Raw genomic sequence first — 57,671 nt, 5'->3', positions numbered from 1 at the left:
AACACATACCGTTTTTGTAGAGATCCAAGACAGCGTACAAGTTGATCTGTTGTAAAGCTCATCTTGGCTCTTGCAAGAGGAGCAAGAATAGCCTATAAATTCAATTTTATGTAGTTTTATATATAAAATAATATGTAAAATTTTATGCAAATAAAGCTAAATTTGCTCGTTTTTGCTCTTTGCTATCTTTTTTATAAGCTCCATATCGCCGTTCATTGCTAAACTCATAAAGCAAATGCCGTTTGCGCCAGCTTTTATGGCCTCTTTGTAGTTTTTGTTGTCTAGTCCGCCAAGTGCGTAAATTTCTTTATCAAAACTTTTTAGCTCGCTTATAAAATTTACTCCTTTTGGCTCTAAGCCCGCCTTGCAAGAGGTGGCAAATATATGAGAAGCAACGAGCACGTCAGCGATTGAGGCTGAAATTTTAGCCTGCTCTAGGTCGTGAGCTGGGGCGTAAATTTTAGCTGTTTTTCTAAATTCATCTAAAAAAACGCCGTGATTTTTAAAAAATTCAAGCTGCGCCGAAGTGAGCCAAAAGTCGCTCTTTAGCTTGCAAGCTACGTCAAAAAATTGATTAATGATAAATTTCTTGCGGTAGTTTTCACAAATTTGAGCCACAACCCTAGCAAGATCGTAAAATTGAGCCTCGCTTAGCCCCTTTGCACGAAGCAAAATTTCATCCACGCCAGCCTTACAAAGTAGCTGGATCCTCTTTAAAAAGTCATCGCCCTCATAACTTTCAAAGTCAGCCACGCAGAGAATTTTAAACATAGACATACTCGCTCATCAAGGGCTCTAGGCCGTTTGCTTTTATCATTGCTTTTATCTCATCCACGCTTCTATTGTCGCTTATCTCAAACTGCTCGTCGCCCTTTTTCTCTTCGCCGTGAGCGCCGATGCTCACTTTTACGCCAGCGCTTATCTTGTTTGCGGCGATCTTTACGGCGTTGTCGCGAAATTTCGCCTTTTCTCTGGTTGAGATCGTTATGCTGGCTGTTGGCATGAAAATTCTATAAGCGCAGATCACTTGCAAAAGCTCGCGCTCGCCCACGTCGCGTGGGTTGATGCGGTCGTTGTTGATGATAGGGCGAAGCCTTGGGCATGAAAATGCGATCTCAGCGTGTGGATACTTTTTTTGAACTAAGCTTGCGTGAAGTGCCGTCGCAAAGGCATCAAGCCTAAAGTCATCTATGCCAAGAAGTGCGGCAAAGCCAACTCCTCTCATGCCTCCAAGAAGCGCTCGCTCTTGCGCATTTAAGCGGTATGGAAAAATTCTTTTATTGCCACCAAGGTGGATTTTTTCGTATTTTGTGGGATTGTAGGTCTCTTGAAAGACGGTCACGTAGTCTGCGCCGCTTTTATGAAGCAGGGCGTAGGCATCTGAGTTTAGTGGGTAAATTTCAACCCCAACGACTTTAAAAAATTTCTTCGCCAAAGCGCAAGCGTTTGCGATGTAAGCGACACTTGAGTTTGTCTCGCTCTCGCCAGTTAGAATTAAAATTTCTTCTAAGCCACTCTTTGAAATTTCTCTTAGCTCTCTTGTGATCTCCTCGTCGCTTAGCTTTGCCCTTTTTATTTTATTGTTGGCGTTAAAACCGCAATAAACGCAGAGATTATCGCAGTAGTTTGCTATGTAAAGCGGGGTAAAAAGCGTGATGTTTGAGCCAAAATTTGCCCTTGTCTTTGCTTGGGCAAGCTGGGCTATTTGCTCTAAAAATGGCGCTGCAGCAGGCGAGAGCAGGGCTTTTAAATTTTCAAGTGAGCAGTGCTTTGCATTAAGAGCTGCTTTTACGTCCGCCTCGGTGTAAATTTCTGGTTTATAGCTCGCGCGCTCTTTTAAAATTTCATCCATAATGTCGCTACCAACATCCTGCATGTGTGGCAGTAGCTGCATGTGGTCGGTTCTTGTAAATTTCATCAGTCTAAAAATCCAGTGAGCGGTGATGAGGCATTTGCGCTTTTGCTCTTTGCGCCAAGGCCTGCTAGATAGGCGTTGCGACCAGCTATGATGGCCTCTTTGAAGGCTCTTGCCATGAGCGGGATATTTTTAGATGAGGCGATGGCTGTGTTTGCCATGATAGCAGCCGCTCCCATCTCCATCGCTTCGCACGCTTGTGAAGGCCTGCCAATGCCAGCATCAACGATGATCTGCGTATCAAGCTCGTTTATCAAAATTTCAATGATATCTTTAAAAACTAGCCCCTGATTTGAGCCAATGGGCGCAGCTAGAGGCATTATGCAGCTAGCTCCTGCGCTTAGCATCGCTCTTGCGGCGTTTAGATCAGGAAACATATATGGCATCGGCACAAAGCCGTCATTTGCCAGTGCTTCGCAGGCTTTTATGGTTTCAGCGTTGTCTGGAAAGAGAAATTTAGAATCAGTTATGATCTCTATCTTAACAAGCTCGCCACATCCAAGCTCACGTGCGAGCTGGGCGATACGAACAGCCTCTTTGGCGTTCCTAGCGCCACTTGTGTTTGGCAAGAGCGTCACGCCTTTTGGGATAAAGTCAAGTATATTGCGCTCTTTGCTCTCGTTTATGCGTCTAAGAGCAAGGGTTAGGATCTGCGCGCCAGCCTCGTTTATGGCTGAGTCGATGAGCTCGTGCGAGTACTTGCCAGAGCCAAGGATAAAGCGACTTTGAAACTCCTTGCCGCCAAGGATCAAACTATCACTTTGCACTTACGCCTCCAAGCCCATAAGTAGTCTAATGGCCAAATTTGCCTCGTGGTTTGCGCAGATCGCAACGCGTGGTGCCATGAGCCCTTGACCGATCTTCGCCTCATTTGTGAGATCGCCACAAAGATAGACATTTTTAGCAAATTTTATGGTTTTTATGAGATTTGAGCTAAAGTATCCTGCCATGCCAGAGGCGCCGATGATCTTTTTTTCTTTTAAGCTTGCCCCAGCTTCGTTTAGTATCATCGCCTTGCCAACGACGTTGTCAAAGGCTTCGCATAAAATTTCGCACTCGCCAAAGACGCTAGCCACGTTTTTTTCATCCAAAAATATATCGTGAGTTTCGACTTCGACAAAGGGATTTACGTCATTTATCAGCTCTTTTAGCGCCTGCGTCTTTTGCATGCCGATGTGACGGACGAAATACTGCTGGCGGTTTAGATTGCTTGGCTCAACGACGTCAAAGTCGGCAAGCACTAGCTTTTTTACGCCAACTCTTGCAAGACTTAGCGCGATATTCGAACCAAGACCGCCAAGTCCAGCCACGCCGATCACTGCCTTGCTTAGGGCTAAATTTAGCTCAGGGCTGTTTCTTGAAGCGATCATCGAGCGTAAAACTTCACGCTCAGGCATCACGCCACGCCTTATAAATACGACGTTTGAGCCATCTTTTAGCTCGCTGTCTTCTTTTATAGCAAAGCCATCAACGATAAAAATGTCTGGCTCTGTCGCGTTAAATTTCTCTAAAAATTTATAAATTTCACTCTCTTTATCGCCAAGCGCAAGCTCTTTTAGCTCGCCAAGGCTTTTTACTGGCACCTTAAATTTTGCGCCATTTAATACAATCTCTATCATTTTCTCCTCATCCACCGCCAACTAAAGTGACGATCTCATAAGCTTTGCCCTCGCTCATGAAGCGCTCACGCCAAAGCTTTTTTGGCAAAATTTCTCCGTCTCGCTCAAGGGCTATAAATTTAAGTTCATAGCCATTTTGAGCTAAAAAATCATAAACGCTTATATCGTTTTCAAGCTCGAAAATTTTGCCATTTACGCTAAATTTGATCATTAAATTTTGTAGCTTTTTACAAAATTTGCGATCCTCTCGATCGCTTTTTTTATGCTCTCGATGTCTGTTGCAAAAGAAATTCTAAAATATCCATCCATACCAAAGCCCACGCCTGGCACGGTTGCTACGTTCGCCTCTTCAAGCATCTTTTTGCAAAATCTAAGTGAGTCGCCATCTACATCTTTGCATTTTACAAATAGATAAAACGCGCCATCAGGTTTAACTACGCTTAGCCCAGGGATAGCATTTATCATCTCAACTGCCACGTCGCGTCTTCTTTCATACTCTTTTCTCATATTTTCGATGTCTTCGTCAGTTTCGCCAAGAAGTGATGGGATAGCGCCTATTTGCACGATCGAGCTAATGTTGCTTGTGCTTTGGCTTTGAAGCTTTTTGATGCCAGCGATGAGCCAGTCCATCGAGCTTGCGATATAGCCAAATCTCCAGCCAGGCATCGCGCCACACTTACTTAGTCCATTTATCGTGACCGTTCTTTTAAAAAGATCTTCGCTTACGGAGGCTACTGCGTGAAATTTCTTGCCGTAAATCACTTTTTCATAAATTTCATCGCTTGTGATGATGATATCAGTACCCTTTAAAACCTCGCCAAATGCCGCGATCTCCTCTTTTGTATACACAGCTCCAGTTGGATTTGTCGGATGATTTAGCGAAAAGACCTTTGTTTTTGGCGTGATCGCTTTTTTTAGCTGCTCGGCTGTGACTTTAAAATTTGTGCTCTCGTCTGCCTCGATAAAGACAGGCACGCCACCACAAAATTTAACGATCTCAGGGTAGCTCACCCAGTATGGAGATGGGATGATGACTTCATCACCTGGGTTGATAAGCGCTTGAAATACATTAAAAAGTGAGTGTTTTGCGCCGATGTTTGTGACGATTTGATTTGCTTTATAGTCAAGTCCGTTATCTCTTTTTAGCTTTGCTCTAATGGCATCAATGACCTCAGGCAGGCCCGGTACTGGCGTGTATTTTCCGCTTTTGCTATCGTTATCAAGTGCGTTTTTTACAGCATCTCTTATCTTTTTTGGAGTCATAAAGTCAGGCTCACCAGCTGAAAGCGAGATCACGTCGATGCCAGCAGCCTTCATCTCTTTGGCTTTTGTGCTGATCGCGATTGTGATTGACTCGCTTAATGTTTGCATTCTGTTTGCTAGTTGCATTTTAGTCCTTTTTTAGTTGATCGTCTTTAGGTAACTATTGTCATTTAAAAATAGATAAAGTTCGCCCAAAATTTGCTTCTTTTGTGTTTCGTTTATCAGAGTTGATTTCTCTAAGCGTTCATTTAGAGTGTCTTGGATCTCGTAGATATCGTAGTCCATGTCCTCCATGATATCAAGGATCGACTGGCTCTCTAGTAAATTTGTAATCTTGTAGCCATCGCTTGTTATCTCCACGGTAGCTTCTGTTGGATGAGTAAAGAGGTTGTGCTTCATGCCGATCACCTCTTGATATGCGCCAACTAGGAAAAATCCCAAGAAATAATCCTCCTTCTCCACATCCACGTCGTGCAAAAGCAGTGGATTTTTCTCGTCATCATAGCTGATCTCGCCGTCGCTATCGCAAGTGATATCCCAGATCGAAGCTGGCAAAGTAGGGCGCTCATCGAGCCTGTCAAGCGGCATGATAGGGAAATTTTGCTTTAGTCCCCAAAAGTCTGGCAAGCTTTGAAAGATCGAGAAATTTAGCAGGTATCTCTCTTGAACCTCTTTTTGAATTTTAGTTAGATCGCTTGAGTTGCTCTTGTTGCCAAGCATCACGACAGCCTTTTTGCTAATGAGCCTTAAAAGCACCTCTGCGTTTGACCTATCTTGTAGATCGACATAGCCTAGATCAAAGAGCGTAAGGATGCTCTCAGTGTGGTGGATAGCGTCGTGCAGGTATTCTAGGGCGTTTGAAGGCTTGATTGATTTATAAAGATCAACTAGCTCGGTTATTAAATTTGGATTATTTTTCTTTAAATTTAGCTTCTCTTCGGTGTATTCTTGAGAAAATAGCTCAAGCACAGGAGCGACCAAAAGTGCGTGAGAAGCGGCGATGTAGCGACCCGACTCTATGAAGATATCTGGCTCGATCTCCTTTTTTTGCTCGCTTATGGTTTTAAGCATATAAACAACGTCGTTTGCGTATTCGTTTAGCGTATAGTTTCTGCTGCTCTCTTCTTTAAACTGCGAGTACTCGATCGCTAGGCCACCACCTAAATTTATAGCTTTTAAATTTGAGGCGCCCATTTTTCTAAGCTCAGCGTAGATGTTGCCAGCCTCGATGAGTGCTTTTTTGAGCGGATGGATCTCGCTTATTTGAGAGCCGATGTGAAAGTGTATCATCGTGAAGTTTTCAAGTAAATTTGCCTTTTTTAGCATCTTTACAGCTTCTATTAGCTCGGTTGATGTTAGGCCAAATTTAGAGTGTATGCCTCCACTTTTTGCCCAGAGTCCTGAGCCTGTCGAGTGTAGTCTTACTCTAAGTCCGATCTTTGGTTTTGGTTTAAAACGCTCTTTTGCGATGGCGATTATCGCTTCAAGCTCGTTTAAGCCCTCGATCGTTAGCGTGATATTATGACCCATTTCAGCGGCGATAAAGCCTATGTTTATCATCTCTTTATCTTTAAAGCCATTTACGGTTATTGGAGCTTTTTCGTTATTGTAAGCCATAGTTAGAAGTAGCTCAGCCTTGCTACCAGCCTCAAGGCCGTAGTTGTAGGGCTTGCCAAGGCGTACTAGGTTTTTTACAAAGCCAGGGTATTGATTGACTTTAAGCGGGAAAACGGCGTTAAAGCTGCCTTTGTAGGCAAACTCTTTCTTTGCCTTTGCAAAGCTTGCGTGGATCTGCTCGATCTGCTTTTGGATAAGGTGCGGAAAACGAAGCAGTAGCGGCCCTCTGTAGCCATCGTCTCTTATCTCTTTTACGATGTCGATGATCGCTGGCTTGCTAGCTTCGTTTATGCAGACTTTGCCATCTTCTATCACAAAATTTGAATTGCCCCAAATGCTAAGTCCAAAATCATTCATCCCAGCTCCTTTTCAAGCTCATCTAAATTTATCGTTTTTTCATCTTTGGTCTCTAAATTTTTATACCAAATTTTATTCTCTTTCATCTCATTTTCGCCCACGCAAAGGAAAATTTTTGCATTTTTATTGTCGGCATTTTGCAGATGTTTTTGAAGTTTTTTAGCTTCATAAGAAATTTCAACCTGATATTTTTTGCGAAGTTTTGAGCCAAGATTATAGATAAAATCAACATTCGCCGCATCAAGCGCGCAAAGATAAACTCCGTCTCGCTCATCTTCAGCCTCACCTAAAATTTCCATTATCCTCTCAACGCCCATCGCAAAGCCAACACCGTAACTTGCTCTACCGCCAAGATATTCAACGAGCCTATCGTATCTACCACCCCCTGCAACTGCGCTTTGTGAGCCGATCTCGTTGCTGATAAACTCAAACGCCGTCTTGCAGTAGTAGTCTAGCCCACGAACGAGCTTAGTGTCTGTCTCAAATTTAACGCCATTTGCCGTTAAAATTTCTTGCAGTTTTGCAAAGTCAGCCTGCGCCTCGCAGCTTAAGCTATCAGTGATAACTGGAGCGTTTTTATAAATTTCTTGGCAGCTTTCTATCTTGCAGTCAAGCACGCGGATAGGGTTTAAAAGCTTGCGTCTTTTGCAGTCTTCGCAAATTCTGTCGTCGTTTTCATCTAGAAATTTGACAAGCTTTGCTTTATAAGACTTCATCGAGCTCTCGTCGCCAAGTGAGTTGATCTTTAGGGTTGTTTTTATATTTAGTCTGTTAAAAATTTCACTCACCATTAAGATAATGCTCGCGTCCTCATAGACGCTACCCTCGCCAAAGCACTCACAGCCAAACTGGTGAAATTCTCTCAAGCGGCCTTTTTGTGGGCGCTCGTAGCGAAACATCGAGCCGTGATAAAAGCAGCGTTTTGTCGCATTTGCCCTGTCAAGTTTTGCCTCGATAAAGGCTCTAACGACGCCAGCTGTGCCCTCAGGACGCAAGCAAACATCGTTGCCACCCTTGTCTTCAAACTGATACATCTCTTTGCCAACGATGTCACTGCTCTCGCCGACACTTCTTTTAAAAAGCGCCGTCTCCTCGAGGTGTGGGGTCAAAATTTGCTCATATCCGTAGTTTTTTGCGACTTCCTCGCAGGTTTTGATTATCTGTGCGTAAAGTTTTGCGCGAGCTGGAAGCATATCTTTCATGCCACGAAGTGCCGTTATCATCGCATTATCCTTTTTATTTTTTTGTGATTTTACTTAAAATTTATAAAATTTTCTATCTCTTTTGAAATTAGCTCTATGCTTTTAGATGCGTCTATAAAAAGCGTTTCAAAGCTATTTTTGATAAGAATTTCCTTCATCAAACTTTGCACTTTTAAAAGATACTCTAGCCCGCGAGCCTCGATCTTATCGCTTGTGCCTCTTGCTTTTAAGCGCGAGCTTATTAGCTCATGGCTTGCTTCAAAAAAGACTATCTTGTCTGCAAATTTATCATTTAGTGCAAATTTATTAAGCCCTAAAAGCATGTTTTCATCTAAGTTTTCATCATTTGCCAAAGCGTAGGCGATACCAGAGATAAAGCCTCTGTCACTTAAAATCAGTTTGCCTAAATTTGGAGCAACCAGCTTTTCAAAATGCTCAGCCCTGTCAGCTAAAAAGAGTAAAATTTCAGCCCTTTTGCCTATTTTTATGCTTGAACTTAGTAAAATTTCACGTAAATTTTCACCAAGCTGCGTGCCACCTGGCTCTTTTGTGACGATGGCGTCACTAAATTTAGAAGCTAAAATTTCTATCTGCGTGCTCTTGCCAACGCCGTCAATGCCTTCAAATAAAACATACATTTTACGCCTTTAAATTTTTTAGAATTTTTGCTGGCACTAGGTTGCTCACGTCGCCGTCGTGGCGCAAGACTGAGCGGACGATCGAGCTTGAGATGAAGGCGTTGTTTAAGCTTGGCATAAGATAAACCGTCTCAAATTCGTCCCAAAGTGCAGCGTTTGCGTAGCCGATTTGTAGCTCATACTCAAAGTCACTAACCGCGCGAAGCCCCCTAATGACGGTATTTATGCCGTGCGACTTAGCAAAATCAACAAGCAAGTTATCAAAGCCAAGAACGCTTACATTTTTTAGCTCACAAACTGCCTCTTTTGCCATCTCTATGCGCTTTTCATGTGCAAACATCGGCTGTTTGCTGTCACTTTTTGCAACTGCGACGATTACCTTGTCAAAAATTTTTGTAGCTCTTATGATGACGTCTAAATGGCCGTTTGTGATGGGGTCAAATGTCCCTGGATAGATGCAAGATTTTTTCAAATTTGCCACCTTTTGTAAAGATTATTTTGGATTTTTAAGGCATCAAGCCACTTGCCGATGATGAAATTTTCCATATCCTGAAGGCTCTTTATGCCTGCGTAGTAGCCTAAAACTGGCGGAGCGATGATGGCTCCAAGAGATGAGAGAAGCTGCATCTGAGAGAGTGCGATCGCAGAAAATGGCATCTCTCTAACGCCTAAAACTAGGGTTTGTCTCTCTTTTAGTGCGACACTTGCAGCTCTTGTGATGAGTGTGTCGCTTATGCCATTTGCAACTTTTGCTAGCGTGTTGGTAGAGCAGGGCGCTATTATCATTGCTTCAACGCCAAACGAGCCAGAAGCTGGACCAGCACTAAGGTCTTGATCATCATAAATTTTTACGCCAAGCTCATTTAAATTTAGCCTCAAATTTTCTTCAGCCTCTAAAACTTTCATAGCATTTTTACTAACTATGACATGCGCCTCACAACTATCTTTAGCGGCATTTACTAGCTTTAAAAAAAGCCCAGCCCCGCTTGCTCCAGTGGCTGCAAAAACTACCTTTTTCATCTAATAACTGCCTCGTCTTTGCCTGAAACTGTGGCCTGTAAAATTTTGTTTTCTCTTGTTCTTATCTTTATCATATCGCCTAAGTTTCCATCCTCAAGCGCCTTTACTTCAGCGATTATCTTGACGCCACCTTCGCTTAAGACCGCATTTAGCATTTGACCTTTTTTGACTAAACTAATGGCATTAAACTGACGTTTGGTTAAAATTTCACCGCTTCTTATCTGCACTTTTGTGACAAGAGTTGAGGCGCTAAGTCCAAAGAGTGCGTCACGCGGCCATTTGCTAAATTCGATCATCGTTGGTTGGTAGTCAAGCAGGCTTAAAATGTGGTTTGTATTCATTGAATTTATGGCGATAAAAACTGGCATTTTAGCATTAAAACTAAATTTAAAATAAAGGCTTTTTAAGCTTAGATCAACGTCCTCAAATGAGGCTCTAAAGACGCCTTTTTGGCTATTTTGATCGTTTAGAAATATATTTTTAAAAACTAGATCCTTGAAATTTGCAGGGAGTTTGTTTTGCGGACTGATGCTAAGATCGCTCACACTGATACCTGGGTACTCGTTGCTGATCTCTCTTAGAAATTGCATCTGAATTTCATCCATGATAGAGCAGTTTTTGACAAAAGCTACGCTGCCGCCGCTTTTGTCGTTATATGTTTTAAAATTTGCTGTTAGAATTTCATAGAGCTTTTTACTATCTATCTTGGCAGCTCTTTTGCCCTCTAAGTTTAAAATTTCATTGTCTTCGCCTTCAAAGCCAAAAGTACTAAGTGAAATTTGATCATTTACGACGCAATACATCGGATAGATGCTGACTTCATTTGCTAAAAGTTTTGTGGAAAATAAAAAAATGAGTATAAAAAAGATGGAGCGGGAAACGAGATTCGAACTCGCGACCCCAACCTTGGCAAGGTTGTGCTCTACCCCTGAGCTATTCCCGCAATCAAAATGAAGTCCGCATTTTATCAGATTGTTTTTCATTTGTCAAGGATTATGGAAGTTTTATGAGTGAAATTTCACTATTTTGTAAAATTTCACCTTGATCAGGGCTAGTTATCAACACAAAATCACTCTTTAATATATGATTTATCATGCCTGAGCCATATTTTCCGCCGTCAGTTGCTATAAATTTGCCATCAGCTACATTGCCAAAAACCGCATTTGCTCTGCCTGATTTTACCTTTAAATTTTCGCTATTTATAGCTTTTTGCGTCACAAAACACTCACTTTTTAGAAGTGGCAAAACAAGCATCATCGTGCAAAGATAAGCAGCCATAGGGTTGCCAGGCAAGATAAAAACAAGCCTGCCATCTTTTTCGTAAGCCTTACAAGGTCTGCCAGGTCTTATGTCAAGGTGCGAGAAAATTTCGTTGTATCCAAGCTCGCTTAGAGCTATCTTCATAAAGTCAGCCTCACCAGCGCTTGCTCCACCAGAGCAGATAACGATGTCGTAGTTTGCAGCATTTAAAAATGCCTTTTTTACAGCGCTTAACTCATCTTTTATGATGCCAAGATATGAGCTTTTTTGACCGATTGAACTAAGAAGTGCAGCGATGCCAAGTGCGTTTGCATTATAAATTTCATCCTCGCTAGCTCTTTGCCAAGGCTCGATGATTTCGTTGCCACTTGAGTAAATTCCAACACTAGGCTGCTTTTTCACATCTATAAAGCTTATGCCCTGAGCTGCAAGCATCATCACGCTTCTTGTGTTTAAAATTTCACCACTTTTTAGTAAAATCTCACCAACTTTTGTCTCTTCGCCTTTAAAGCGGTAAGCCTCGCCTTTTTTAAGCTTAGTTGGCGCTTTTACAAACTCACCATCAACCACGCAATCTTCAAACCTCATGACCGTATCAGCGCCCTTTGGCATCTTAGCACCTGTCATTATCTTCACGCATTCGTTTTTGCCGATAGCTAGCTGCTCTTTATCGCCTGCAAAGGCACTTGCAATGATCTTATATGGCTCATCTTTTTCATCAAATTTAACAGCAAATCCATCAAGCGCTGAGTTGTCAAAGCAGGGCAGGTCTTTGACTGCTATCACGTCATTTGCTAAGGTTTTGCCAAGAGCCTCGCTAATGGGTAAAATTTCGCTCTCATTTTTTGGTTTAAATTTAGCTTTTAAAGCCTCAAGTGCGTCATTTACTAGCATTTTTACTCCTCAAGCCTAACTATTTTTGCCCCAAGGCTTTTAAATTTCTCCTCCAGTCTCTCATAACCTCTATCAAGATGGTAAATTCTATGCACCAAGCTCTCGCCATTTGCGATAAGAGCGGCTAGTATCAGCGCTGAGCTTGCTCTAAGGTCAGTCGCCATGACATCAGCTGCATTTAAAGTTGCAGGGGCATAAACGCTTGCGATGTGACCATTTAGGCGGATATCAGCGCCCATTCTAGCTAGCTCACTAACGTGCATAAAGCGGTTTTCAAAAAGCCTCTCATCTATCGTGCTAACGCCGTTTGCTGCAAGACAAAGCGCCATAAACTGAGCCTGCATATCGGTTGGAAAGCCTGGATACTCAGTCGTTCTTATCTCGACTGGTTTTATCTCATTTGTCGGCAAAATCGTGATCTTATCGCCGTCTATTTCGATACCAAAGCCCATCTCTTCAAATTTATTTAAAATGGCCGTCATGTGCGCAGCATTTGCCTTTGTGACTGAAATTTTGCTATTTGTGATAGCTCCAGCGCAAAGATACGTGCCAGCCTCGATCCTATCAGGGATGACTTCGATATCGCAAATTTCAAGCAGTTTTTGACCACTACCAGTGATCTTTAGCTCGCTCGTGCCTATGCCTTCGATCTTTACACCACTTCTTGCTAAAATTTCACAAATTTGCACCACTTCAGGCTCAAGCGCGACGTTAAAAAGCTCTGTCGTGCCGTGTGCTAGTGCTGCTGCCATGATGATGTTTTCGCTGCCAGTTACGGTGATCTTATCAAAAACTATCTTTGCGCCTTTTAGGCCATTTGGCGCGGTTGCGACAACGTAACCTTGCTTTATCTCGATATTTGCGCCCATTTTCTCAAGTGCGCTTAGGTGCAGGTCTATTGGTCTTTGTCCGATCGCACAGCCTCCAGGAAGGCTTACTTCGCAGTGTCCAAAGCGCGCTAGAAGCGGACCAAGCGTCAAGATAGAAGCGCGCATCTTTCTAACGATGTCGTAGTTTGCCGTGGTTGAATTTACACTGCTCGTATCGATACTTAGTGAGTTTTCATCTTTAAATTCACACTTTGCTCCAAGATTAACTAGCAACTGGCAAAGCGTCTTTATGTCAGCAACATTTGGGATATTTGTTAAATTTATCTTATTTTTAGCAAGTAGGGTTAGGGCGATGATAGGTAGGGCGGCATTTTTGGCTCCGCTGATCTTTACTTCGCCGCTTAATTTGGCATTGCCTTCTATTTTTAGATAGTGCATCATTATTTTTTGCCTTAAGAAAATATATTTTTTGCCGATTATATTGTTTTTAAACTTAGAGTAAAGAAAACAGGGCGCTATTTTCGCTTTATTTACATTTAAGAGTTAAAATTACGAAAATTAATTATTTTGGATAAAAATATGTTAAGTTTAATAAATAAAAGAATATTTTTTGCACTATCCGTTGCACTTTTTACAGGTTGTTCTTTCACCTCAAATGAGCCTAAAATCCCACAAAATGACTATAATCAAACCGCCTCTACAAATGGTGACTTTAGCAGACAAACTTCAAGTGAGCTTTTAGACGAAGATGACGGCAGAGCTGATAAAGAATTTGGTTCATTTTTTAAAAAATACTTAAACACTAGAGCAGGGGGTGACTGCTCAGGCTTTGTCTCTATCGTAAATGCAAAATATAAAAATATGTATTTTGATGAAAAAACTATCAATAACTACTACAGCAAGGGTGGCAGAAAGTCAAAAGCCATCTACAACTTCTATGAAAGCCAAAATTTGATCACTCATAAAAATCCAAAAAAAGGCGATCTTATCTTCTTTTCAAACACCCTTGGCAAAGGCATACAAAAAAATAAAGACAAGAAAAACGTCACTCACGTCGGCATCGTAACAGCCATACTCCCGGACGAGACGGTGAAATTTATCCATAACTCTGGCGGCAGGATCATCCACAGCTATATGAATTTAAAACAAAAAAACACACACCTAAAGGGCGACAAAGAGATAAATAGCTACGTTGTAAGATGTTCAAACGCTAGCTGCCTAGCGGCAAATAGATTTGCTGGATATGGCAAAGCTAAGTAGTCCAGCTACATTTGCGCTTATCCTTTTAAATTTAGCTGCATTTTTTGGCGTCACCTTTCTGCATTCGCGTGAGCTATGGCTCGCGCTTGGCTTAAATATCTATTTTTTAGAAAAACTCTATATATTTCAGCCCCTCACATCTATCTTTATACACGCAGGCACAGCTCACCTGCTCATGAATATGCTCTTTTTATATCAAGTTGGCACGATGAGCGAGCTATATCTTGGCACGAAAAAATTTATCATTTTTTATATCGTTGGCGGCGTTTTGACGCAAATTTTAAGCTTTATTTATATATATTTTGCATTTGAAAATGAGAAAATTATAAATTTAGTCGGTGCAAGCGGAGCTTTGTGTATGCTCTTTGGCATGCTGGCGACCTCGTTACTTTACTCAGACAAAAAGGCGTGGTTTGGCTACTTTGCCATCGTTGTTGCCATGAGCTTTTTTCCGCTACTTATGGGCATAAATGTCGCATGGTACGCGCACTTTATAGGCTGGACTATCGGCTGTTTGTATGCTAAATTTTACTTAAAGAGAGCAGATGAGATTTTATGATGAGATCTGGGACATTTTAAACGAGGGCGACGTAGAGCTTAAATTTTTAAAATTTGAGCTATTTTACGAGAAATTTAGATCAAATTTGGATATTTGTTTTGATGAAATTTCTGCGCCAAATGAGCTAACTACCCCATGCTACGCTAAATTTTGCGACGTTGTTAGCATGAAAGAGCTAAACAAAAAGGTAAAACCAAAAGATAAAAACCTAAATTTCATCCACTCAGTCGCTCACATCGAGTTTAGCGCTATCGACATCGCGCTTGATGCTTGTTATAGATTTAGGGGACTGCCAAGGGAGTTTTACGAGGACTGGCTGGAGGTGGCTGAGGACGAGATCAGGCACTTTTGCATGATAGAAAATTTACTCACAAAGCAGGGCGGCAGATACGGCGAGCTAAGCGTGCATGACGGCCTTTTTATCGCACTTCAAAAGACTTCAGATAGGCTCACTAGCCGCATGGCGCTACTACCAAGATATATGGAGGCAAACGGGCTTGATGCAAACGCTCACATCATCAAAAGACTAGAAGCTGAGGGCGGGCAAGATGAGCTCATTGAGTGCCTAAAAGTCATCTTAAAAGAGGAAGTTTCTCACGTTTATAAGGGCGATAAATGGTTTAAATTTGCCTGCAAAAAAGAGGGCGTCGATGAGAAAAGCTACTTTGACATCATTTTAAATTTATATCCAAATTCATTTAAAAGCATTAGAGAGATCAACGAAAAAGACCGCTTAAAGGCTGGATTTAGCGAGGAAGAGCTTAGTTGGATAAAGAATTTCTCAAAGGAGAGATTATGAGCAAAATTTACTTCATAAGGCACGCAAAAGCAGTTGATGAGAACAAAGACGGCGCAAAAGACGCTTCAAGAGAGCTTAGCCCAAAAGGAAAAGAGGACGCTAAATTTATGGCTAGCAGGCTAAAAATGTATGATGTGATGCCAGGAGCTATCTTTTCAAGCAGCGCTAAAAGATGTGAGCAAACAGCAAAAATCATCGCTAAAACTTTAAAATTTAAAGAAAAATCCATAGAGATAAAAGACGAGCTTTACGACATAAGCTTTGAGGATCTTTTGGAGTTCGTAAGAAATTTGGATGAAAATTTAGATGAAATTTTCATCATCACGCACAATCCAAGCATAACTGAAATTTGCGAATACCTAAGCGACTCATCGATTGACAATATCCCAACTTCAGGCATTTTTTGCATTGAGTTTGAGTCTGAATTTAAAGAGCTAAAAGAGGGCAGTGCAAAAGCTTTGTTTTTTGACCACCCAAAGAAACATCAAAGATAAGTTTTATTAAAAATCCGCAAATTTTAAAATTTATCACTCTAGTTTTTTAAAATTTAACCATTTCAAGTTCAAATTACCAAGCATAAAAGCAAATTTAAAATCAACCATAATTGCAATGCCAAAATATGAGAAAAGGTAAAATGCAAGGTATTTTATATATTTTGTATTGAAAACTGTAATTTTCAAATTGATATTTTAAAATCTTTATTCTACTCGTTTGAAAGTTTTAAATGGCTAGATTTGGCTATATTTTGTATTTTATCTTTTGTGTGATCTAAATTTATCCATTAAATTTGGCGTAAAAAAATTTGTAAGAAAATGAGTTAAATTTTACACTTTTCAAAAATTATAAAATTTGCATTTATCTTATACATAACTTAAAATTTGATCTAACCTATTTTGAAAATGGCGAGCGAGAGTTACCTTGAGAGCTTGTGGTTCTTGCTCTAAAAAGTAGCACGACCTTGAAAAGCCGCGATAAATGTAAATAAAGTGGCTTGCTTGAGATGGTATTTTTTTGAGGCAAATTTAATCCAAAGCGAGTGTTTTTCCAAAAAGCTGATAAGGTGATCATATGCGTGCTAAATTTAAGAGCAGTATAAAAAAATAAGAACAATGCATGATTTTTGTTCTTGTGCGCCAAATATTGATAAATTTTAAAGTAAGGAGTTAATTTTGCCATTCAAAGGCAACTTATAAAACTAAAAAATTGTTTTTGTATGTCAAAGAGTTATCTTTTGCGTTAAATTTTTAGATTTGAGCGATCTTTCGTGCTAAATTTAAGAGAAAGTAGTTAAATTTACTATGAAAACACGCCTGAAAACTATTTTTTTAAAGCCTAATTAAATTTTATCGTCAATAAGCGTGCGGATATCTAATGTGAAGTTTTTGGGCATAAATATAGGTGAGTCTAAAATTTTAAGTACGCCGTCATCAAATGAGAGAAATTCCACTACTCTTTTGCGCTTGTTATCAGTTTTTATGCTCATATCGGCTAGGCGAAGTATCTTTATGATCTGCATTTTATCTGCCGTCCATTCACAAAAAGCTAGAAATTTAGAGTCGTCTGAAAACAAAAAGCAAGCTGTTGCCCTGTCGCTAAGTAAAATTTGATCGGCACAGTCATCTTTAACTAAATTTTGATCCAAATTTGATAGAGTTTTTGCGTGGTTTAAGAGCTCGTTTTTTAAATTTAGATAGTGCTCGCCATTTATAAAAAGTCGTAGCTCGCCAATGGTTGGAGCGCCCATAGCGACCTCGCAACCTACAAATTTGGCGCTAAATTTGTCATCGTTGCTACACGCGTTTGCCTCGTAGTCCCAAGCTGAACTCATAAATTTACCTATTAAATTTGCCAGCCATGGCTTTGTAGATATTTAGCTCATCTTGTAAGAGTGTGTATTTTGCTTTTAAAAGCCCTATTTTGGCCTCCAGCTCGCTGTTTTTCGCCTCTAAAAACTGCTTTAGCTCGACCTTGCCATAAGAGTATTTTAGCTCGTAAATTTTTGAAATTTCTTCGTAGTTTTTTATCTGCTCTTGGTAGTTTGTAAGTAGTGCTTCGTCATTTATGTAGCTCTTATAAAATGCGTCTATCTCGTTTAATGCGCTATTTAGAGTGCTTATGTAGTTTAGCTTTGCAAGCTCGAAATTCGCCTCGCTAACCTTTAAATTTGACTTTAGCTTGTGGTAGTTTAAAAATGGCAAATTCAAAGCGATGTTGCCATTTAGAAATTTAAGACTGAAAGCTTCCTCTTTTTTGTCGGTGCTGCTTTTGAGGCTAGCTCCTAGCGTGATGGTCGGATAAAACTCTTTTTGGCTCGCTTTGTAGTTTAAGATGCCCTCTTCTATGCGGAAAATGGCCGCTCTTAGATCAGGTCGGTTTGCTATGGCGCTTGTTGGCACATCTAGATCAACGCCCGCACTTTTTACAGGACTTAGCGTGAGACCTTCAAATTTAAGCTCAAATTCTGGCCTCTCATTTAGCAAAATCCTAAGCGTTTTTTTAGCACTCAAAAGCTCTTTTTTGGCACTTTCTATCTTATTTTGAGCGCTTAAGAGCTGTGAGTTTATCTGTTTTAGGCTTAACGCCTCCTCTTTGCCAAGCTTAAATTTAAGCCCAACTATCTCATTTAACTCATTATAAATTTCTAAAATTTGCTCATAAGTTTTTATGCTCTCGTTTAGATATAAAATTTGAAAATAAGCGTCTGCCACGGAGTTTATGACGCTTAGTTTGCTAGCCTCCAGATCAAATTTAGTTGCCCTTGCTTCAAACATCGCTGCGTCTTTGCTATCTGCTAGCTTTTGCCAAAGGTCAAGCTCGTAGCTAAGCCCTATGCTTGAGCCAAAACTTCTACTAGAAGCGTCGCCCTCTTTTATGTTTTTGCTACTTGTTGCCTCAAAACCAGCGTTAAAGCTTGGGATTAAATTTGCCTGCAAAACGCCAGATTGAGCGAGCGCTTTATTTACATTTATGGCAGCTTTTGCAAGGTCGGTGTTGTTTTTAAGAGCAAGCGCTATAAGCTCATCAAGGTAGCTTTGATGATACTGCTTCCACCAAGAAGTGTTTAAATTTAGCTCGCTACTGGCGTTATCTTCAAGTAAAATTTGCTTGTAGTTTTCATCTATATTTTTAACAGCACAGCCGCTTAAAACGAGCACCAAAGCTAGGCTTAGAAATTTCATATTACTCCCTTGAAAGCGCATCTATTGGATTTAGTTTTGAGGCGTTTTTGGCAGGCATGTAGCCAAAGATGATGCCAATCGCCATCGATGTGACAAGTGCAAGCACGATCGAGCCGTTTGAAAAGATCATGCTAAAGCCGTTTAAGAAGTTGTTAAAGATGTAGCCGATAGCGTAGGATAGGACGATGCCGATGGCTCCGCCGATAAGGCAAAGTAGCACCGCCTCTATCAAAAACTGCTGCAAGATGTTGCTCTGTCTAGCTCCGATCGCCATTTTTATGCCTATCTCTTTGGTGCGCTCGGTGACTGAGACTAGCATGATGTTCATGACGCCTATGCCACCAACTACGAGCGAGACGACGGCGATGCTTGAGATGAGCAGGCGCATGGTCGAGATGGTCTCTTCGATCGTTTGCTTGATGCTGTCTGAGTTTCTTGTAAAAAAATCCTTTTTGCCGTGCTTGATCTCTAAAAGCTCGGTTAGTGTTTTTTCGGCGATTTGCGCATTGACGCCCTCATTTACTTTGACGGTGACCGAGCTTATAAATTTATCTCCAGTGACCTTGTTTAGCACGGTCGTGTATGGGGCGTAAATTTTAAGCGTGCTTGAATCGCCCATCTTAAAATCATCCTTTTGCAAAACGCCGATAATGCGAAGTGGCTTTTTGTTAAAAAGTATGATCTTGCCGATAGGATCATCATTTTTAAAGATGCTATTTTTGGTGTTTTGATCGATTAGCGCGACTGAAGCTGAGTTTAAAACCTCGTCATCATCGTAAATTCTGCCCTCTTCTAGCTTTAGCCCATTTACATCAAAGCTCCCTACCCCGCCACCTTTTAGGCTCGCACTTAGCGAGATATTTTCATAGGTTAGCACGCCTGAAGTGCTTGTATTTGGCGTGACTGAGTCTAAAAAGGACTGCTTGGCAAGCATGTTTGCATCGCTTATGGAGAGCGTTTTTACCTTGCCTGAGAGCATATCGCCAAAGCCTTTACCTGGCATGATGTCGATCGTGTTTGTGCCGATCTTTCTGATACCAGCTAAAATTTGCTCCTGCGAGCCTTTGCCAAGGGCAACGACGCTAATTACCGCGGTGATACCTATAATAATGCCAAGCATCGTTAAAAGCGATCTTAGTTTGTGTGCTAGCATCGCATTTACCGACATTTTAAAGCTCTCTATTAGCTGGTCTTTATAGTAGGTAAATTTGCTCTTTTCCGGCTGAGTTTGCTTGCTTGCTTCATAAATTTTGCTATTTTTGACATTGTCGCTTACGATGTTGCCATCTTTTATCTCGATCACCCTACTCGCATACTCTGCGATCTTTGGGTCGTGCGTGACGATGATGATGGTGTGGCCTTTTTTGTAAAGATCAACTAAAATTTCCATCACCCTTAGACCACTTTTGCTATCAAGCGCGCCAGTTGGCTCGTCTGCTAAGATGATCTCACCACCATTCATCAGCGCCCTTGCTATGGAGACCCTTTGCTGTTGTCCGCCTGAGAGTTTATTTGGTAAATTTTTCGCTTTTTCGCTAAGTCCAAGCGAGCCAAGAAGCTCATTAGCTCTTTTCTCTCGCTCGCTCTTGTTTGCCCCTGCGTAGATGCTTGGCAGCGCTACGTTTTCAAGGGCATTCATCGTGCTAAGCAGGTTGTATCTTTGAAATATAAAGCCAAATTTATCCCTTCTAAGCTTGGCAAGGGCGTCGCTATCAAATTTTGATATATCTTTGCCATCAAGCAGATACTGCCCGCCACTTGGGCTGTCTAAGCAGCCAAGGATGTTCATCAGGGTTGATTTACCAGAGCCAGACTGACCGATGATGGCTATAAACTCGCCCTTTTTTATCTCTAAATTTATGCCATGCAGGATCTCTATCTCATTGTCACCTAGCTTAAAGCTTTTGGTGATGTTTTTTAGGCTTATCACTTAAAACTTCTTATGTTCTTTTGCGATCATCTTGGCGATCTCGCTTGATGAGCCTTGAGATGTGATGATCTCGTCATTCTCGTTTATGCCGCTAATGATCTGCGTATCGAGGTTATCTTTTATGCCAGTTTTGACCGCTGTTTTTACTGGCTTACCATCTTTTAGCACATAGACAAAAGTGCCGTTTTCATCTTTTTTGATGCCGATGCTTGGCACGATGATGGCGCCCTCGACGTTTGCTATTAAAAGCTCGTTTTGTGTGGTCATGCCTATTCTTAAAATTCCATCTTTATTATCAACGATGCTTTGCGCGTAGTAATAAACCGCCGAGCTGCTGCTAGAGCTACTCGAATATGAAGACTTACTGCTGCTGCTTGAGCCGTAGCTGCCATCACTTAGTGTGGTAAGCCCAGGATCGATCGAGCTAACAGTCGTTTGAAATTTCTTCGTTGGCTCAGAGAGGATCGAGTACTCAACTGGCGTGCCGACTTTGATCTTTGTGATATCGCCCTCTGCTATTTGCATCTTCATCTTTACATGGCTAAGATCAGCGATATTTACGATAGTTGGCGTAGTTTGGTTGGCATTTACAGTCTGGCCCTCCTCAACCTGCACGCTTACAACCGTGCCATCTCTTGGAGCGGTGATCTTTGTGTAGCCTAAATTTATCTTAGCGGTGCTTAGCTCGATATTTGTCTGCTTGATCTGAGCTTCAAGCTCTTTTATCTTTGCGCTATTTGCACTATATGTGTTTTTTGCGCTTTCAAATTCTTGCTTTGAGGTGGCGTTTTTAGAAAAGAGCGCGTTTTCTCTATCAAACTGCGTTTTGGCGATATTTAGAGCCACTTTTGCGCTTTCAAGCTGGGCTTTGTAGATAGCAAGCTGAGCCTCTTTATTGTCTATGCTATTTTGCTGGGTCGAGCTATCGATACTTGCGATCATATCGCCCTTTTTTACCTGATCTCCAAGCTTAACATATAGCTTTTTTATCTGACCGCTCACCTGAGCTCCCACGTCGATTAGCTCGGTAGCGAAAATCTCTCCAGTCGCATCGACCTTTTTGTTAAATGAGCCCTTCTTTGCCTTTTTGGTGATAAACTCCACCTCTTCTTCTTTTACCTTAAAAAATTTATCATAGACGAAGTATCCGCCGACGCCTAAAATAAGCAGGATTATTAAAATTTTAGTTTTTTTCATCGCTTCTCTTTGTAAAAAATTGGTAAATTCTACTTCACAAGAGTAAACACTCTTTAAGCTTCCTCTTTTGCCATGCCAGCCTCTATCAAAAACCTGCTTGGCTGATAATTTACCTTCTTTATCTTGTCGTATTTTGCATAACTTAGATAGAGCTCATCTTTTGCTCTGGTAACTGCTACGTAAAAGAGCCGCCTCTCTTCTTCTAAGCTGCCGCCCATGCTCATTAGCTTTAAATTTGGAAAGCGGTTTTGCGCGAGATCGACGATGAAAACTTGGTCAAACTCAAGCCCCTTGCTCGCATGCACGCTAAGCAAGCTAACGCCCTGCCCTTCGCTCATCTCGTTGCTTCCAAGGGCTAAGAAGTTGTAAAATTTACTGATATCTTGATACTTTTTAGCTAGCTCGCTTAGCACCACGCTCTTTGCCATTATGCGTTCTTTGACCTCTTCTTTGAGCGCCAGATCAACATTGCCATTTTTTAGAGTTGCCCTTTTTGTGCTGATGTTTTCGACGATTAACGAGTAAATTTTGCTAGTTTTTATCTCATTTATCATCGTGGCTGGCTTTGAGATATTTCTCATGCCTCGTAAAAAGTTGTAAATTTCATATAAAAACTGCGCCCCACTCTCGCTTAGCTTTTGTAGTTTTAGCACAGGGTGTCCTAGAAATTTATCGCTAAAGCCAAGCTTAGAAAACCTTGAAACCTCGGCAAATTCATCAAGGTCATCAAAAAGGCCTAGCTGGTAGTTTCGCCTTTTGTTTGATGAGATATTTACGCTCTCATCTGGCTCAACTATCCCTTTTATCAAATTTCCATGCCCAAGCTTAAGCAGTGCGTCAAAAATTTCTTTGCTAACTGCGCTGCCAACGCCTTTTGCGTATTCGCAGATGTGGATAAATGCCATTATATCTTTTGGATTGACATAAATTCCCATGATGTCGATGAGCGCTTTGATCTCGCGGCTCTCAAAGAAGCTCACCCCGCCCTTTCGCTTTGAGCCGATGCCTCGCTCTTTTAGCGCGACCTCGATGCCGTCCGCTGATGAGTTATTTCTAAAAATTATGGCGATATTTTCTCTATTAAATGGCGAAAACGAGATGATGTCGGCGATATTTTGATACTGGTCAAAAAGTTCGTTATAGACAAGTAGCCTTGGAGGCTTGAAATTTCCCTCACGGCTCACGGTTAGGTGCTTTTCATAAAGCCTTGGATTGTTATTTATGACCTTGTTTGCAAGGGCAAGTATGCTTGAGCTTGAGCGGTAATTTACATTTAAAGCGTAGATATTTGCATTTGGGAAGCGATCTTTAAATGAGCCTATTATCTCGATATTTGCGCCGTTAAATGCGTAGATACTCTGGTCAAAATCGCCCACGCAAAAGAGGCTCTTTGTCTTAAATGCGTCTATGAGGCTGCCTTGAAGAGTATTTGTGTCTTGATACTCATCGATCAAAATTTCATCATAAACTAAATTTGCCCCCTTTTTTAGCTCGTCGCGCATTTTGATAAGAAGGTCGTTAAAATCAGCGTAAGAAAATTTAGTCTTTTCAGCCTCAAACTCCTCTAAAACATCTTCATAAATTTCAGCATAAACGCCCTGCTCTTCACTCTTCTCACTTATCCATTTGCCAAAAGTTGTGCCTTGTTCGCTATTTTGAAAGAGCGAGTAAAGATCGTATAGATAGGCTCCGCCGTAAGGTTTGACGTCGCTTAAATGGTAAAATTTACGCCTCTCAACAAGACTTTTTAAAAGCGTCTTTAGCTCGCTTGGCTGCTTTAGCGTGACGCCTTTATCAAGGCTTTTTAAAAGCGAAAATGAGACCGAGTGAAAGGTGCCTGCGGTGATTTTGGAGGTGATTTGCTTGTCAAAATACCTATTTAAGCGCTCTATCATCTCGCTGGCTGCTTTGTTGGTAAATGTTAGAAGCAAAATTTTCTCTGGCTTTACGCCTAAATTTAAAAGATGAGCGATGCGAGCGACAATCGTGCTAGTCTTGCCAGTGCCAGCTGAAGCAATGATGAGATTGTGTCCAAATGGCGCAGTTGCGGCGGTGTATTGTTCTTTGTTTAACCTAGATAAGGGCATTGTTTCCTCTTTTTTAAAAAGGCCTAATTATAGCTACTTAAACTTTAACAGCTATAATCACGCCGATGAAAAAGTTTAAATTTTTAAAATTCCTTGCCCTATTTTTGGCTCTAATGGTTACTATTTTTTTGATACTTGATCAAATTTATCCACTAAATTTAGACGCGCTTAAAAAAGATGAAGCCAAAATTTTACTTGATAAAAATGGCGAGATCATAAATATGAAGCTTAGTAGCGATGGAATTTGGAGATTTCACGAGCAAAGCTTCCCAAACTCGCTAAAACAATGCGTCATTCTCTTTGAAGATAGGTACTTTTACTACCATTTTGGCGTAAATTTTGCCTCCATTTTTAGAGCATTTTTTCACAACCTAAGAAGCGACAACCGCATAGGAGCTAGCACTATCACGATGCAAGTGGCAAGAATGCTTGAGCCAAGTGATAGGAGCTATAAAAATAAGATAAGAGAAATTTTTAGAGCATTTCAGCTCGAGCTTCACTTTAGCAAGGATGAAATTTTAAATTTATACCTAAATTTAGCCCCATATGGTGGCAATATCGAGGGTGCAAAGGCGGCAAGTTTTTTTTACTTTGGCAAAGAGCTAAACGAGCTTAGCTACGCTCAGGCGGCACTTTTAAGCACAATACCAAAAAATCCAAATAAAAATAGACTTGACCGCGTCTCAAACATAAACGCCCTAAAAAACAGGGTCATAAAGATGCTTTACAAGGCAAATTTAATCGACCTTAGCGCCTTTAAAAGAGCTCAAGCTGAGCCATTTAAAAATGTAAGGATAAGAGCTGTCGTAAATGCTAGCGACTACGCAAATGTCGCTTTTAAAAACCAAATTTCAAAGGCAAGCTTGGATCTAAATTTACAAAAAGATATGCTTAAAATTTTAAAAGACGCGATGTTTTCGCTAAAGGCTAAAAATGCAAATAACGCCGCAGCCGTGGTGATAGACAATAAAAAAATGAGCGTTGTTGCCTTTATCGGCTCGCACGATGAGTACGCACGTGATGGCAAAAACTCAGCCCTAAATATGAAGCGAAACACCGGCAGCACGCTAAAGCCTTTTATCTACTCGCTAGCCCTTGATAGCGGGCTTATCACGCCAAACTCGCAGCTAATTGACACGCAAATTTATATAAATGAATATGTGCCAAAGAACTTTAGTAACGACTTTTTGGGGCTTGTAAGCGCAAAGGACGCTCTAAATTTTAGCCTCAATATCCCAGTTATAAATTTAGACTTAAAGCTAAAAGATAACTCGCTTTATGAGCTGCTTGAAAAGGTAAATTTAGTTGATGAAAACAAGGAGTTTTACGGCTCTTCGATAGTTTTAGGCAGCGCTGAGATGAGCCTGATTGATCTTGCGCATCTTTATACGATATACGCAAATGGCGGGGTTTATAGGCCACTTGAGTTTGCGGGTAAAAACTACAAAAATGAAGACAAAAACATAACCCTCATCTCGCCTCAAAGTGCATATCTAACCGCCAAAATGATGAGCGAGGCCTCAAGGTCGTATCTAAAAAATGCTTGGCAATACGCGCAAAACACGCCAAAAATCGCCTTTAAAACAGGCACAAGTGCAAACTCACGCGATCTTTACGCCATAGGAGTTGATGAAGACTACACAATAGCCGTCTGGGTGGGCAACTTTAACGCCGAAAAAACTGACAAACTAACTGGGCTAAATGACGTCTCAAAGATCGTTTTTGATATGTTTAAACTTATCGCTCAAAAAAGAAATTTAAGCTTTATGAGCGAGCCAGAGGGCATCGAAAAAGTGCCGACCTGCCTTGATGCTTTTAGCTATGAGACGTGCAAAAAAACGGCGCTTGATGATAGGATAGTTGGAGTTAAACTGCAAGATAAATGCGAGAGTTTAAGAGGCGAGGAGCTTGAGTTTTTGATAAAAAATGGCTTTTTAGACAAAGACGAGGTCAAAAATAGCCCTTGCGCTGAAGTTTTTAAAGATAAAAAGCCAGTTTTTGCCTATCCGTATAACGGCGAAGAGATCGTGACAGATGAAAATGTAACACAAATTATGCTAAAATGCTACGCGTTTTTAGGTGATGAAATTTACTTAAAAGTGGATGATTTGAACTTTTCTAAGATAGAAAATGCAAGTGAAAAAAGGCTAGATCTAACTCTTGGCGAGCACACTTTAAAATGCCTTGATCAAAACTCAAATCAAAGTGAAATAACAATAAAACTAAGGAGATAAAATGCAGCAAAAAGCGCTACTTCTAGCACTTTTAGGAGCAGTAAATTTATATGCTTTAAGTCTAAATGGCACCGCCGAGGTAAAGTCGCCTTTAAGCGTGGAATTTGGACTAGAAGATGATGTTAGCAAAAATCTCATAGGCACACTAAGCGAGAAAAAGCTTATTTCGTGCGAGCCAGCGCTAAGTGGCACGGTGAAATTTAACGCTCAAAGCCTTACGCTTTTTACAAAAGATATGCACGCAGGCGTAGAGTATAGCTGTAAGCTTGAAAATGGCAGCAGCGCTAGCTTTGAGACGAAAGAATTTGCGCTTGAGAAGATAGAAAAGCTCTCTGATAGCAAATTTATCCTTAAATTTAATGACGAAGTTAGTGATGAGCTTGTGAAAAAAATAGCCGTAAAAGGTGCAAGCTTTAATGCCTTGCAACTCTCTCAAAACAGCTTTGAGCTTGATCTTGATAAAAATATAAGCGAGCCTACTTTTGATCTTGGAGAAAATTTTGAGAGTAAATTTGGCGCTAAGCTAGCAGGCGATAGCGTGGTGAAATTTAGTGAGCAAGCAAGCGATGAGAGCGTAAATATAAACGCTGAAGCTAAAAGCTTTGAGATAGCCAAAATTTATCCAACAAGCCTTGATAACGGTATCTTGGCATTTAGAATTTATCTAAAAGAGTGGCTAAGCGATGATAATAATCTAAAGAAATTTATAAAGATAAAAGGCGTAAAAAGCTTTGGCATAAGCGACGTGGCATATAAAAATGACGATGAAAATGGCGCGCCAAATTCTGAGCTTGAGGGGTATGATTATTACATCGATATCACAAGCGATGAGTTTAAACCGCAAAATAGCTACGAGATCACGATAAAACCGGGCTTTGGAGATGATAGAAATGTCGTAAGAGAGGCTAAAACCTACGAGGTGGTCGCTAGCAACTTCACTCCATTTGCAAATTTCACAAATGAAGAGCCATATATCTCAAGTGTCGGGGAGATTGGCATTAGAAGTGCAAATTTACCTGAGCTCAATGTGAGCGTTGAAAAGTTAAGCGATCAAAATTTTAGATACTTTTTAAATTTCAACGACAATAGCGAAGATCTAAGCAATTTTAGCTCAAAAGTAGCAAGCAAAAGCTACAAGCTAGAGGGTGCATTAAACGAAATTTCACTAAATAAGATCAAGCTAGACTTTGCAGGAGCAGGAGACGGAATTTATAAGATAAGCTTAAACTACGGCAAAGATAAGAGCGTCTCAAAGGTCGTCTATCTAAGCGACATCGCCATAAATGCAAAGCTTGGCAAGGATGAAATTTTCGTCTTTGCAAACCGCCTTGGCGAAAACACAATGCTGCCAAACGCAAATGTAAAAATTTATGGCAAAAGAAACGAAGAAATCGCAGTTGGCGCGACAAATGACGTTGGCGTCTTTAAATTTAACAAAAAAGATATCTACAAAGAGATCTCATCAGTAGTTGTCTCACTTGGCAAGGAGCAAAATTTCCTCATCATAAAAGATGGCGAAGCGCTAAATGAGGCAAAGCTCATCAGCCAAAATCCAAGCGAGAGCATCGATGCTTACACGCATTTTGCCTCAAATATCATAAGGCCAAACGAGAGCTTAAAAGGAGCTATTTATCTAAGAGATAGGGACTTTAACCCGCTTAAAAATATGCCAGTTAAGATCAAATTTATCGATCCGCAAGGCAAAAGTAGCGCCCAGATCACGCAAAATACAAATGATGTTGGCATGATAAATTTTGAAAAAGAAATTTTAAGCGATCTAAGCGGTAGATTTAACATGCAGATAATCTACGCTAGCAAGGTGATAGCAAGCGTGCCATTTTATGTCGAGAGCTTCGTGCCAAACAAGATAAAAAATGACATAGCCATAGACGCGGATAAATTCTTTGCAAACGAACTAGTAAAGGTAAATTTAACAAGTAGCTATCTCTTTGGCGGAGCAGCTAGCGACCTAGCTGGCAGTATGCAGGTTAGCTTCTTTGATGATGAATACAAAAATAGTGAATTTAAAGAGTATAAATTTAAAAATGACACCCTAAAAGCGGCTGCTTATCCAAGCATAGAAAATGATCTAGCTCTTTCAAAAGATGGCAAATCAAGCCAGATGATAGATCTTAGCTTTAACACCAAAAATGCACCTTCTATCATAAAAGGCGTCATAAATTTCAACATAAATGACGATGGCAAAAACGTAAGTGACGCAAAAAGCTTTACACTCTATCCTTATAAAGATATGGTTGGCATCGCTGCTAGCACGGCATTTGCTGATCCAAACGAAGATGTAAAGATAAGAACAGTCGTTGTTGATATGCCAAGCCAAAAGGCAGTGAAGTCAAATTTGAAATTTGATATAAAACGTGTCACATGGCAGTATCAAAGGGACGCAAACGGCTATATAAAATGGATCCAAACGCTTGAAGATGTGGATAGCTTTTATAAAAATAGTGGCGAGTTTAGCTATAAATTTACGCAAAGTGGCTCATACGTCATCACTGCTACAAATTTAGTAAGTGGCGCGAGCACGAGCCTAGACATCGACGTAAGCGGCTACAACTACTCAACACTAGCGCCTACAAAAGAGCTTAGCAAGTCTCAGATAAAGCTAAACAAAAGCGTCTATAAAAAAGGCGACGAACTAAGCGCAGACATAAGCTCAGCTATAAAAGAAGGCATCGCACTTGTCACGCTTGAAGACGCAGGGGTTAAAGCCTACAAGGTCGTCAAGATCAAAAACAACTCAGCAAACGTTAAATTTAAACTTGACTTTGACTTTAATGGCCTTTACGTGAGCGCAAATATCTACCGCATGACTGACGCTGGACTAACTCCGTTTAGAACCTACGGCAAGGTCTATGCAAACGGCGATAAATCTTCAAGAAAGATAGAGCTTAGCTTAGAAGCGCCAAAAAGCGCAAAGAGCGATGAAAATATCAAAATTTCACTAAAAACAAAGCCAAAAGCTTATGTCAATTTATTTATCACAGATGTTGGCGTGCTTGATATCACTTCACAAAAACCAGCCGATCCGCTTAAGTTTTTTGACAAAATTTTACCTGATGGCGTCTTTGACTACGATATCTATAATATGCTTACAAACTACAAGGTCGAGGGTAAAACATTAAGCTTTGGCGGTGATGCTGCAGCGATGGCTGTGGCTGCAAAAATGGCAAAGCACGCAAGCCCAGTTGATAGCAAAAATGTAAAAACTTTTGCAAATTTAGTGAGCCTTCAAGCAGACGACAAAGGCGAAATTTCATACGAGTTTAAAACGCCAAATGGCTTTAACGGCGCCATTAGAGTAGATGCTGTGGCAAATGACGCAACTGCAATGAACGCCGTAAATAGCGAGATAAAAGTAAAAGATGATGTGATCATTAAGCCAAGTGCTTTGATATATCTTTTAAAAGGCGATGAATTAAGCGCAAACTTAAGGCTTATAAATACGACAAATGCCGACAAAAACCTTACTATAAATGTAGCATCAAGTAAAAATTTAAACATCAAAACGCAAGAAAATGCTAACCTAAAGCCATTTGAAAATAAGGCATTTGTGCTTAAAATTTCAGCCTTTGAAACAGGTGCTGGCGAATACAATGTCACAATAAGCGACAAAAATGGCTCAAAAACGCTTCAAAATTTACTAGACGTTGTTAGCCCTTATACGATCAGCACCTACGCAAAGAGCAGCGTCTTTGACAAAGATAGTAAAATTTCACTACCAAAAGGCTACCACGATGTGAGCATTGATGCGTCAAGCTCGGTCTCAAGCGTGCTTTTGGCAGCTTCTAAAAATTTAGTAGAGTATCCTTATGGATGTGCAGAGCAAAGGAGCTCAAGACTGCTTGCGCTTTTAAATTTAAAACCAAGAGATGAGCTTGAAAAAAGCGATAAAAAGAGATTTATCGCAAGCGGCATAGATGAGCTAGTCAAGATGCAAAAACCAGACGGCAGCTTTGGCTACTGGAGCGATCTAGGCGAGACAAATGCATTTGCAAGCATCTTTGCAACAGATGTGCTTCTTGACCTTAGTGAGGCTGGATATGATGTAAGTAAAGGTGTCAAACAAAATGCTCTAAATTCGCTCTTAAAATATGCAAACAACGATTTAGAGGCGCTTTACGCTCTTTATGTAAGCTCACGTGCAAATATGGCCGATAGATCAATCTTAAATAAAATTTATGACGACAAAGCCTACAACAAAACAGCACTAAGTAAATACCTAATGGCAGCAGCCCTAAAGCTAAACGGCCTAAATGACGAGGCAAAGGTCGCGCTAAAAGATATCAAAAATGCTAAAACAAGCGAAGAAAATGCATCTGATTTTAGCTCAAAAGTAAGAGATAACGCATTTATCTTATATCTGCACGCAAAATACTTTGAGAAAAACGACTACTCAGACGACCTTGCAAATTTCTTGATAGTAAATTTAAATGAGCTAAGCTCAACGCAAGAGCGTGCATTTACGCTAAGAGCGCTAAATGCCTACTTTGGCAAAGATAGCGGCGAGAAAAATAATAAATTTAAGCTTAGCTATAACGGCGAAAGTAAAGAATTTGACGGCCTTTTAAGCACCTCTTTTACTACAAAAAATGGCGAATTTAGCATCACTCCACTAGGCTCAAATAAGCTTTATGCGACTATCTTAAGCTACGCTTACTTACCACTTGAGATCAAACACAAAATCGAGCCAAAAGAGCTTGACATCTACCGCGTTTTTGTCGATGAAAAAGGCAAAGAGCTGGGTCTTGACAGCCTAAAAGTAAATGACGTCATCTACTCAAAAGTGGTGATAAACTCAAAAACAATGGTTAAAAATGGCGTTATAAACGAGATCGTAAGCAGCTGCTTTGAGCCGATAAATGAAAATTTAAGTAATTTTACAAAGAGCTTAAAAAATAGCTTACAAGTAGAGTATAAAAGCATAAAAGATGACCGCGTGTTAAGCTTTTACACGCTAGGTGGCGACGAAAAAGATGCCGTGCTTTACACACCTTACCGCGTAAGACTTGGCGGTAAATGCTCGCTTGGCGCAGTCACAACTGAAAATATGTATAACGAAAGACAAAACGACTACGACTTAGCTCAGCGAAGCTTTACTGTCAAATAGCTATTTAAACTTCGGGGCGTTTAACCGCCCCAAGCCCATATTTTCCCACTTTTGCAAAGATTTTTTTAAACAAATTTTAGATAACATTAAGCATTTTTTAAACGAAACTGAGGAGAGAAAAGTGGCAGAATTTTACAATGCAAAAGAGATAGAAGATAAATTTTATAAAATTTGGGAAGAACGCGGATACTTCGAGATAGACGCAAACAAAGATATCCAAAAAGATGGACGTAAATTTTGCATTATGATGCCACCTCCAAACGTGACTGGCTCGCTTCACATCGGACACGCCCTGACCTTCACACTTCAAGATATCATGACTCGCTACAAGAGGATGGACGGCTACAAGACACTTTGGCAGCCAGGGCTTGATCACGCTGGTATCGCTACTCAAAACGTCGTTGAAAAGCAGCTACTAGCACAAGGGATCAAAAAAGAAGAGCTTGGCCGTGAGAAATTTGTAGAAAAAGTGTGGGAGTGGAAGGAAAAAAGCGGCGGTATGATAGTCCATCAGATGCGAAAGCTTGGCATCACTCCGGCTTGGTCACGCCAGAGATTTACTATGGATGAGGGCTTAAGAAAAGCTGTGAAAAAAGCCTTTGTAAATTTATATGACAAAGGGCTAATAGTCCAGAAAAACTACATGATAAACTGGTGTACACATGATGGCGCACTCTCTGACATCGAGGTCGAGCACAAGGAGAACAAAGGCAAGCTTTATCATTTGAGATACTACTTTGCAGACAAGCCAAGCGAATTTGTTGTTGTTGCGACCACCAGACCTGAAACTTACTTTGGTGATACGGCGGTAATGGTAAATCCAAACGACGAGCGCTATAAAAATTTAATCGGCAAAAAAGTTGTGCTACCTATCATAAATAGAGAGATCGAGATCATCGCAGACGAGCACGTTGATATGGAGTTTGGAACAGGCCTTGTTAAGGTCACGCCTGCGCACGATCAAAACGACTACGAAGTTGGCAAAAAACACAACCTTGAGTTTATCACCGTATTTGATGAAAAGGGTATCTTAAACGACAAGTGCGATAAATTTGCAGGTCTTGAGAGACTTGAAGCTAGAGATATCGTAGTAGCCGAGCTTGAAAAACTTGGCAATGTTGAAAAGATAGAGGACTACGAAAACCAAGTGGGATACTGCTACCGCTGCAAAAACGTCGTCGAGCCATACATCTCAAAGCAGTGGTTTGTAAAAAAAGAGATCGCAGACGAGGCGATACAAAAGGTCTCAGAGGGTCTTGCTAAATTTTACCCGCCGCACTGGATAAACAGCTTTAACGCGTGGATGAGAGAGCTAAGAGACTGGTGTATCTCACGCCAGCTTTGGTGGGGACACCAAATTCCAGTATTTTACTGTGATGAGTGCGGTCATATGTGGGCTGACGAGGGAGAGCCGTGCGAGTGCAAAAAGTGCAAAAGTAAAAACATCCACCAAGACCCAGACGTGCTAGATACGTGGTTTAGCTCTGGTCTTTGGCCATTTAGCACGCTTGGCTGGGGCAATGAAAATGAGCTAAAAAATGAAAAATGGTTTGAAGGCGATTTGGCTGAATTTTACCCAAACAACCTTCTCATCACTGGCTTTGATATACTATTTTTCTGGGTTGCTAGGATGATGTTTCAGGGTGAAAATGCCCTTGGTAAGCTGCCGTTTGACGACATTTATCTGCACGCGCTTGTAAAAGATGAGTTTGGCAGAAAGATGAGTAAAAGCCTTGGTAACGTCATCGACCCACTTGATAGCATAAATGAGTATAGCGCCGATATCTTGCGCTTTACACTAACGCTTCTAGCCGTTCAAGGACGCGATATCAAGCTAAGTGACGCTAAGATGAAGCAGGTAAGAAATTTCACCAACAAGCTTTATAACGCGAGCAAATACCTCATGCTAAATGAGAGCAAATTTGCAAATTTAGAGGATATCAAGCTTGAAACAAAGCTTGGAATTTATATGAATAGCCGCTTTAACGAGTGCGTGAGAGAGGTGCGCGAAAACATCGACGCCTATCGCTTCAATGACGCTGCAAACACACTTTATAAATTCCTTTGGGATGAGTTTTGTGACTGGGGCATCGAGCTTAGCAAGGCTGACAAAGCGAGTGTAAAAGAGCTTGGAAGTATATTTAAAGAGGCGATGAAACTGCTAAATCCTTTCATGCCGTTTCTTTCAGAGTATCTATTTCAAGAGCTTAGCGGCACACAGCTTGAAAATGCAAAATCAATAATGGTGATGAGCTATCCAGAGGTAAAAGAGCGAAATTTAGATGTTGAGAATAAATTTGAGCTAGTTATCGAAGCGATCGTGGCTATTCGCCGTGCAAAAGCGACCATAGATCTTGGCAACTCAAAGATCGCAAAAGCCTTTGTTAAATTTAACGAAAAAATAGATCTTGACGAGGTTAAAGAGTATATCAAGCTGCTTGCAAAATGCGAAGAAATAGGCTTTGTAGATGAGAAAATCGAAAATTCTATCAGAGATGTGAGCGAAAATTTAGAGGCATTTGTCCCGCTTGAAGGGCTTGATATGAGCGGTATCATCACAAGGCTAAGGTCTCAAAAGACAAAGCTTGAAAAAGAGATAGCCAAACTCTCTGGCATGTTAAATAACCAAAATTTCGTTGCAAACGCACCAAAAGAGGTCATAGAGACGAACAAAGAGGCTCTGCAGAGCGCTGAGGCTAAATTTAAAAAAGTATGCGAAGAGCTAGAGGCTCTTGGAGAAAAATAGTGATAAAAATAGAAAATTTAACCAAATTTTATGGCGGTACGCAGATCCTTTTTGATGTAAATTTAGAGGTTGCAAAAGGTGAAATTTTTGCTATCGTGGGACACAGCGGTGCTGGTAAATCAACGCTTTTAAGGTGCATAAATGGGCTTGAGAGCTATCAAGGTGGCAGCTTAAAAGTCTTTGATCAAGAGATAAAAAATTTAGATGAGACACAGCAGAGACATTTAAGGCGAGATGTTGGGATGATATTTCAGCATTTTGCATTAATGGCTAGAAAAAACGTCTTTGAAAACGTCGCCACTCCACTTAAATTTTGGGGATATAAAAGCGATGAGACCGAAAAAAGAGTGAGAGAGCTTTTAAATTTAGTTGGTCTTGAAAACAAGGCAAAAAGCTATCCAAGTGAGCTAAGTGGCGGTCAAAAACAGCGTGTGGCGATCGCTAGAGCGCTTGCTTTAAATCCTAAAATTTTACTAAGTGACGAGGCGACTTCGGCTCTTGATCCAAACACGACAAATCAAATTTTAGAGCTGCTTGAAAAGATAAACAAAGAGCTAGACATCAGCGTCATCATCGTCACGCACGAGATGGAGGTCGTAAAATCGATCGCAAAACGAGCGATTTTGTTAGAAGGCGGCAAGATCATAGGCTCTGGAAGCATTGAAGAGCTATTTTTAAAGCCAGATGAGAAGATGAAAGAGTTTTTGGGTGAAGTTGAAATTTTGCCAAGCACTGGCACAAATATCAGGCTATTTTTCCCAAAAGAAGTGGCTCAAAACAGCGTGATCACACACATGGCAAGAAGCCTAAATATCGACTTTAACATAGTCTGGGGCAAGCTTGAAAAGCTAAACGACAACGTCCTTGGCTCGCTTGTCATAAACATAGATGAAAAAGATAAAGAAAACGTGCTTAACTATATCAAGCAAAGTGGCGTTTTGTGGGAGGTTGCTTGATGTTTGGTATTGACTTTTCTAAATTTCCAGATGTTTTTTCTAGGATACTTTTACCAGCTATCGGCGAAACACTATATATGAGCATAGTCTCTACCCTGCTCGCCTTTGCCATAGGCCTCATACCTGCGGTTTTGCTAATACTTTCAGACAAAGACGGGCTAAAACCAAACAAGCAGCTTTATTTTGTACTTGATATCGTTATAAACGTGCTTAGAAGCTTTCCGTTTATCATTTTGATCATCGTGCTCTTTCCTGTCACAAAAATGATCGTAGGCACAAGCATCGGCACCACAGCTGCGATCGTTCCGCTAACTATTGGCGCGGCTCCGTTTGTGGCAAGGCTCATTGAAAATGCTTTAAAAGAGGTTGATAGAGGCATCATTGAAGCTGCTCAAAGCTTTGGTAGCTCGAAATTTCAGATCATCTTTCGCGTGATGTTTGTAGAGGCGCTTCCTGGTATCATCTCGGCATTTACGCTAACGCTTATCGTAAATATCGGCTTTTCAGCGATGGCTGGCGCAGTTGGCGGTGGCGGACTAGGATCTGTTGCTATAAACTACGGATACCAAAGATTTCGCCCAGATATCATGCTCTATACCGTGGTTATTCTTATCATAATGGTTCAAATTTTTCAAGTTTTAGGCAACTATCTCTATAAAATTTCAAAAAAATAAGGCCACATTTTTTATCTGATTTTAAGCTTTTTTCTTTAAAATTGCCAAATTAATTTTAGCTGAAAGGACAAAAGATGAAATCAGATATGTGCCAGATGTGCCGCCTACTAAAAAACGCGTCGTCGAAAGACTAATCTCTAAGCACAGAATTTCTTTTTAAGTGCTTAGAACTAGCTTAAGCGCTTAAAAAGAAATTTAACCTTCTAGCTTAAATTTATCCTTTTTTGGTGCTTGGCAAATTTTAAAAAAGGATAATAAATGAAAAAACTACTTCTTACCTCTTTAGTTGCCCTAGGCCTTAGCGTTAGCGCAAATGCTGCTGACAAGTCAAAAACAATAATCGTCGGTGCTACACCTATCCCACATGCTGAAATTTTAGAGGTTGTAAAGCCTATTTTGGCAAAAGATGGCTACACACTTGAGATCAAAGAATTTAATGACTACACCACGCCAAACCTTGCGACAGAGGACGGCGACCTTGACGCAAACTTCTTTCAACACATCCCATATCTTGAAGAATTTAACAAAAACAAAGGCACTCACCTTGTAAAAACAGTTGGCGTGCACCTCGAGCCAATGGGCGTTTATTCTAAAAAGATCAAAGACATAAAAGAGCTAAAAGATGGCGCAGTGGTTTCTATCCCAAATGACCCAACAAACGAGAGCCGCGCACTTGACATCATAGCAAGTGCTGGACTTATCAAGCTAAACAACAACCCACTAAAAACTCCGCTTGATATAGTTGATAACCCTAAAAAACTTAAATTTGAAGAGATCGAGACTGCTCAAGTGCCAAGAACGCTTGATGACGTTACCATCGCAGTTATCAACACAAACTACGCGCTAAATGCAAATCTCAATCCAACAAAAGACGCGCTTGTGATCGAGAGCAAAGATAGCCCATACGTAAACTACGTAGTTGTTAAAGCTGGCAACGAGAACAGCCCTAAAACTAAAGCCCTTGATAAAGCGATCAACTCACCAGAAGTTAAGAAATTTATCGAGACAAAATATAACGGCGCTATCATCCCAGCGTTTTAATTAAATTTATAAAAAGCGACGTAAAAGCTTTTACCTTTTTAGCGTCGCTTCAAATCAAATCAAAAAAGGAAAAACAATGAAATTTATCAAACTTTTAACCGCATCTTTAGTTGCTCTAAGCCTTCACGCAGCCGACAAGGACCACACTATCATTGTTGGCGTCTCACCAGTGCCACACGCTGAAATTTTAGAATTTGTAAAACCAAAGCTAAAAGATAAAGGCTATGATCTTGTTATCTCTGAAATTTCAGACTATTCAATACCAAATGTCGCCACAGAAGATGGCAGCTTAGACGCAAATTTCTTTCAGCATTTGCCATATCTTGAGGAGCAAAACAAGGCTAGAGGCCTGCATCTTGTAAGCGTTGCAAATGTCCATGTCGAGCCACTTGGCTTTTACTCTAAAAAGATAAAAAACATAAAAGATCTAAAAGATGGCGCAAAAGTAGCGATCGCTTACGACCCATCAAATGGCAACAGAGCGCTTAGAATTTTAGAAAAAGCTGGTCTTATAGAGATCGATAAAAACGTAAAAGTTGCAACTGTAAATGACATAACTAAAAACCCTAAAAATTTACAATTTGTTGAGCTAGAAGGCGCTCAGATACCAAGAACGCTTGATGATGTCGATATCGCTGCTATTAGCACAAATTTCGTCCTTGACCTTGGCATGAGCGTGGCAAAAGACGCACTTTTGCTTGAAGACGCCAACAGCCCTTACGCCAACATCATCGTCACAAGAGCTGGCAACGAGAACAATCCTAAGATCAAAGCTTTAGTCGATGCGGTGCTTAGCCCTGATACTAAAAATTTCATCATCACTCGCTACAAAGGCGAGGTTATACCTGCATTTTAAAAACGGGGCGAGCTTTCGCCCTACTTTTGCCTTTAAATTTAAACCTTATAGCTTTTCGTTTTAACTATCTTTTTTAAAATTTATCGCTTTTGTTAGTTACTATTAGTAAATAAAGCTTTGCTACAATGCCTCACTTTAAGATAAATTTTGGAGTAAAAATGCTACATGACATTATTGATTTTATAGTCTCAAGCGTGAGCAGCTGGGGGTATGTTGGCATATTTGTGATGATGTTTTTAGAGAGCTCATTTTTTCCATTTCCAAGCGAAGTGGCGATGATACCAGCTGGATATCTAGCTCACAAAGGCGAGATGAGCTTAGCGCTTGCTTTTATCTCAGGCACGCTTGGTAGCCTTCTTGGGGCCATTTTTAACTACTATCTTTGCTACTTTTTTGGACGAGAGATCGTCTTAAAATACGGCAAATTTGTAGGCATCACTCATGAAAAGATGGATAAATTTGAAGCATTTTTTAATAAACATGGCGAAATTTCAACATTTAACTCACGCCTCATCCCTGGAATTCGTCAGTATATCAGCCTGCCAGCTGGGCTTGCTAAGATGAACATTTTTAGATTTTGCCTATTTACCACGCTTGGCGCTGGGATTTGGTGCGCGGTTTTGCTTGGAGTTGGCTACTTTCTAGGCTCAAATCCTGACAAACAGACGCTTCTAACGATCACGATTGCTCTTTTGGCAGTGGTCGCGATGATAAGTGCTATCTATATATTAAAGCAAAGAAAGAGATAATACATATAAACATACATAAAATTTAATGTATTTTGCTAAATTTGGCTCAAATTTCTAGCTAAATTTAGCCTAGCTAATCGCTCTCATTTTTTCTAGGCGAGCTAAATTTCTTGAAATTTTCTCTAGCTCGCTTTGCTCGCAAACCTCCTCACCAGAGTAAAAAAATTTCACATTTGGAGTTAAATTTGCATTTGAAATTTTAAGTCCAAGCTCGCTTATAAGGCGCTTTACCGTCCCTTCGTTGCCGTCTATTATACTTACATTTGGAGTCAAAATTTCTCTTAAGCTATCTTTGAAATAGTTAAAATGCGTGCAGCCAAGCACTAAAAAGTCAAATTTACTTAGATCAAATTTAGCTAGCTCATCTTTTAGATATGACTTCACGTTTTCACTCTCAAACTCAGCCTTTTCAGCAAAATTTACAAGCCTAGGCAGAGCTAACAGCTCGGTTTTATCTTTTGCGTTTAAATTTATGATTAGCTCTTTTAGTTTTGCGCCATTTACGGTGACTGGAGTGGCGATGACAAGCGTTTTTAGGGCATCATCATGGCTTAGATCGTGAGCCTTTTTTACAGCTGGCTCCATGCCTATGATAGGCACGCTTAAATTTGCTCTAAGCTCTTTTATCGCCACGCTTGTTGCAGTATTGCACGCTACCACAACAGCTTTTGCGCCATTTTTGACAAGAAATTTCACCGCATCAAAGCTAAATTTTAAAATTTCATCTCTGCTCTTTTGTCCGTATGGGACATTTTTCACGTCCGCATAATATAAAAATTCATGCTCGCTAAGCTTGCTTAAAGCTTCGTTTAAGACGCTAAGTCCGCCAAGCCCCGAGTCAAATATACCTATCCTCATGCCCATCCTTAAAGCCTGCAATTATAGCAAATAATATCTTTGTAAGCCGTTTTTTATTATACTTTGGCTCATTTTAAAGTTGGAGCTAAATTTGGCAGTTGATAAGGTTATTTTCTATCTTTGCGCGACTTTGATCGCTATAAGCATCATTTTTTCACTATCTTTGCCAGTTTTTACAGTTTTATTTTTTAATTACGACGAATTTCACTTTTTTATCCGCCAGTTTGCAGTCGGCTGCATAGGAATTTTTCTCATGTGGTGGCTCTCTAGGCTAAATCCCGACAAAGCGCTTGTTTGGATAGGCTTTGGGCTGCTTATCTCGTGTGGTATCGCTATGGGGCTCATGCACGCCTTGCCAGCTTCTATGGTGACTGACTCTGGAGGTGCTAGACGCTGGATCAGACTGCCTGGCTTCTCACTTGCGCCTGTTGAGTTTTTCAAAGTCGGTTTTGTCTATTTTTTGGCGTGGAGCTTTACTAGAAAATTTAGCGACGGCAAGAGGACTTTGATGGCTGAGCTAAAGATACTTTTGCCTTATATCATTCTTTTTGGTATCGCTATCTTTCTTATTGCCGTTATGCAAAACGACCTTGGTCAGGTTGTAGTTTTGGCACTTACTTTTGTGACGATGGCGCTTTTTGCAGGGGCTAGTGTTAGGCTCTTTGGTATCGGTATCTTGGGCGCTGCCTTTGTCATGACGGTGGCGATCGTTAGCTCTGAGCACAGAATTTTGCGTATAAAGTCATGGTGGGGCACGATACAAAACATGGTTCTCTCTTTCTTGCCAGATAGCGTGGCAAACGTGCTTAGAGTGGCAGACGCACCAGAGCCATATCAAATTTCTCACTCACTAAATGCAATTAAACACGGCGAGTTTTTTGGCGAGGGGCTTGGAGCAGGGATATTTAAGCTTGGCTTTTTAAGTGAGGTACATACTGACTTCGTGCTAGCTGGCATAGCTGAAGAGGTCGGTGTTTTTGGCATTTTATGCATCACAGCGATCTTTATCACGCTACTTTATAGGATATTTAGAATTTCAGCTAGGAGCGAAAACAAGGTCTATCACCTATTCTCGCTTGGTATCGGTCTTATCTTGTCATTTTCGTTTTTGATGAATAGCTACGGCATCACATCGATCACGCCGATAAAAGGTATCGCTGTGCCATTTCTTAGCTATGGCGGTAGCTCCGTGCTTGCTATATGCATCGGCATCGGCATGGTCTTGATGGTTAGTAAAAAGGCGAAACTATGATAGTTATTTGTGGTGGCGGCACTGGTGGGCATTTAGCGATCGCTAGAAGCTTTTGCGAGGAGTTAAATAGACGAGGCATAAAGCCAATTTTTATCGGCTCAACTAGCGGTCAGGATAAATTTTGGTTTGAAAATGATGATAAATTTGCAAAAAAATTTTTCTTACCAAGCAGTGGCGTAGTAAATAAAAGAGGTCTTGCCAAGCTAAAATCACTAACAAATATCATAAGCCTAGCTCTAAAATGCAGGCAAATTTTTAAAGAAAATGGCGTTAAAGCAGTCATCAGCGTGGGAGGCTACTCAGCAGCGCCAGCAGCCATAGCGGCCATCATCTCAAAAACACCGCTTTTCATCCATGAGCAAAATGCCGTAACTGGCAAGCTAAATAAAATTTTAAAGCCATACGCAAAGGGCTTTTTTAGCTCTTATGATGAGCTCTCGCCCTGCCCTTACCCTGTGGCAAATAAATTTTTTGAAAGCCAAAGAGTTAGAAGCGAGCTAAAAACGATACTATTTTTAGGTGGCTCACAAGGCGCAAAAGCTATAAATGAGCTAGCTATAAATTTAGCCCCATATCTTAAAGAAAAACGGATAAAGATCATTCATCAATGCGGCAAAAACGCCCTTGATGAGCTTAAAAAGAGATATGATGAGCTTGGCTTTAGCGAGGCAAATTTAGAAATTTTTGACTTTAGCAAAGAGATAGAAAAGAAGATGAGTGAGGCTGATCTTGCTATATCAAGAGCTGGAGCTAGCTCACTTTGGGAGCTTTGCGCAAACGCCCTGCCATCTATCTTTGTGCCATTTCCTTATGCCGCTGGCAATCACCAGTTTTATAACGCTAAATTTCTAAAAGATAAAGGCATAGCTGAAATTTGCCTGCAAAATGGCGAAATTTTAGACAAAGATGAAGTCATAAAAATGATCGAGAGCTTTGATCTAAGCAAAAGCAGCAAAGCTCTAAAAGATATCCTTTTGCCAAACGGAGCAAAAGAGATAATGGATAAAATTTTAAGCTAGATCTTCGCCTATGGCGTAGGCTTTTAGCTCTCGTAGCTCGTAAATAAGGTAGTGGTAGATAAGCTCGTTTGTCTTTAGGCTCTTGCCTGAAAGCACTGGCTTTATCATCTCGATGATCCTATCTGTGATGCCTGCGATCTCAACCAAAAGTAGCTCGTCACCCCTTTGTTTTGCCACTCTTATGCAGTTATAAAAAAATGTGTAGATAGTTTTAAAATTTTCCAAAACTACGTTTGAGACGATTTGAGAGTCGAGATGTAAAATTTTATTCATCCTATTTTGCAATTCCATTAGCTCTGCAAGTAGCCCTCTTATCATCGCTGTGTCGCCACTTCTTGAGAAGATACTCTTTTTCTTTTTTTTATTTTGTATCTGATACTCAGCGACTAAAATTTGCATGATGTTTGAGATGCTTGTCAGGCTCTCTTGCAAATTTTGATTAGTCTTTAGGCTCACGCCAGCCTTTTCTATCTTGTAATATAAACTTTTGTTTGTCTGCTCGAGGTATGAGCTAATGTTTTCGTAGTAATCTTCAGTATTAAAGACATTTTTAAAAAAACTGCCCTCGTCTGTTGTGCTATAAAGTCTTTTTTTGATCTCTTCGACATTTTTATTAAAAGTGAGCGCATCGATCTTTGTTTCAGGCTCGACAACGCCGTTGTTTTCGATAACTTCCAAGTTTTTCTTAAGCGTGCTTATCAGCTTATCAATCTCATTAAAATCCATTTTGCCTCTTTGAAATTTTTGGCTATTTTACTATAAAAAGCTGAAGTTTTCGCTTGCAATCCTCAAAGGTATAAATTTATGCTTCTTTTAATAAAATATCTCAAAAAAGGAGCAAAAATGAATGGTGAAGTTTTTAACGCTTGCATTATCGTAGCCTCCATAAAGCAAGCTCTAAGGTCAAATTTAGAGTTAAACTACAAAGGCGAAAAATATATAAAAAGCCTAGTTTTTGACTATATTTTGGAGGATGACCCAGAAAAAAGAGAGCAAACTAGCATAAATGAGTGGTTTAAGCATGCCAAAAAGCTTGGGCTAAGCGATGTGAAATTTGCTACAAATTTGACGGTTTCATCAAAGGAGCGCTCGCTACAAGGCTTTTCAAATGTAAGCCACAAGTCAATCCTTTGCATCTATAAAGATAAGATGAGCTACTTCGTGCCGCACTGGAGCTTTGAAGAAGATAAAAGAGGCTGGGACATAGTCTATAAAGAATTTAGTCTAGATGGCACGCCAGAAATTCAAAAATTTAGTGATAACACTTTGGAATTTAAAGATATCCTAACCAAGATCACTAAATTTGCAGATGAGATAGAGTGTGAAAATTTTGGTGACTGCTTTAGAAAAGGGCTAAAAGCGCTAAATGAGCCAGAAAATATAGAGCAAAATGTCCTAAACGCGCCACTTATGCCAAAGCTAAATTTAGCCCTTTTTACTGCGGCAAGTGCGGCTGATGTCTTTGGTGGCATGGGCTCTTGGAACGACGACGCAGCAGGATTGGCGCAGCATAAAAGACGAGGCAAAGAGTATGATGAGCTTAGTAGTGAGCTTTTTACGCAGATGCATAAAGCCACTCTTTTTGCCATAAATGAGTGGTAGCTAGCCGTTTATATGATAGATCTTTTTTCGCTGGCTTGAGCTGCCGATGTTTAGAATTTTGCGGTATTTGGTGATGGTTCGGCGAACGATTTGGATGTTAAATTTAGCTTGAATGAGCTCTTGGATTTTTAGATCAGAAAGAGGCTTTTTATGATCTTCATTTTTGATAAGCTCTAGCAAAAATTCCTTTATCGCAGCGTTTGAAGTCTCTTCGTCAAAGCCAGTAGCGAAGAAATTTTTAAGTGCGACCGTGCCTCTTGGAGAGCTTAGATATTTGTTCGCGATCGCTCTTGAGATGGTTGAAGGGTTGCGTCCAAGCTCGTCTGCTAGGTCTTTTAGTTTCATAGGCTTTATGTCGCCACCCAAAAAGTAGTCATACTGATACTCAACTATCATGAGCCCTATCTTATAAAGCGTCGCCTTTCTCATCTCAAGGGCGTCTATGAGCTCGCTTGCCTCTTTTATGCGCGAGCTTACAAAGGCCTCTTTCTCGTCTAGTCCCTCGGTGTCGATAGAAATTTCAGGATAGTACTCGTCATTTATCTGCACGCTTATGCCGCTACTTGTGCTTAGCACGAAGATGTCAGGGGCCTTTTGGTTCGCCTCTTCTAGATACTCAATGGCTGGGGGATTTTTAAATTTCTTTATGATCTTTAGCGCGTCGTCGTAAAATTTAAGCTTTCTAAGCTTCTCTATATTTTCAAAATTTAAGATGATCTTTTTTGCGCACTCTATGATCTCTTCACTTGCCTCTGCCTCGCTTAGCTGAAACAAAAAACTCTCTTTAACATCCTTTGCGCCCACGCCACAGGGCTCAAGGTAGGCAAATCTCGCTCTAACTCGCTCCACTTCACCCTCATTAAAACCCGCAAAAATTTCATCATCATAAGAAAAATAGCCCTCATCATCCAAGCACTCGATGATCTTATATGCGATATCTTGGGACTTTTGTGTGGGGAAAAGTGGTGGATTTATCTGGCTAACGAGCTTTTCATAGAGGCTTTCTTTATAGATACTTAAAGCCTCGATGCTCTCGCTAACCGAGTTTTTGCTAACCTGCTCGAAAAAATTTCGCTTTTTATCGCTTTTTTCTAAATTTTTGTGTTCGATCGTGGCAAATGGATTTTCTTTTATAAAAGGCTCAAGCGTCTCTTTTAGCTCATCAAGCCCGCTTTGAAGGATAGGAAGCCAGCTTCTTAGCGTTTGGTTTAGTTTGATCTTTGGCGCTAAAGTTTGCTTTTGCCTTAGCATCATCTACTCAAGTAGCTTAAATTCTTCGCCAAGATAGTGCGTTCTAACGAGCTTGTTGTTTGCCACTTCGCTCGCACTGCCGCTTGCTAGCAGCGAGCCATCTTTGATGACATAGGCTCTGTCGCAAATGGCTAGCGTCTCACGGACGTTGTGGTCAGTTATCAAAACGCCGATACCTAGCTTTTTAAGGTCTCTAACTATGCTTTGGATGTCGCTAACTGCGATAGGATCGACGCCTGCAAATGGCTCATCAAGCAGCAAAAATTTTGGTTTTATGATGAGGCTTCTAGCGATCTCACAGCGTCTGCGCTCGCCGCCACTTAGACTAACGCCCTTTCTTAGGCGGATAGGCTCGATGTTTAGCATATTTAGCATCTCATTTACTCTTTTAGAGATCTCTTCTTTGCTTTGATTTAAAATTTCAGCCCCAAGGAGCAAATTTTCTTCTACGCTTAGCTCTTTAAATATGCTTGATTCTTGCGGCAAATAGCCAATACCAAGGTGCGCTCTTTTGTGAAGTGGGACGTTTGTGATCTTTTCGTCATTTAAAAAGACATCTCCGCTAGTTGGCGAGATGAGCCCACAGATCATATAAAAAGTAGTCGTCTTTCCAGCGCCATTTGGCCCAAGAAGCCCCACGACTTCGCCACTATTTACCTCTAAAGATATGCCTTTTATGATCTCACTTTTTTTAATCGTCTTTTTTAGATCTTTTACTTCTAGTTTATGCACTTATAACCTCGTATTTTCTGCCATTTTTGCTAGGAGAAATTTTTACTAATGTATAGCTCTCGCCGTTTTTCTTTAGGGCTTTTTCTAAATTTTCATCGCCCCACTCTACTAGATGAAGCCCCTCTTCAAATAAATTTTCAAAAAGGCCGTTTTTTGCCATCCCGTCAAATCCGATCTGGTAAATGTCGTAGTGGTAGATATCTTTACCATAAATTTGCATTAAAGAAAATGTTGGCGACGTCACGCTCTCATCTATGCCATGAGCCTTGATGATCGCCTTTACAAGCGTTGTTTTGCCACTTGCTAGATCGCCACTTAGTAGCACCACGCCACTTTTTGGCAGCACCCGCACAAGCCGATCAAGCTCATTTTCTAAAAGCTCAAAAACCATCAAAGCTCTTTTACATATTCGCTTTGAGCGCTTTTTGGTATGCTTTTTGTAGTCGGGATCGCTAGCACCTCGTATCTCGCCTCGCGAGCTAGAAATTTGATAGTGATAACGTCGCCGATCTTTACATCTTTTGCCGCTTTTGCCTGCACGCCGTTTATGCTCACAACGCCGCTTTTACACATATCTTCGCTAACGGCACGCCTTTTGGTGATATTTACTACGTTTAAAAATTTATCTACTCTCATGCGGCGGATTTTAACAAAAATAGCCTTAAATTTTTAATCCTTCAGATATTTTAAAAGCTCTTTTAAATTTAGAGGTATGACGCTGCCGTGCGTCTCATTTTTAAAAAGCTCAAAGTGAGAATTTACGCCACTTTGCTTTAAAATTTGGGCTAGATCGCTCGCCTTTAAAATGCCAGCTTTGTCTGTCTTGCCCTTTCTCTTTTCAAGCTCGCCAACGCTAAGAAAGACAAATTTAGCTCTTATTTTCTCTTTAAATTTACCCTCGCTCACATTTTGCTTTAAAATTTCAGACTCGCCCCACCAAAGAGATGGCGAAGCGATAAAGAAATTTGAAAATACGCCATCATTTTTTAGCAAAGCATAAAGTGTAAAAAGGCCGCCAAAAGAGTGTCCATAAAGGCTCTTTTGGCTATTTTGCACGTTAAATTTCTCATCAATTAGTGGCACTAAATTTTTAGTTAAAAAGTGGTAAAACGCATCTGCGCCACCACCCTTGCTAAACTCCTCGCCCTTCGCCTTTGGCGTGAGATCTCTTGTGCGTTTTTCTACTTCGTAGCTTTTGTTACTGTCATATCCTATGCCTATTATTAGCGGGGCAGCCTTGCCATCAAATTCATTTAAAAGCATGTTAAACTGGGCATTTGCATCAAGCAAGAAAAGCACATTTTTAAACTCATTTTGACCCTTTAGCTTGGCTGTGAAAATTTTATAAATTTCATCATTTGCGCTCATTTTAAAGGTTGAAATTTCAAATTTACTAGCAGCTTTTTGACTAAGTGGCTCAGGCGTTTGGCTAGGTCCTGCGTGCAAAATTTGCGTCACACCAAGCGTAAAAAGCAAAATTTTAAACGCTCTTACCATTTTGCAGCGACCTTAAACCAAAATCTCCTGCCCTCTTGCGGATACCAGTAGTAGTTGCCGTCGTCTGCTAACGCCTCATCGTATCTTACTTTATCAAAGATATTGTAGGCATTTAGGCTAAGCGTTAGGTGCTTGTTTGCGTCCCAGCTGACGCCTGTATCGAAGGTGAGTAGGTCTTTTGTGTTCTCTCTTACTCTGTTGCCAGCACCGAAATTTACGCTTGTTAGCTTGCTCTCGTAGTTTGCGCCAAAAAATGTCTTGACGCTTTTTACAGGCTTATATGTAAGCGTGGCGTGAAATACATGCTCTGGCGTTGCTGTTAGGCTTTTGCCATCAAGTCTGTTAAGCCCAGTTTGGCTAAATTTCATAGGACCTCTTGGCGTGTTTATCGTTGGATCACCAGTTTTTATCTTTGACTTATTATAGGTGTAGTTTGAGCTTAAATTTAGATTTGAAAGGATGTCATAGTCGCCACTTAGCTCCACGCCCCAAACGGTCGCACCCTCGATGTTAAAGTAAGTTCCCCAGCCAGGGCAAGTAACGTCTGGTGCATTTGTGCAAGTGCCAAAAGCTGGAATTCCATTTACTCTTTTACTGCCGTCGGTATCTAGGATCTTATCTTTAAATTCATTTCTAAAAAGCGTCACCGAGCCTCTAAAATCAGCCTGATTGTCATAATATGCTCCGACTTCATAGGTCGTGCTCTTTTCTGGCTTTAGGTCCTTGTTGCCAAAATCAACTATTCTCCAGCCACCTTGGATAGTGCCTACTTCTGGAGAAATTTGATTGACATCTGGGGTTTTGTAGCCAGTCGCTACGCCGCCTTTTAGGCTTAGTGTATCTGTGGCGTTATAGACTAGGTAGGCTCTTGGCGAGAGGTGGTTACCAAAAAATTCGTTGTGCGTGAGTCTTGAACCAAGCGTTAAAAACAGCTTCTCATCTAAAATTTGCCACTCATCCTCGATAAATCCTGCATGCTCGCTCATCGAGTAACTTTTTGGATTTTTAAGCCCATTTTTTGAGGCATTTGAGACGATAAATGTTGTATTTACATTTTGCTTATGAAAGTCATAGCCAAAAGTTAGTGCGTGAGCGCCAAAAAACGTTGTAAATTTGGAGTTAAAGTTGTGATTTTTAACTTTTGCTGGCGTAAGACTATCAAAAAGACTCGTTCTTTGTGTCTGATCATAAATGTAACTAAGATCGGCATTTAGGCTATCAAATTCACCAAGATAGCCAACACCATAGCTCTTTTTCTCGTAGTCATAAGCGTTTAAAACCTTATTTGTCTTTATGGTAGCCGTTTTGCCAACAGTGCGCGAGTAGTCGTGCCTTTCGTTTGAGCCAAGGATGAAAAATTTATTGTGTTCATCTGGTGTGATCCAAAGTTTTGCGCTTAAATTTCTCTTATCGCTCTTTTGATAACCACCTTTGTAATTATCCTCATCTCTTAGCTTTTTATAGCCCCAAAGCTGAAGCGCGAAAAGCTCTTTATAAAGAGGTAAATTTAGATAAAAATCGCCCTGCCTGCCGTCTCCTATGCCTTTATGCGCGTTTATCGTGGTTGAGATGCCGACGTTGCCACTAAATTTTGAAAAGTCCTTTTTGGTAATGATATTTATAACGCCTCCAACCGCGTCGCTACCATAAAGCGAGCTCATAGGTCCGCGGATGATCTCTATACGATCGATCGCTTCAGCTTGTGGGATGAAATTTGAGTTCATATCCCCTGCTCCGCCCTTTGGGTTTGCGCTGCTTGAATTTACTCTTTTGCCATCGATCAAAACTAGCGTTTGAGACTTCTCCATGCCGCGTATCGAGATGCCACTAGCTGCTCCGTCCTCGCCACCGACGACATTTACGCCTGGCACTTTTTGCGCGATTGAGTGAAGTGAGGTAAAGCTATCTTTTGTTAGCTCATCGCCACTTATCACACTGATGCTTGCAGGGGCTTCTTTGATCTGCTGCGAGAAGCCGCTCGCGCTTACTACGACGCCATCTAGCTTAGTTTCGTTGTTCTCTTTCTCTACTGCATAGAGAGAATTCGATACACAAGCACTAAGGCAAATTGCAATAAATTTTGATCTATTCACGGATATCCTTTTGTTAAATTTAATTTTTGATAATGAAAGCGAAACGCAAATTTAACAAAGCAAGCATAAAAACAATATTAATTATCATAATTTTAAATAACAATGCAGAAAAAATTTATGAAAATAAAATTTAAATCAATCTAAGAGGAGCTAGACCCAAAGCGAGTCTAGCAAATTTGAAGTTATTTTGAGGCGACCATTTCGTTGTATGAGTTAAATATCTCTCTACTAAGATCTTCGAGCTTTCTAAACTCAGTGACAAAATGTTTTAAATTTTTCTCGTTATAGCCCTTGCCAGCTTCTGTCAAGATGGCTTTGATGTTTTTGTTAAACTCATCTACCAAATGGCGTGATTTCTCGTATGTTTTAGTGTGGCTAAAGCTCTTTGCGCACTCGTTTTCATACCACGCTACAAGATCATCTGCGTCTTTTGCTATATCATCGCCGTAACCTTGCTCATTTACAGTGTCTGAATAAACACCCACTTTATAGACGATGATAGCTATCTTTGCGATGATGCCAAAGGTCTTGTCTTCTACATATTTTGATCTTTGGGCTGTCTCTTTTGCATTTTGGTTAAAGCTAGCTAAAGTTTGTTTGAAATTTTCGACATTTGCTGTGGCGATCTTTGAAATTTCATCTATCTTTTTAGAGTTTTCATCTATATCTTTGGCTTCTTGCTGAAGTGTTTGGATATTTACGCCGATCTCATGTGTCGCTTTTTGAGTGTTTTCAGCTAGTTTTCTAACCTCATCAGCAACAACTGCAAAGCCACGTCCATGCTCGCCTGCACGTGCTGCTTCAATAGCTGCGTTTAGAGCTAGTAAATTTGTCTGCTCAGCTATATCTTTTATCAAATTTACAACCGAAGTGATGTCGTCTGTTCTGCTATTTAGCGTGCTTATAGCGTGGCTTGAGCCCTCTATCAGCTCCTCAAGCGAGCTCATATTTACGCTTAGCTCATTGATGCTTTGCGTCGTATCCTCGGCGATTCTAGCCGTATCTTTTGCCATGAGTGCCATTTGGCTAAGGTTTTTGATACTCTCATTTAGATCATTTCTAACATCTTCTATGCCGTCGTTGCCATTGCCAAGTGTGTCAAGTTCTTTTGAAAGCAGACCTCTTACTTTACTTTTGTGACTATCTTTTATGCCAGTTACGCCATTACTCATAGAAATGGCATTTTGTTTAAATATACCGCGAAATCCCTCTGTAAAGATATTTCTATATGTTAGTCCGCTTTGAGCAGCGTCTATTGAGGTTGAAATTTCTCTTTGAAGTGCCTCAACTTGATCAAGCAAGTCATTTATACCAAGTGCTACTTCATAAAGTGGGTCATTTTCTTTTACATTTACTATCCTAGGCTCTAAGATACCGTTTCTAGCTGAGCCTACTACGCTTAAAATTTCATTTATAGAGTCAAGTTTTTTTCCAAACATATTATAGCCTTTGTAGGTTATTTACAAATTCATCATAACTTATATTTTTTTCTTTTAAAAATTCAGTTAAAAATTTCATCGAAGCATCCATGCCACCGCTCTTTTCTACCGATAATAACTTTTGATATATAGGCTCTATTACCTCAATCGCCTTTGGATTTGGCTTGCGTCTAACTGAGTAGTAGCCAACTGGATTATTTTGTACATCAAGCGAAGTTGTGATATTTGCAAAGACCCAGTAGTATCCACCATCAAAGCTTTTGTTTTTAACATAAGCAAAAATTTCTTCTTTATTTTTTATGCGCTCCCAAAGTAGCTTAAAAACAGCTCTTGGCATATCTGGGTGTCTTATGATGTTGTGAGGCTTACCCAAGACTTCAGCTTGCTTTGCTCCAACTATCTTTAAAAATGGCTCGTTACAATATGTAATACGTCCTTTTAAGTCGGTCTTTGAGACCAAAAAGGCGCTCTCTTCGACCATGTGTTCTTTGTTTTCAGACATCTTCTCTCCTTTAAGATTTTAATTATTTTAGTTTTTAACGGCTTTTGATAGATCCCACATCGGCAAAAATATACCAAGAGCTAGTAAAAGCACCATACCTGCTATAAAAACGAGCAAGATAGGCTCGATATAGTTTGAGATGTTATCAATAATATCGTTAAATTTCATCCTGTAATAGTCAGTTACTTTTCCAGTCATATCATCCAAGCTACCGCTTTGCTCGCCAGCGCTTATCATCTGTATGAGCATATTTTCATATAAATTTGTATCTCTAAAAGCCTCCGTTAGGCTAACGCCCCTACCAACAAGTATCTTAACGCCGCTTAGTTTCTTTTTGATATCCTTGTTTGAAACCGTTATCACAGCTGTATCAAGGGCATCTGCTATAGGCAAACCAGCTCGAACAAGCTCTGTAAAGATGAGGTTAAACCTGCTCATATTCGAATAAAATATGATCTTGCCGATGAGATAGACTTTCAAAAGGTATTTATCGACCTTATCTTGAAATTCTTCACTCTCAAGGTAGTATTTTCTAAGCAAATATCCGATAAATGCAAGTGCTCCAAGGATATAAAAGCCGTAGTTTGTCATGACGTATTCGATATTTAGCAAAATTTTAGTTGGCAGTGGCAGCTCTGCATTTAACTGCTCGAAAATTTCTCTAAACTGCGGCACAACAAGTATCATAAGGATGACAAAGGCGATGATGATCGCGCAGATGACGGTTATCGGATAGCGGATAGCTTTTTTAAATTTTTGCTGATTGTCCCAGACCTCTTGCAAGATAGAGGCGAGCTTTGCAAGCGCGTCAGCCATATTACCAGTGCTTTCCCCTAGTCTTATCATCGCTAGCGTCACGTCGCCTAGCTCTTCTTTAAAATTTTCTATACTATTTGTGAGGCTTGAGCCTTGATTTAGTTCCTCATCTATAGTTTGAAATATAAATTTAAGGCGCTTATCCTCAGTGGAGTTTGCAACCTCTTTAATGCTATCGTGGATAGAAATTCCAGCATTTGTCATAACGCTAAGCTGCCTTATGGTGGCTACTAAATTTGGGATTTTCACCTTTGGATTAGTAAAAGCCTTTGCGATCACGTTTTGTAAATTTTCAAAGTTATTTATGCTAGAAGTTTGCGTCTCTTTGATCTTTACGATCATGCCAGTAACATTTGCTTTGTCTTTGATCTCACTTTTATTGTTCGCTCTTAGGCTCATCTTATGGCGTTTGCCGTTTTGGATGTACTCAACCTCAAAGTATTTCATATCTTAGCAACCCTATAAACTTCTTCAAGCGTGGTTATGCCATTTGCCGCTCTTATGACGCCATCATGAAACATATCTATAAAGCCCTCTTCGTAAGCAACGCTTTTAAGCTCATCTTTAGAAGCACCATTTGCGACCATGCTTGCTATATGGTCACTAATAGGTAAAATTTCACTTATCATCTCACGTCCCAAGTATCCTGTTTGTGAGCATTGTGGGCATCCGACACTTTTGTAAAACTGGTAGTTTTCAGGGACAAATTTCTTAATCTCATCAAATGCCTTTTGAGATAGAGTGATCTTTTGTTTGCAGTGTGGGCAGAGCTTTCTAACAAGTCTTTGAGCCTCTATGCAAACGAGCGCGCCGCTTACTAGATAAGGCTCGATGCCCATATCTATCATACGAGGAAGCGCGCTAATGGCGTCGTTTGTGTGAAGTGTAGAAAAAACTAAGTGACCAGTAAGTGCCGCTTGTATCGCTATGCGAAGCGTCTCTTGATCCCTGATCTCGCCTATCATTATGACGTCTGGATCTTGCCTCAAGATAGAGCGAAGGGCTGAGACAAAGGTAAGTCCAGCCTTTTCATTTACATGCACTTGTTGGATCATATTTAGCTGGTATTCGACCGGATCTTCAACTGTGATGATCTTAGTTTTTACGCTTTTTATATCATTTAGCGCGCCGTAAAGTGTTGTTGTCTTTCCTGATCCTGTTGGACCAGTGACTAGGATGATGCCATAAGGCGCTTTCATGCTCTTTTTAAATTTAGCAAAGTTATCTGGATGCATGCCAAGATCTTCTAAATTTATAATGACCTTTGACTTATCAAGAATTCTTAAAACTATACTTTCGCCATTTAAGATAGGTAGCGTCGAGATACGAAAATCATACTCTTTGTCTAAAATTTGAGCAGAAAATCTACCATCTTGTGGGCGGCGGCGCTCTGCGATGTCCATGTTTGATAGTAGCTTCATACGGCTAACCATCGGCGGATAGATATCTTTATCAAATATAAATGTCTCGCTTAGCATGCCATCGATCCTGCTTCTTACGATGCAGTTTGTCTCGGTCGGCTCGATGTGGATGTCGCTGGCTCTGCTTTGGATAGATGTTTTTAAGATGATCTCTATTAGCTTTAAAATTCCAGAGTTTTCAGTGTTTTGACCTTGACTAGCTGAGCTTGAAAGCTCTCTTCTGATCTCTGTTATCACATCTTTTATGCTCTCATTAAGTGCTAGCTTGCTTATATATTTTTCTATCTGAGTTGGCTGAGCGATGGCAACTTTTAGTAGTTTTCTATTAAATAAATTTTGCACCTTATCTTGAGCTATAACGTCAAATGGGTTTTTAAAAGCGACATATACGCTTATCTCATCTTCTTTTACTGGGATGGCGCTATATGTTTTTAGCTGAGCGGTGCTTAGCTTCTCGCTTATGCGGTAGTCGATGTCGATATCATCAAGGTCAAAGTATAAAACCTTAAATTTCTCGCTTATAAATTTAACAAAAGCCTTTATATCAAGCTCAAGATCGTTTGAAATTTCATCGATATTTACATGTCCTCTTCTATAAATATCAGACAAAATTTCCATAAAATCTTCATCGTTTATTAAATTTTCATCTCTTAAAATTTTAACAAGACCTTTACCTTCTTGCTCGCTTATCTGTTTTATCTTTTCTATGTCTGATGTGCTTAGTTTGCCGTTTTGTTCTATATTTTTTAAGATTACATTTTCTACATTTTTCATTATCTATACTCTATTTGTGATTTCAGGTCGTTATTTTTAAAAATTTTAAGCACTAGCTTTGGTATTTGTCCATTTGTTGGGCTTATCTCATATCTTGTGTCAGAATTTGGCTCTTCAAAGATAAATGTGCCAAGCTCTTCGACATACTCTTTTTTTACAAATTTATCAAACAAAAATGAAAGTATATAATCACTCTTTGGAAGCCTGATATAGCTTATATCAACGCCATCTATCATAGCGTGAAATAAGAGCTTTTTCTTAAACAAGATGTCAGCAAAATAGGCAGCATTTTCTCTTGATTTTTCGCTCTTTACTAGCTTATCGATCGGAGTTGCTAGCCTGTTTAGATCGTTCATCTTTATGCAAGCGATGCCAAACATAGAAATTTGCTCTTCGTTATTTTGTGTTTTTAAAAATTCCTCAACCTTTTGATTGCAGACTTTTGCATAGTTTGCGCTGTTAAAGTCATCCCTTATCTCAGTCAGACTAACGGCAAAAACTTCACAAACAAAAACCAAAAAAATAACAAAAAATTTCATAATGTTCCACTTTTTATCTTATTTATAAGCTCATTTATCGAAGCTTTGTTTAAGTTTTTATTATACTCCCTTAGAGCTTTGACGGCGTCATCGCTTTGTTTTAGCTTATATTTTGACTTTGCAAAGATGATCCACGACTCCTCTAAACTATTATCTATATCGTTCGCGGCAAGCGACCACTTTATAGCTTCTTTGAAATTATTATTTCTAAAATTTAATCTAGCAAGCTCGAGCGCGATAGTTGGATTGTTTGTCTTTAAAAACTGCTCTCTTAACACGCTCTCTTCATTTGATGCTGAAGTCACTTGTATATTTACACGCTTTCTAGCTGGTTTTGCCTCAAGATCTATCACTTCATCTTGTGGCACGCTTATGCCGTTTATACCATTTTGTTCGCTAAGTGGCTCTTCATCAGGGATATTTAGCTTAAGCCAACCTTGTGAGCTTCTTTGCCTTTTTGGGTCATTTTTTGAAGTATCGTTTGTCTCGTTTATCTTTACAACCTCTTCAAGCTTTTTAGCTATCTTATCAGCTAGCTCATCTTGCTTTTTACCCTCTTCAAATTTAGTCTTAGCAACCTCGCTCTTTTGCTTTAGCTCACTAAGAACGCTTACATTTGTCTCATTTTTTTCTACCATTTTTACTGTGGTTGCATTTTTGGTTAAAACTTTATCGCTTTTATTAGCAAGACTTGGAGCTTTTTCTAAACTTAGAACTATCAACGCAGCCAGCAAAATGATGATAAGCAAAAGCTCGATGATTAAAATTTTAGAGTTTTTGGCATTAAAAATTTTATGTAAAAAACCGCCATTTTTTTTCTTGTAGCTCTCATAAAGCTTTTCTAGTCTTTGAATTTCTTGTGGTTCAAGCATCGATTAGCCCCGCATCAAGTGCAGCCATGGTAAGTATCATGATATTTGCCTTATCACCGCTAAGTTTTGAAGGCTGATACTGCTCGTAGTATTCGCAAATTTCATAGAATTTATACATGATCTTGTTTAGCGTTCTTAAATTTCCACCGCAAAATGAGTAGGCGCACTCGTAGTCTTTTTTGTCAAATTTAAGGTATTTATCATAGTTTTTTTGACTAAGCTTTCTTTGCAAGTATATGATGATCTCATTTACATCAGCGCTACTTAGCTCGATGCTCTCCCAAATTCTAGTCTGAAAATAATCTTTCGCCAAAATATCTTCGTTTTCAGTTTTATGTATCGTAAAAAGAAATTTAAACATCCTAGTATCAGCCATAAGCCTTATCTTCTCGATAAGCTCAGTCGGATAGAGCTGCGCTTCATCTAGGATAACCGTCATTTGATTTTTTAAAATTTCATCTTTACTGCTAAAGTCTTTTGAATAAAATTTTATAAAGCTCTCAAAGTTGTTTATATCTTCAAGCTTTTTTCCATAAATTTGCTCACAAAGTGCCTCGATAAATGTCGCCTCGCTAAAAAATGGATGCGGAAAAAAGATGAGGCTTTTATCTTCTTTTAGATCATTTGCGATCTTGTTTAGCAAAAAGGTCTTGCCGCTACCTGGCTTGCCATAAAACAAGATGAGTTTTAGTGGCTTTTTTAGAGCTAAAACTATCTTGTTGTAGCAGCTTATAGAGTTGTCTAAATTTACGAAATTTAAACTCTCGTCTTCATCTATGAAAACATCTTTTATATGCGTATAAATATTTTCGTTACTCATAGATCGATTTAGAAAATCCTAGATCTTTTAGCGACTGCTGAACTGGTTTTGGATCTTCAAGATCAACAACTCTTGGCGTGATGACAAAGATAAGCTCAGTAGTTTTTACGCCATCTCTTGTGCTTTTAAAGACACTTCCTATCAAAGGTATGTCAGCTAGAAGTGGCACAGCTGTATTTTGCTTATTTTTAGTCTGTCCGATAAGTCCGCCAAGTATGATCGTATCGCCACTATTTACCTGAACGACTGTTGAGAGTTTTTTCTGAACTGTATCAGGGGCGATCTCTCTAATGGCTGTATTTTGCGATCTTATGTCATCTTCTGCATACTTAAAGCTGCTTAAGCTTGGGTTGATGCGAAGCATGATCTTGTTGTTATCTGAAACTTCTGGAAGTAAATTTAACAAGATACCGATAAATACAGAGTATTGCTTATAAGTTGTTGTAAGCCTGTTGTTATTGTTATTGTTGCTACCATTATCTGTCTCTTCCATCACGCGGTAGTTTATATTATCGCCCACAGAGATTAGCGCTTGTTGGTTATTTAGAGTGGTTACTTTTGGACTTGAAACAACCTTTGTTTTACCATTTGTTTCAAGGAAATTTATCATACCATCAAGGCTAAAGTTTAAATTTGCAGCGATGTTTAACGTGCGTCCAAAGCCATCGCTTAAGCTATTGCCCTTGTTTGTCCAGCTTGCACTTGAGCTTGCATTTGTGCCTGAATTACCTATATATGAGTTAAATCCAAGCTCAAATTTACTCCAATCAACACCTTGCTTATACTCATTATTTAGATCAACTGCGATGATAGAAACATCGATGATGACTTGTTTTTTAAGTCTTCTTTGCATCTCAGCTATATATTTTTCAACGCGTTTTAGCTGTGACGGGGTAGCTGTAACCGTGATAAGTCCAGCATTTTGGTTTATGATAGGATCTGGCGCCGTGATGTGCTCACTGCTATTATTTAAGATGGCTTTTAGCTCAGCATCAAGCTTCTCCCAGAAGTCAAATTTCTCAGTTGTTCTTATCAAGTTGTTTTCATTTTTTATATCATTTGAGCTAGTATCGCTACTTGAGCTATTGCCAACCTCTGATGGAGAGGCATCAACCGAAGCTTTTGTGATAGCTGTGCCCTCACGGATAGAAGTGATATAGTCTATTTTAAAAATTTTTGTTTGAAGCGATGAGATTTTTAAGACATTATTTGAAAACTCATAGCTTAAATTTTTCTCGTTTAAAAGTAGATCAAAGACCTCGCTTAGACTCATGTTTCTTATATTTACGCCAAAGACTTTATCGTCAAGCTCTTTTTTACTATAAGCATCTTTTGCAACGATACTAAAATCACACATTTCAGAGAGCTGATTTAAAACATCGCCAAGACTTATATCGTCTGTGATCTTCATACTAAAATTTTTGCTCAAGCATGTGCTTGGTTTTGCCATTATAGGGGTAGCTAAAAATGAAGCTAACGCCACAGTTATAATAAATTTACTTAATTTTGATACCAACATTTTTACTTCCATTTTTAAGAGTTAGTTCTTGTTTTTCATCATCTTTTACGATGATAACCTTGCTATTTTGAACGCTTGTGATGTTGTAATCATCAACCATATCTCCCACTTTATACCACTTGCCATTTATATTTGCTTTATTTAGCAAAATAGCCTTTAGCATAAACCCCCTTGCAGAAGAGTATTTTGTAGTGTTTTGATCGCCTTTTGGAGCAACTGGCAAATTTAGCTTAAAAGGATCTTGCAAGCTAGAAATTTCACCGTTATTAAGCCCCTTTCTTTGCTCCTTTATCTTAACAAAAACTTCATCATAGTTTTTCATCTCGCCTTCAAACTCATTACCAAATAGGCCAAGAGCTAAAATTAAAAATAAACCAAATTTTTTCATCAGTACTTCATACCCCACACAGAGATAGAGAGCTTAGCTCCTAGATCTTTTTGAGTGGAATTTATATCCATCTTGTGAAGATCTACTACGAGTTTTGACTCTTCAAGTCCGTTTATATAGCTAAGCATATCTTTAAAATTTCCAAGGCAAGTGACATCTATATTTAAAATTTGCTCTATCTTTTGGAAATTTGGCTCTTTTATATCACTTTTAAGCTCTAAAATTTTTATATTATTTTGTTTTGCCAAAAGCACGATACTATCTATATAG

At 40.0% G+C, this 57,671-nt stretch carries 52 protein-coding genes, 1 tRNA gene and 1 pseudogene (1 of these 54 running past the window's edge); 16 read left to right on the top strand and 38 right to left on the bottom strand.

Features of this window, described 5'->3' with window-relative positions; translation table 11 throughout:
* Positions 1-55: the 3' end of a hypothetical protein gene (locus G6W43_RS02935; protein WP_194169100.1), read on the top strand. Its footprint begins 4,619 nt before the window's first position; the window shows 55 of its 4,674 coding nt (coding positions 4,620-4,674); the start codon falls outside the window, past its left edge; the stop codon is at positions 53-55.
* A gap of 101 nt (positions 56-156) precedes the next feature.
* Here the strand turns inward: G6W43_RS02935 and G6W43_RS02930 are convergent, their stop codons facing one another.
* The 15 genes from G6W43_RS02930 to murA all read right to left on the bottom strand — a co-directional run bounded on the left by G6W43_RS02930 (position 157) and on the right by murA (position 13,056).
* Entirely contained in the window at positions 157-777 is a 621-nt protein-coding gene (locus G6W43_RS02930; RefSeq protein WP_242047611.1) for a thiamine phosphate synthase, read from the bottom strand.
* Positions 764-1,918, bottom strand: coding sequence for a 2-iminoacetate synthase ThiH (thiH, locus tag G6W43_RS02925; protein WP_194169099.1), 1,155 nt, complete (start codon positions 1,916-1,918; stop codon positions 764-766). The genes G6W43_RS02930 and thiH overlap by 14 nt, the downstream gene beginning before the upstream one ends.
* Positions 1,918-2,682, bottom strand: a complete 765-nt coding sequence (locus G6W43_RS02920) for a thiazole synthase (RefSeq protein ID WP_021084623.1) — start codon at positions 2,680-2,682, stop codon at positions 1,918-1,920. Before G6W43_RS02920 ends, thiH begins: the two co-directional genes overlap by 1 nt.
* The gene (thiF, locus tag G6W43_RS02915) at positions 2,683-3,534 is read right to left on the bottom strand and encodes a sulfur carrier protein ThiS adenylyltransferase ThiF (protein ID WP_194169098.1); all 852 of its coding nucleotides are present in this window, start codon (positions 3,532-3,534) and stop codon (positions 2,683-2,685) included. It lies immediately after the preceding gene.
* A 7-nt stretch (positions 3,535-3,541) separates the two neighbouring features.
* Positions 3,542-3,745, bottom strand: coding sequence for a sulfur carrier protein ThiS (gene thiS, locus G6W43_RS02910; protein WP_107790671.1), 204 nt, complete (start codon positions 3,743-3,745; stop codon positions 3,542-3,544).
* Positions 3,745-4,923, bottom strand: coding sequence for a pyridoxal phosphate-dependent aminotransferase (locus tag G6W43_RS02905; protein ID WP_148824730.1), 1,179 nt, complete (start codon positions 4,921-4,923; stop codon positions 3,745-3,747). The genes thiS and G6W43_RS02905 overlap by 1 nt, the downstream gene beginning before the upstream one ends.
* Positions 4,924-4,935: 12 nt before the next feature.
* Positions 4,936-6,771 (bottom strand): biosynthetic arginine decarboxylase, encoded by a 1,836-nt coding sequence (gene speA, locus G6W43_RS02900; RefSeq protein WP_148823076.1) that lies wholly within the window; start codon positions 6,769-6,771, stop codon positions 4,936-4,938.
* A complete protein-coding gene (hisS, locus tag G6W43_RS02895) occupies positions 6,768-7,994 on the bottom strand; it encodes a histidine--tRNA ligase (protein ID WP_148823077.1) in 1,227 nt (408 codons plus the stop codon). Before hisS ends, speA begins: the two co-directional genes overlap by 4 nt.
* A 29-nt stretch (positions 7,995-8,023) precedes the next feature.
* Positions 8,024-8,611 (bottom strand): dTMP kinase, encoded by a 588-nt coding sequence (gene tmk, locus G6W43_RS02890; protein ID WP_149721987.1) that lies wholly within the window; start codon positions 8,609-8,611, stop codon positions 8,024-8,026.
* Between the two features lies 1 nt (position 8,612).
* Positions 8,613-9,083 carry a pantetheine-phosphate adenylyltransferase gene (gene coaD, locus G6W43_RS02885; RefSeq protein WP_012001782.1) on the bottom strand — a complete coding sequence of 157 codons (471 nt, stop codon included), beginning with the start codon at positions 9,081-9,083 and terminating at the stop codon, positions 8,613-8,615.
* The gene (locus G6W43_RS02880) at positions 9,080-9,631 is read right to left on the bottom strand and encodes a UbiX family flavin prenyltransferase (RefSeq protein WP_148823078.1); all 552 of its coding nucleotides are present in this window, start codon (positions 9,629-9,631) and stop codon (positions 9,080-9,082) included. Before G6W43_RS02880 ends, coaD begins: the two co-directional genes overlap by 4 nt.
* Positions 9,628-10,434 carry a flagellar basal body P-ring formation chaperone FlgA gene (gene flgA / locus G6W43_RS02875; RefSeq protein ID WP_021089076.1) on the bottom strand — a complete coding sequence of 269 codons (807 nt, stop codon included), beginning with the start codon at positions 10,432-10,434 and terminating at the stop codon, positions 9,628-9,630. Before flgA ends, G6W43_RS02880 begins: the two co-directional genes overlap by 4 nt.
* A gap of 65 nt (positions 10,435-10,499) precedes the next feature.
* Positions 10,500-10,574, bottom strand: a tRNA-Gly gene (locus tag G6W43_RS02870).
* Positions 10,575-10,624: 50 nt separating this feature from the next.
* A complete protein-coding gene (locus G6W43_RS02865; RefSeq protein WP_103617988.1) occupies positions 10,625-11,785 on the bottom strand; it encodes a molybdopterin molybdotransferase MoeA in 1,161 nt (386 codons plus the stop codon).
* 2 nt (positions 11,786-11,787) lie between these two features.
* On the bottom strand, positions 11,788-13,056 hold the full coding sequence (gene murA / locus G6W43_RS02860; protein WP_103617987.1) for a UDP-N-acetylglucosamine 1-carboxyvinyltransferase: 1,269 nt from the start codon (positions 13,054-13,056) through the stop codon (positions 11,788-11,790).
* Positions 13,057-13,194: 138 nt separating this feature from the next.
* Here murA and G6W43_RS02855 point away from each other — a divergent pair, with 138 nt between their 5' ends.
* The 4 genes from G6W43_RS02855 to G6W43_RS02840 are packed head-to-tail and all read left to right on the top strand — an operon-like array spanning position 13,195 to position 15,727.
* Complete coding sequence (locus G6W43_RS02855; RefSeq protein WP_103617986.1) at positions 13,195-13,875, top strand: NlpC/P60 family protein; 681 nt, start codon at positions 13,195-13,197, stop codon at positions 13,873-13,875.
* On the top strand, positions 13,859-14,434 hold the full coding sequence (locus G6W43_RS02850; protein WP_103617985.1) for a rhomboid family intramembrane serine protease: 576 nt from the start codon (positions 13,859-13,861) through the stop codon (positions 14,432-14,434). The genes G6W43_RS02855 and G6W43_RS02850 overlap by 17 nt, the downstream gene beginning before the upstream one ends.
* Positions 14,421-15,233 carry a ferritin-like domain-containing protein gene (locus tag G6W43_RS02845; RefSeq protein ID WP_103617984.1) on the top strand — a complete coding sequence of 271 codons (813 nt, stop codon included), beginning with the start codon at positions 14,421-14,423 and terminating at the stop codon, positions 15,231-15,233. Before G6W43_RS02850 ends, G6W43_RS02845 begins: the two co-directional genes overlap by 14 nt.
* Positions 15,230-15,727, top strand: coding sequence for a SixA phosphatase family protein (locus G6W43_RS02840; protein WP_021086783.1), 498 nt, complete (start codon positions 15,230-15,232; stop codon positions 15,725-15,727). Before G6W43_RS02845 ends, G6W43_RS02840 begins: the two co-directional genes overlap by 4 nt.
* An 842-nt stretch (positions 15,728-16,569) precedes the next feature.
* Here the strand turns inward: G6W43_RS02840 and G6W43_RS02835 are convergent.
* The 5 genes from G6W43_RS02835 to G6W43_RS02815 are packed head-to-tail and all read right to left on the bottom strand — an operon-like array spanning position 16,570 to position 23,626.
* Positions 16,570-17,061 carry a flagellar protein gene (locus tag G6W43_RS02835; RefSeq protein ID WP_103617576.1) on the bottom strand — a complete coding sequence of 164 codons (492 nt, stop codon included), beginning with the start codon at positions 17,059-17,061 and terminating at the stop codon, positions 16,570-16,572.
* A 4-nt stretch (positions 17,062-17,065) separates the two neighbouring features.
* A complete protein-coding gene (locus G6W43_RS02830) occupies positions 17,066-18,412 on the bottom strand; it encodes a TolC family protein (RefSeq protein WP_103617575.1) in 1,347 nt (448 codons plus the stop codon).
* Position 18,413: 1 nt separating this feature from the next.
* Entirely contained in the window at positions 18,414-20,342 is a 1,929-nt protein-coding gene (locus G6W43_RS02825; protein WP_103611988.1) for a MacB family efflux pump subunit, read from the bottom strand.
* Positions 20,343-21,539, bottom strand: a complete 1,197-nt coding sequence (locus G6W43_RS02820) for an efflux RND transporter periplasmic adaptor subunit (RefSeq protein WP_194169097.1) — start codon at positions 21,537-21,539, stop codon at positions 20,343-20,345.
* Positions 21,540-21,592: 53 nt separating this feature from the next.
* Entirely contained in the window at positions 21,593-23,626 is a 2,034-nt protein-coding gene (locus G6W43_RS02815) for an ATP-dependent helicase (protein ID WP_194169096.1), read from the bottom strand.
* Between the two features lie 65 nt (positions 23,627-23,691).
* On the opposite strand from G6W43_RS02815, the gene pbpC reads away from it, so the two are divergent.
* The 8 genes from pbpC (at position 23,692) to G6W43_RS02775 (ending at position 38,007) form a co-directional block, all read left to right on the top strand.
* A complete protein-coding gene (gene pbpC, locus G6W43_RS02810; RefSeq protein WP_194169095.1) occupies positions 23,692-25,860 on the top strand; it encodes a penicillin-binding protein 1C in 2,169 nt (722 codons plus the stop codon).
* A gap of 1 nt (position 25,861) precedes the next feature.
* Complete coding sequence (locus tag G6W43_RS02805) at positions 25,862-30,985, top strand: alpha-2-macroglobulin family protein (RefSeq protein ID WP_194169094.1); 5,124 nt, start codon at positions 25,862-25,864, stop codon at positions 30,983-30,985.
* 121 nt (positions 30,986-31,106) lie between these two features.
* Positions 31,107-33,731, top strand: coding sequence for a valine--tRNA ligase (locus tag G6W43_RS02800; protein ID WP_194169093.1), 2,625 nt, complete (start codon positions 31,107-31,109; stop codon positions 33,729-33,731).
* Positions 33,731-34,687, top strand: a complete 957-nt coding sequence (locus tag G6W43_RS02795; RefSeq protein WP_103617568.1) for a methionine ABC transporter ATP-binding protein — start codon at positions 33,731-33,733, stop codon at positions 34,685-34,687. Before G6W43_RS02800 ends, G6W43_RS02795 begins: the two co-directional genes overlap by 1 nt.
* Positions 34,687-35,361: a methionine ABC transporter permease gene (locus tag G6W43_RS02790; protein WP_148824734.1), complete on the top strand. Its 675-nt coding sequence runs from the start codon at positions 34,687-34,689 to the stop codon at positions 35,359-35,361. Before G6W43_RS02795 ends, G6W43_RS02790 begins: the two co-directional genes overlap by 1 nt.
* A 258-nt stretch (positions 35,362-35,619) precedes the next feature.
* Positions 35,620-36,402 (top strand): MetQ/NlpA family ABC transporter substrate-binding protein, encoded by a 783-nt coding sequence (locus G6W43_RS02785; protein WP_087581668.1) that lies wholly within the window; start codon positions 35,620-35,622, stop codon positions 36,400-36,402.
* Positions 36,403-36,478: 76 nt separating this feature from the next.
* Positions 36,479-37,258, top strand: coding sequence for a MetQ/NlpA family ABC transporter substrate-binding protein (locus G6W43_RS02780; protein ID WP_021089150.1), 780 nt, complete (start codon positions 36,479-36,481; stop codon positions 37,256-37,258).
* A gap of 158 nt (positions 37,259-37,416) precedes the next feature.
* Positions 37,417-38,007: a DedA family protein gene (locus G6W43_RS02775; RefSeq protein ID WP_048809816.1), complete on the top strand. Its 591-nt coding sequence runs from the start codon at positions 37,417-37,419 to the stop codon at positions 38,005-38,007.
* A gap of 69 nt (positions 38,008-38,076) precedes the next feature.
* Here G6W43_RS02775 and murI read toward each other — a convergent pair whose 3' ends face one another.
* Positions 38,077-38,865, bottom strand: coding sequence for a glutamate racemase (gene murI / locus G6W43_RS02770; protein WP_194169092.1), 789 nt, complete (start codon positions 38,863-38,865; stop codon positions 38,077-38,079).
* A 91-nt stretch (positions 38,866-38,956) separates the two neighbouring features.
* Between murI and G6W43_RS02765 the strand changes: the two genes are divergently transcribed.
* Positions 38,957-40,117 (top strand): FtsW/RodA/SpoVE family cell cycle protein, encoded by a 1,161-nt coding sequence (locus tag G6W43_RS02765; RefSeq protein WP_009293817.1) that lies wholly within the window; start codon positions 38,957-38,959, stop codon positions 40,115-40,117.
* Complete coding sequence (gene murG / locus G6W43_RS02760) at positions 40,114-41,136, top strand: undecaprenyldiphospho-muramoylpentapeptide beta-N-acetylglucosaminyltransferase (RefSeq protein WP_194169091.1); 1,023 nt, start codon at positions 40,114-40,116, stop codon at positions 41,134-41,136. The genes G6W43_RS02765 and murG overlap by 4 nt, the downstream gene beginning before the upstream one ends.
* On the opposite strand, the gene G6W43_RS02755 is transcribed toward murG, so the two are convergent.
* On the bottom strand, positions 41,128-41,862 hold the full coding sequence (locus G6W43_RS02755; protein ID WP_194169090.1) for an imidazole glycerol phosphate synthase: 735 nt from the start codon (positions 41,860-41,862) through the stop codon (positions 41,128-41,130). The two genes, murG and G6W43_RS02755, sit on opposite strands and share 9 nt — an antisense overlap.
* A gap of 117 nt (positions 41,863-41,979) precedes the next feature.
* On the opposite strand from G6W43_RS02755, the gene G6W43_RS02750 reads away from it, so the two are divergent.
* Positions 41,980-42,738 (top strand): hypothetical protein, encoded by a 759-nt coding sequence (locus tag G6W43_RS02750; protein WP_194169089.1) that lies wholly within the window; start codon positions 41,980-41,982, stop codon positions 42,736-42,738.
* Here the strand turns inward: G6W43_RS02750 and G6W43_RS02745 are convergent, their stop codons facing one another.
* The 16 genes and pseudogenes from G6W43_RS02745 to G6W43_RS02670 form a co-directional block, all read right to left on the bottom strand.
* Positions 42,739-43,989: an RNA polymerase factor sigma-54 gene (locus tag G6W43_RS02745; protein ID WP_242039986.1), complete on the bottom strand. Its 1,251-nt coding sequence runs from the start codon at positions 43,987-43,989 to the stop codon at positions 42,739-42,741. It abuts the gene before it with no gap.
* Between the two features lie 3 nt (positions 43,990-43,992).
* Positions 43,993-44,721, bottom strand: a complete 729-nt coding sequence (gene lptB / locus G6W43_RS02740; protein WP_009293825.1) for an LPS export ABC transporter ATP-binding protein — start codon at positions 44,719-44,721, stop codon at positions 43,993-43,995.
* The gene (tsaE, locus tag G6W43_RS02735; protein ID WP_103572319.1) at positions 44,714-45,112 is read right to left on the bottom strand and encodes a tRNA (adenosine(37)-N6)-threonylcarbamoyltransferase complex ATPase subunit type 1 TsaE; all 399 of its coding nucleotides are present in this window, start codon (positions 45,110-45,112) and stop codon (positions 44,714-44,716) included. The genes lptB and tsaE overlap by 8 nt, the downstream gene beginning before the upstream one ends.
* Positions 45,112-45,357 carry an RNA-binding S4 domain-containing protein gene (locus G6W43_RS02730; RefSeq protein WP_002940508.1) on the bottom strand — a complete coding sequence of 82 codons (246 nt, stop codon included), beginning with the start codon at positions 45,355-45,357 and terminating at the stop codon, positions 45,112-45,114. The genes tsaE and G6W43_RS02730 overlap by 1 nt, the downstream gene beginning before the upstream one ends.
* A 33-nt stretch (positions 45,358-45,390) precedes the next feature.
* The gene (locus G6W43_RS02725) at positions 45,391-46,218 is read right to left on the bottom strand and encodes an alpha/beta hydrolase (protein WP_194169087.1); all 828 of its coding nucleotides are present in this window, start codon (positions 46,216-46,218) and stop codon (positions 45,391-45,393) included.
* Positions 46,212-48,311 carry a TonB-dependent receptor domain-containing protein gene (locus G6W43_RS02720; RefSeq protein ID WP_342672214.1) on the bottom strand — a complete coding sequence of 700 codons (2,100 nt, stop codon included), beginning with the start codon at positions 48,309-48,311 and terminating at the stop codon, positions 46,212-46,214. The genes G6W43_RS02725 and G6W43_RS02720 overlap by 7 nt, the downstream gene beginning before the upstream one ends.
* Before the next feature lie 182 nt (positions 48,312-48,493).
* Entirely contained in the window at positions 48,494-49,258 is a 765-nt protein-coding gene (locus G6W43_RS10845) for a methyl-accepting chemotaxis protein (RefSeq protein ID WP_374220071.1), read from the bottom strand.
* A gap of 493 nt (positions 49,259-49,751) precedes the next feature.
* Positions 49,752-50,252 (bottom strand): PAS domain-containing protein, encoded by a 501-nt coding sequence (locus G6W43_RS02710; protein WP_103597587.1) that lies wholly within the window; start codon positions 50,250-50,252, stop codon positions 49,752-49,754.
* A 27-nt stretch (positions 50,253-50,279) separates the two neighbouring features.
* Positions 50,280-51,515 carry a type II secretion system F family protein gene (locus tag G6W43_RS02705; RefSeq protein WP_012001751.1) on the bottom strand — a complete coding sequence of 412 codons (1,236 nt, stop codon included), beginning with the start codon at positions 51,513-51,515 and terminating at the stop codon, positions 50,280-50,282.
* Positions 51,512-53,263: a GspE/PulE family protein gene (locus tag G6W43_RS02700; protein WP_194169086.1), complete on the bottom strand. Its 1,752-nt coding sequence runs from the start codon at positions 53,261-53,263 to the stop codon at positions 51,512-51,514. The genes G6W43_RS02705 and G6W43_RS02700 overlap by 4 nt, the downstream gene beginning before the upstream one ends.
* Positions 53,263-53,802 (bottom strand): hypothetical protein, encoded by a 540-nt coding sequence (locus tag G6W43_RS02695; RefSeq protein ID WP_009293846.1) that lies wholly within the window; start codon positions 53,800-53,802, stop codon positions 53,263-53,265. The genes G6W43_RS02700 and G6W43_RS02695 overlap by 1 nt, the downstream gene beginning before the upstream one ends.
* Positions 53,799-54,674, bottom strand: a complete 876-nt coding sequence (locus G6W43_RS02690; protein WP_194169085.1) for a CDC27 family protein — start codon at positions 54,672-54,674, stop codon at positions 53,799-53,801. Before G6W43_RS02690 ends, G6W43_RS02695 begins: the two co-directional genes overlap by 4 nt.
* Entirely contained in the window at positions 54,667-55,494 is an 828-nt protein-coding gene (locus G6W43_RS02685; protein WP_103558079.1) for an ATP-binding protein, read from the bottom strand. Before G6W43_RS02685 ends, G6W43_RS02690 begins: the two co-directional genes overlap by 8 nt.
* Positions 55,487-57,013 carry a pilus (MSHA type) biogenesis protein MshL gene (gene mshL, locus G6W43_RS02680; RefSeq protein ID WP_193798103.1) on the bottom strand — a complete coding sequence of 509 codons (1,527 nt, stop codon included), beginning with the start codon at positions 57,011-57,013 and terminating at the stop codon, positions 55,487-55,489. The genes G6W43_RS02685 and mshL overlap by 8 nt, the downstream gene beginning before the upstream one ends.
* A complete protein-coding gene (locus G6W43_RS02675) occupies positions 56,991-57,401 on the bottom strand; it encodes a hypothetical protein (RefSeq protein WP_194169084.1) in 411 nt (136 codons plus the stop codon). Before G6W43_RS02675 ends, mshL begins: the two co-directional genes overlap by 23 nt.
* Positions 57,401-57,671: pseudogene (locus G6W43_RS02670) on the bottom strand (type 4a pilus biogenesis protein PilO); the annotation flags it as partial. The pseudogene G6W43_RS02670 and the gene G6W43_RS02675, both read right to left, overlap by 1 nt.

Source organism: Campylobacter concisus, from assembly GCF_015229965.1.
GTDB classification, from domain to species: domain Bacteria; phylum Campylobacterota; class Campylobacteria; order Campylobacterales; family Campylobacteraceae; genus Campylobacter_A; species Campylobacter_A concisus_BD.
The sequence above is the reverse complement of the archived record's forward strand: the minus strand, read 5'-3'. Positions and strand labels throughout refer to the sequence as shown.

Coding starts and splice junctions, on each gene's coding strand:
- G6W43_RS02930 (WP_242047611.1), bottom strand. CDS start 777: ATGTCTATGTTTAAAATTCTCTGCGTGGCTGACTTTGAAAGTTATGAG.
- thiH (WP_194169099.1), bottom strand. CDS start 1,918: ATGAAATTTACAAGAACCGACCACATGCAGCTACTGCCACACATGCAG.
- thiF (WP_194169098.1), bottom strand. CDS start 3,534: ATGATAGAGATTGTATTAAATGGCGCAAAATTTAAGGTGCCAGTAAAA.
- thiS (WP_107790671.1), bottom strand. CDS start 3,745: ATGATCAAATTTAGCGTAAATGGCAAAATTTTCGAGCTTGAAAACGAT.
- G6W43_RS02905 (WP_148824730.1), bottom strand. CDS start 4,923: ATGCAACTAGCAAACAGAATGCAAACATTAAGCGAGTCAATCACAATC.
- speA (WP_148823076.1), bottom strand. CDS start 6,771: ATGAATGATTTTGGACTTAGCATTTGGGGCAATTCAAATTTTGTGATA.
- hisS (WP_148823077.1), bottom strand. CDS start 7,994: ATGATAACGGCACTTCGTGGCATGAAAGATATGCTTCCAGCTCGCGCA.
- tmk (WP_149721987.1), bottom strand. CDS start 8,611: ATGTATGTTTTATTTGAAGGCATTGACGGCGTTGGCAAGAGCACGCAG.
- G6W43_RS02880 (WP_148823078.1), bottom strand. CDS start 9,631: ATGAAAAAGGTAGTTTTTGCAGCCACTGGAGCAAGCGGGGCTGGGCTT.
- flgA (WP_021089076.1), bottom strand. CDS start 10,434: ATGTATTGCGTCGTAAATGATCAAATTTCACTTAGTACTTTTGGCTTT.
- G6W43_RS02865 (WP_103617988.1), bottom strand. CDS start 11,785: ATGCTAGTAAATGACGCACTTGAGGCTTTAAAAGCTAAATTTAAACCA.
- murA (WP_103617987.1), bottom strand. CDS start 13,056: ATGATGCACTATCTAAAAATAGAAGGCAATGCCAAATTAAGCGGCGAA.
- G6W43_RS02855 (WP_103617986.1), top strand. CDS start 13,195: ATGTTAAGTTTAATAAATAAAAGAATATTTTTTGCACTATCCGTTGCA.
- G6W43_RS02850 (WP_103617985.1), top strand. CDS start 13,859: ATGGCAAAGCTAAGTAGTCCAGCTACATTTGCGCTTATCCTTTTAAAT.
- G6W43_RS02845 (WP_103617984.1), top strand. CDS start 14,421: ATGAGATTTTATGATGAGATCTGGGACATTTTAAACGAGGGCGACGTA.
- G6W43_RS02840 (WP_021086783.1), top strand. CDS start 15,230: ATGAGCAAAATTTACTTCATAAGGCACGCAAAAGCAGTTGATGAGAAC.
- G6W43_RS02835 (WP_103617576.1), bottom strand. CDS start 17,061: ATGAGTTCAGCTTGGGACTACGAGGCAAACGCGTGTAGCAACGATGAC.
- G6W43_RS02830 (WP_103617575.1), bottom strand. CDS start 18,412: ATGAAATTTCTAAGCCTAGCTTTGGTGCTCGTTTTAAGCGGCTGTGCT.
- G6W43_RS02820 (WP_194169097.1), bottom strand. CDS start 21,539: ATGAAAAAAACTAAAATTTTAATAATCCTGCTTATTTTAGGCGTCGGC.
- G6W43_RS02815 (WP_194169096.1), bottom strand. CDS start 23,626: ATGCCCTTATCTAGGTTAAACAAAGAACAATACACCGCCGCAACTGCG.
- pbpC (WP_194169095.1), top strand. CDS start 23,692: ATGAAAAAGTTTAAATTTTTAAAATTCCTTGCCCTATTTTTGGCTCTA.
- G6W43_RS02805 (WP_194169094.1), top strand. CDS start 25,862: ATGCAGCAAAAAGCGCTACTTCTAGCACTTTTAGGAGCAGTAAATTTA.
- G6W43_RS02790 (WP_148824734.1), top strand. CDS start 34,687: ATGTTTGGTATTGACTTTTCTAAATTTCCAGATGTTTTTTCTAGGATA.
- G6W43_RS02785 (WP_087581668.1), top strand. CDS start 35,620: ATGAAAAAACTACTTCTTACCTCTTTAGTTGCCCTAGGCCTTAGCGTT.
- G6W43_RS02780 (WP_021089150.1), top strand. CDS start 36,479: ATGAAATTTATCAAACTTTTAACCGCATCTTTAGTTGCTCTAAGCCTT.
- G6W43_RS02775 (WP_048809816.1), top strand. CDS start 37,417: ATGCTACATGACATTATTGATTTTATAGTCTCAAGCGTGAGCAGCTGG.
- murI (WP_194169092.1), bottom strand. CDS start 38,865: ATGAGGATAGGTATATTTGACTCGGGGCTTGGCGGACTTAGCGTCTTA.
- murG (WP_194169091.1), top strand. CDS start 40,114: ATGATAGTTATTTGTGGTGGCGGCACTGGTGGGCATTTAGCGATCGCT.
- G6W43_RS02755 (WP_194169090.1), bottom strand. CDS start 41,862: ATGGATTTTAATGAGATTGATAAGCTGATAAGCACGCTTAAGAAAAAC.
- G6W43_RS02750 (WP_194169089.1), top strand. CDS start 41,980: ATGAATGGTGAAGTTTTTAACGCTTGCATTATCGTAGCCTCCATAAAG.
- G6W43_RS02745 (WP_242039986.1), bottom strand. CDS start 43,989: ATGCTAAGGCAAAAGCAAACTTTAGCGCCAAAGATCAAACTAAACCAA.
- tsaE (WP_103572319.1), bottom strand. CDS start 45,112: ATGGTTTTTGAGCTTTTAGAAAATGAGCTTGATCGGCTTGTGCGGGTG.
- G6W43_RS02730 (WP_002940508.1), bottom strand. CDS start 45,357: ATGAGAGTAGATAAATTTTTAAACGTAGTAAATATCACCAAAAGGCGT.
- G6W43_RS02725 (WP_194169087.1), bottom strand. CDS start 46,218: ATGGTAAGAGCGTTTAAAATTTTGCTTTTTACGCTTGGTGTGACGCAA.
- G6W43_RS10845 (WP_374220071.1), bottom strand. CDS start 49,258: ATGAGCTCGCTTGAGGAGCTGATAGAGGGCTCAAGCCACGCTATAAGC.
- G6W43_RS02710 (WP_103597587.1), bottom strand. CDS start 50,252: ATGTCTGAAAACAAAGAACACATGGTCGAAGAGAGCGCCTTTTTGGTC.
- G6W43_RS02705 (WP_012001751.1), bottom strand. CDS start 51,515: ATGAAATACTTTGAGGTTGAGTACATCCAAAACGGCAAACGCCATAAG.
- G6W43_RS02700 (WP_194169086.1), bottom strand. CDS start 53,263: ATGAAAAATGTAGAAAATGTAATCTTAAAAAATATAGAACAAAACGGC.
- G6W43_RS02695 (WP_009293846.1), bottom strand. CDS start 53,802: ATGAAATTTTTTGTTATTTTTTTGGTTTTTGTTTGTGAAGTTTTTGCC.
- G6W43_RS02690 (WP_194169085.1), bottom strand. CDS start 54,674: ATGCTTGAACCACAAGAAATTCAAAGACTAGAAAAGCTTTATGAGAGC.
- G6W43_RS02685 (WP_103558079.1), bottom strand. CDS start 55,494: ATGAGTAACGAAAATATTTATACGCATATAAAAGATGTTTTCATAGAT.
- mshL (WP_193798103.1), bottom strand. CDS start 57,013: ATGTTGGTATCAAAATTAAGTAAATTTATTATAACTGTGGCGTTAGCT.
- G6W43_RS02675 (WP_194169084.1), bottom strand. CDS start 57,401: ATGAAAAAATTTGGTTTATTTTTAATTTTAGCTCTTGGCCTATTTGGT.